At 72.2% G+C, this 52,568-nt stretch carries 44 protein-coding genes and 1 pseudogene; 25 read left to right on the forward strand and 20 right to left on the reverse strand.

Annotated features, from left to right (window positions below):
- The 3 genes and pseudogenes from WA762_RS30755 to WA762_RS30765 all read right to left on the reverse strand — a co-directional run.
- A pseudogene (locus tag WA762_RS30755) lies at positions 1–580 on the reverse strand (conjugal transfer protein); the annotation flags it as partial.
- A 74-nt stretch (positions 581–654) separates the two neighbouring features.
- Positions 655–936 (reverse strand): DUF6303 family protein, encoded by a 282-nt coding sequence (locus WA762_RS30760; RefSeq protein ID WP_335940094.1) that lies wholly within the window; start codon positions 934–936, stop codon positions 655–657.
- Positions 936–1,202: a DUF6284 family protein gene (locus WA762_RS30765; RefSeq protein ID WP_335940096.1), complete on the reverse strand. Its 267-nt coding sequence runs from the start codon at positions 1,200–1,202 to the stop codon at positions 936–938. The genes WA762_RS30760 and WA762_RS30765 overlap by 1 nt, the downstream gene beginning before the upstream one ends.
- 827 nt (positions 1,203–2,029) lie before the next feature.
- Between WA762_RS30765 and WA762_RS30770 the strand changes: the two genes are divergently transcribed.
- The gene (locus tag WA762_RS30770) at positions 2,030–2,818 is read left to right on the forward strand and encodes a GntR family transcriptional regulator (protein WP_335940097.1); all 789 of its coding nucleotides are present in this window, start codon (positions 2,030–2,032) and stop codon (positions 2,816–2,818) included.
- Positions 2,815–3,465 carry a YdcF family protein gene (locus WA762_RS30775; protein WP_335940099.1) on the forward strand — a complete coding sequence of 217 codons (651 nt, stop codon included), beginning with the start codon at positions 2,815–2,817 and terminating at the stop codon, positions 3,463–3,465. The genes WA762_RS30770 and WA762_RS30775 overlap by 4 nt, the downstream gene beginning before the upstream one ends.
- Before the next feature lie 231 nt (positions 3,466–3,696).
- Here WA762_RS30775 and WA762_RS30780 read toward each other — a convergent pair whose 3' ends face one another.
- Positions 3,697–5,544 carry a dolichyl-phosphate-mannose--protein mannosyltransferase gene (locus WA762_RS30780; protein WP_335940100.1) on the reverse strand — a complete coding sequence of 616 codons (1,848 nt, stop codon included), beginning with the start codon at positions 5,542–5,544 and terminating at the stop codon, positions 3,697–3,699.
- A gap of 62 nt (positions 5,545–5,606) precedes the next feature.
- On the opposite strand from WA762_RS30780, the gene rsmI reads away from it, so the two are divergent.
- The 5 genes from rsmI to WA762_RS30805 all read left to right on the forward strand — a co-directional run bounded on the left by rsmI (position 5,607) and on the right by WA762_RS30805 (position 10,058).
- Positions 5,607–6,503 (forward strand): 16S rRNA (cytidine(1402)-2'-O)-methyltransferase, encoded by an 897-nt coding sequence (gene rsmI / locus WA762_RS30785; RefSeq protein ID WP_335940101.1) that lies wholly within the window; start codon positions 5,607–5,609, stop codon positions 6,501–6,503.
- A 158-nt stretch (positions 6,504–6,661) separates the two neighbouring features.
- Entirely contained in the window at positions 6,662–7,048 is a 387-nt protein-coding gene (locus WA762_RS30790) for a hypothetical protein (protein WP_335940103.1), read from the forward strand.
- A gap of 72 nt (positions 7,049–7,120) precedes the next feature.
- Positions 7,121–8,017 (forward strand): TatD family hydrolase, encoded by an 897-nt coding sequence (locus WA762_RS30795; RefSeq protein WP_335940105.1) that lies wholly within the window; start codon positions 7,121–7,123, stop codon positions 8,015–8,017.
- 119 nt (positions 8,018–8,136) lie between these two features.
- Complete coding sequence (rsmA, locus tag WA762_RS30800; RefSeq protein WP_335940106.1) at positions 8,137–9,156, forward strand: 16S rRNA (adenine(1518)-N(6)/adenine(1519)-N(6))-dimethyltransferase RsmA; 1,020 nt, start codon at positions 8,137–8,139, stop codon at positions 9,154–9,156.
- Complete coding sequence (locus tag WA762_RS30805; protein ID WP_335940108.1) at positions 9,153–10,058, forward strand: 4-(cytidine 5'-diphospho)-2-C-methyl-D-erythritol kinase; 906 nt, start codon at positions 9,153–9,155, stop codon at positions 10,056–10,058. Before rsmA ends, WA762_RS30805 begins: the two co-directional genes overlap by 4 nt.
- A 123-nt stretch (positions 10,059–10,181) precedes the next feature.
- Here the strand turns inward: WA762_RS30805 and WA762_RS30810 are convergent, their stop codons facing one another.
- Positions 10,182–11,021 carry a lipoprotein gene (locus tag WA762_RS30810; protein WP_335940110.1) on the reverse strand — a complete coding sequence of 280 codons (840 nt, stop codon included), beginning with the start codon at positions 11,019–11,021 and terminating at the stop codon, positions 10,182–10,184.
- Between the two features lie 229 nt (positions 11,022–11,250).
- Between WA762_RS30810 and WA762_RS30815 the strand changes: the two genes are divergently transcribed.
- The 9 genes from WA762_RS30815 to WA762_RS30855 all read left to right on the forward strand — a co-directional run bounded on the left by WA762_RS30815 (position 11,251) and on the right by WA762_RS30855 (position 25,353).
- Entirely contained in the window at positions 11,251–13,068 is a 1,818-nt protein-coding gene (locus WA762_RS30815) for an ATP-binding cassette domain-containing protein (RefSeq protein ID WP_335940111.1), read from the forward strand.
- A gap of 303 nt (positions 13,069–13,371) precedes the next feature.
- Positions 13,372–15,222 carry an outer membrane protein assembly factor BamB family protein gene (locus WA762_RS30820; protein WP_335940112.1) on the forward strand — a complete coding sequence of 617 codons (1,851 nt, stop codon included), beginning with the start codon at positions 13,372–13,374 and terminating at the stop codon, positions 15,220–15,222.
- Between the two features lie 316 nt (positions 15,223–15,538).
- Positions 15,539–17,422 carry an outer membrane protein assembly factor BamB family protein gene (locus WA762_RS30825; protein ID WP_335940114.1) on the forward strand — a complete coding sequence of 628 codons (1,884 nt, stop codon included), beginning with the start codon at positions 15,539–15,541 and terminating at the stop codon, positions 17,420–17,422.
- A 137-nt stretch (positions 17,423–17,559) separates the two neighbouring features.
- Entirely contained in the window at positions 17,560–19,692 is a 2,133-nt protein-coding gene (locus WA762_RS30830) for an outer membrane protein assembly factor BamB family protein (RefSeq protein ID WP_335940116.1), read from the forward strand.
- Positions 19,693–19,949: 257 nt separating this feature from the next.
- Positions 19,950–20,645 carry a helix-turn-helix transcriptional regulator gene (locus WA762_RS30835; protein WP_335940118.1) on the forward strand — a complete coding sequence of 232 codons (696 nt, stop codon included), beginning with the start codon at positions 19,950–19,952 and terminating at the stop codon, positions 20,643–20,645.
- Positions 20,646–20,791: 146 nt separating this feature from the next.
- The gene (gene galT / locus WA762_RS30840) at positions 20,792–21,835 is read left to right on the forward strand and encodes a galactose-1-phosphate uridylyltransferase (RefSeq protein ID WP_335940120.1); all 1,044 of its coding nucleotides are present in this window, start codon (positions 20,792–20,794) and stop codon (positions 21,833–21,835) included.
- A complete protein-coding gene (gene galE / locus WA762_RS30845; RefSeq protein ID WP_335940122.1) occupies positions 21,832–22,812 on the forward strand; it encodes a UDP-glucose 4-epimerase GalE in 981 nt (326 codons plus the stop codon). Before galT ends, galE begins: the two co-directional genes overlap by 4 nt.
- On the forward strand, positions 22,809–24,071 hold the full coding sequence (gene galK / locus WA762_RS30850; RefSeq protein ID WP_335940124.1) for a galactokinase: 1,263 nt from the start codon (positions 22,809–22,811) through the stop codon (positions 24,069–24,071). Before galE ends, galK begins: the two co-directional genes overlap by 4 nt.
- A gap of 478 nt (positions 24,072–24,549) precedes the next feature.
- On the forward strand, positions 24,550–25,353 hold the full coding sequence (locus WA762_RS30855) for a response regulator transcription factor (RefSeq protein ID WP_335940126.1): 804 nt from the start codon (positions 24,550–24,552) through the stop codon (positions 25,351–25,353).
- Here the strand turns inward: WA762_RS30855 and WA762_RS30860 are convergent.
- Positions 25,312–25,809 carry a MarR family winged helix-turn-helix transcriptional regulator gene (locus WA762_RS30860; protein WP_335940128.1) on the reverse strand — a complete coding sequence of 166 codons (498 nt, stop codon included), beginning with the start codon at positions 25,807–25,809 and terminating at the stop codon, positions 25,312–25,314. The two genes, WA762_RS30855 and WA762_RS30860, sit on opposite strands and share 42 nt — an antisense overlap.
- 102 nt (positions 25,810–25,911) lie before the next feature.
- Between WA762_RS30860 and WA762_RS30865 the strand changes: the two genes are divergently transcribed.
- Both WA762_RS30865 and WA762_RS30870 read left to right on the forward strand, forming a co-directional pair.
- Complete coding sequence (locus tag WA762_RS30865; RefSeq protein WP_335940130.1) at positions 25,912–26,724, forward strand: trans-aconitate 2-methyltransferase; 813 nt, start codon at positions 25,912–25,914, stop codon at positions 26,722–26,724.
- Complete coding sequence (locus WA762_RS30870) at positions 26,721–27,089, forward strand: VOC family protein (protein WP_335940132.1); 369 nt, start codon at positions 26,721–26,723, stop codon at positions 27,087–27,089. The genes WA762_RS30865 and WA762_RS30870 overlap by 4 nt, the downstream gene beginning before the upstream one ends.
- 91 nt (positions 27,090–27,180) lie before the next feature.
- On the opposite strand, the gene WA762_RS30875 is transcribed toward WA762_RS30870, so the two are convergent.
- The 3 genes from WA762_RS30875 to WA762_RS30885 form a co-directional block, all read right to left on the reverse strand.
- Complete coding sequence (locus WA762_RS30875) at positions 27,181–27,783, reverse strand: Uma2 family endonuclease (protein ID WP_335940171.1); 603 nt, start codon at positions 27,781–27,783, stop codon at positions 27,181–27,183.
- A gap of 137 nt (positions 27,784–27,920) precedes the next feature.
- Positions 27,921–28,607, reverse strand: coding sequence for a TetR/AcrR family transcriptional regulator (locus tag WA762_RS30880; RefSeq protein ID WP_335940134.1), 687 nt, complete (start codon positions 28,605–28,607; stop codon positions 27,921–27,923).
- Entirely contained in the window at positions 28,604–29,605 is a 1,002-nt protein-coding gene (locus tag WA762_RS30885) for an acyl-CoA desaturase (protein ID WP_335940136.1), read from the reverse strand. Before WA762_RS30885 ends, WA762_RS30880 begins: the two co-directional genes overlap by 4 nt.
- 340 nt (positions 29,606–29,945) lie before the next feature.
- On the opposite strand from WA762_RS30885, the gene ppc reads away from it, so the two are divergent.
- Positions 29,946–32,675 (forward strand): phosphoenolpyruvate carboxylase, encoded by a 2,730-nt coding sequence (ppc, locus tag WA762_RS30890; protein WP_335940138.1) that lies wholly within the window; start codon positions 29,946–29,948, stop codon positions 32,673–32,675.
- A 138-nt stretch (positions 32,676–32,813) separates the two neighbouring features.
- Here ppc and WA762_RS30895 read toward each other — a convergent pair whose 3' ends face one another.
- From WA762_RS30895 to WA762_RS30920, 6 genes are all read right to left on the reverse strand, one after another.
- Positions 32,814–33,284 carry a hypothetical protein gene (locus WA762_RS30895; protein ID WP_335940140.1) on the reverse strand — a complete coding sequence of 157 codons (471 nt, stop codon included), beginning with the start codon at positions 33,282–33,284 and terminating at the stop codon, positions 32,814–32,816.
- Between the two features lie 229 nt (positions 33,285–33,513).
- The gene (gene pth, locus WA762_RS30900; protein ID WP_335940142.1) at positions 33,514–34,107 is read right to left on the reverse strand and encodes an aminoacyl-tRNA hydrolase; all 594 of its coding nucleotides are present in this window, start codon (positions 34,105–34,107) and stop codon (positions 33,514–33,516) included.
- Positions 34,108–34,255: 148 nt separating this feature from the next.
- Positions 34,256–34,843 (reverse strand): 50S ribosomal protein L25/general stress protein Ctc, encoded by a 588-nt coding sequence (locus WA762_RS30905; protein WP_335940144.1) that lies wholly within the window; start codon positions 34,841–34,843, stop codon positions 34,256–34,258.
- Between the two features lie 203 nt (positions 34,844–35,046).
- Positions 35,047–36,021: a ribose-phosphate diphosphokinase gene (locus tag WA762_RS30910; protein WP_335940145.1), complete on the reverse strand. Its 975-nt coding sequence runs from the start codon at positions 36,019–36,021 to the stop codon at positions 35,047–35,049.
- A 120-nt stretch (positions 36,022–36,141) separates the two neighbouring features.
- Positions 36,142–37,590 carry a bifunctional UDP-N-acetylglucosamine diphosphorylase/glucosamine-1-phosphate N-acetyltransferase GlmU gene (gene glmU, locus WA762_RS30915; RefSeq protein ID WP_335940146.1) on the reverse strand — a complete coding sequence of 483 codons (1,449 nt, stop codon included), beginning with the start codon at positions 37,588–37,590 and terminating at the stop codon, positions 36,142–36,144.
- A gap of 216 nt (positions 37,591–37,806) precedes the next feature.
- Entirely contained in the window at positions 37,807–38,691 is an 885-nt protein-coding gene (locus WA762_RS30920; protein ID WP_335940148.1) for a hypothetical protein, read from the reverse strand.
- Positions 38,692–38,846: 155 nt separating this feature from the next.
- Between WA762_RS30920 and WA762_RS30925 the strand changes: the two genes are divergently transcribed.
- Positions 38,847–40,166, forward strand: coding sequence for a sensor histidine kinase (locus tag WA762_RS30925; RefSeq protein ID WP_335940150.1), 1,320 nt, complete (start codon positions 38,847–38,849; stop codon positions 40,164–40,166).
- 149 nt (positions 40,167–40,315) lie between these two features.
- Here WA762_RS30925 and WA762_RS30930 read toward each other — a convergent pair whose 3' ends face one another.
- Both WA762_RS30930 and WA762_RS30935 read right to left on the reverse strand, forming a co-directional pair.
- Positions 40,316–40,849, reverse strand: a complete 534-nt coding sequence (locus WA762_RS30930; protein ID WP_335940152.1) for an SUKH-3 domain-containing protein — start codon at positions 40,847–40,849, stop codon at positions 40,316–40,318.
- A gap of 10 nt (positions 40,850–40,859) precedes the next feature.
- Positions 40,860–41,396 carry a YwqJ-related putative deaminase gene (locus tag WA762_RS30935; protein ID WP_335940154.1) on the reverse strand — a complete coding sequence of 179 codons (537 nt, stop codon included), beginning with the start codon at positions 41,394–41,396 and terminating at the stop codon, positions 40,860–40,862.
- Positions 41,397–41,761: 365 nt separating this feature from the next.
- Between WA762_RS30935 and WA762_RS30940 the strand changes: the two genes are divergently transcribed.
- From WA762_RS30940 to WA762_RS30950, 3 genes are all read left to right on the forward strand, one after another.
- Complete coding sequence (locus WA762_RS30940; RefSeq protein ID WP_335940156.1) at positions 41,762–42,739, forward strand: SMI1/KNR4 family protein; 978 nt, start codon at positions 41,762–41,764, stop codon at positions 42,737–42,739.
- 5 nt (positions 42,740–42,744) lie between these two features.
- Positions 42,745–45,534, forward strand: a complete 2,790-nt coding sequence (locus tag WA762_RS30945; protein WP_335940158.1) for an SUKH-4 family immunity protein — start codon at positions 42,745–42,747, stop codon at positions 45,532–45,534.
- A gap of 253 nt (positions 45,535–45,787) precedes the next feature.
- On the forward strand, positions 45,788–46,723 hold the full coding sequence (locus WA762_RS30950) for a coiled-coil domain-containing protein (protein ID WP_335940160.1): 936 nt from the start codon (positions 45,788–45,790) through the stop codon (positions 46,721–46,723).
- Between the two features lie 123 nt (positions 46,724–46,846).
- Here WA762_RS30950 and WA762_RS30955 read toward each other — a convergent pair whose 3' ends face one another.
- From WA762_RS30955 to WA762_RS30965, 3 genes are all read right to left on the reverse strand, one after another.
- Positions 46,847–47,074 carry a DUF397 domain-containing protein gene (locus WA762_RS30955; RefSeq protein ID WP_335940163.1) on the reverse strand — a complete coding sequence of 76 codons (228 nt, stop codon included), beginning with the start codon at positions 47,072–47,074 and terminating at the stop codon, positions 46,847–46,849.
- 244 nt (positions 47,075–47,318) lie between these two features.
- A complete protein-coding gene (locus tag WA762_RS30960) occupies positions 47,319–48,941 on the reverse strand; it encodes a sodium/solute symporter (protein WP_335940173.1) in 1,623 nt (540 codons plus the stop codon).
- Positions 48,942–48,967: 26 nt separating this feature from the next.
- Positions 48,968–49,408: a DUF485 domain-containing protein gene (locus tag WA762_RS30965; RefSeq protein WP_335940165.1), complete on the reverse strand. Its 441-nt coding sequence runs from the start codon at positions 49,406–49,408 to the stop codon at positions 48,968–48,970.
- Between the two features lie 825 nt (positions 49,409–50,233).
- Here WA762_RS30965 and WA762_RS30970 point away from each other — a divergent pair.
- Positions 50,234–50,749, forward strand: coding sequence for a DUF6923 family protein (locus tag WA762_RS30970; RefSeq protein WP_335940167.1), 516 nt, complete (start codon positions 50,234–50,236; stop codon positions 50,747–50,749).
- A partial coding sequence (locus tag WA762_RS30975) for a DUF11 domain-containing protein (protein ID WP_335940169.1) occupies positions 50,692–52,568 on the forward strand: 1,877 nt, incomplete at its 3' end. The genes WA762_RS30970 and WA762_RS30975, both read left to right, overlap by 58 nt.

Raw genomic sequence — 52,568 nt, forward strand, 5'->3', positions numbered from 1 at the left:
TGGGCGTGACGGCGAACATCGCACCAAGGGCGGCGTCGGCTCCGTCCGCGACGCGCTCCCGCTGGACCTCCAGCAGACGCGGGGCCAGGGTCGCGTCCGTGGCTCCGACCCTGCGGGCCAGCTTCCACGAGCGCTTCTCCGCCTTCTCCTGAACCTTGGCGTCGGGGTGGTTGGCGGCGACGGCCCGGTGATAGGCCAGCGCCTGGACCACCGCCGCGGCCCTGGCCTCCGCCTCGGCGTCACGGCCGTCGGTGTGGACGACGATCCGGCGGGCCAGGAACGCCATGCCTTCCGCCGACACACACATACCCAGCGGCGTCACGGCGTAGATCACGGTGCGGCCCGCGTCCGGACCGGCCATGGCAGCCATGACGGATGCGGCGGCTGGCAACGCCCACAGCCCCACTCGGATGACCCGGGGTGAGGACTGGCCCAGCATCGTCAGGCCGAGCAGCACCAGCGCCAGCACAGCGGTCGCACCCTCACCGGCCGCCACCGCACCCAGCGCCGTACCCTTCCCGTACGCGTGGCTGATGTTGCTGTATGTGCCCACACCACCGGCGACTCCGGTCGCCAGCATCGGCACGAACGCAGCCGCAAGAACACCTTTCTGAGGGGCGCTCAGTTCTCTGTGCGGAGTAGGTGAACTGCTGCTCATGAGGCACCCCCATCTCGCGGACGCACCCGGAGGGCGGCCACCAGCCGGACCGGGGACGAGTCGTCGTCGGGCGTCTCGCTGTACTCCGTCCACTCCCACTCGGCGCCGTCCTGGGCCACGAACCCGAAAGCGGCGAGCACCCGGGAACGCTCGGCCACCGTCGGCACCGTGGCGGACGGGCCGAAGTCATGCTGCGGCCACTGCGAGACCGGGCCCGGCAGTGCCACATACAGGCGCCACCGGCCGCCGGGGTTAGAGATTTGCGCGGTGTACTCCATCACGCGGCACCGCCCGCCTGCGCGAGACCGGCGCGGTTCGTGAGATTGCGGCGCTCGGCCAGAACCCGGTTCCGGGCCCGCCGAACGCGCCGCTCGTCCAGCACCGTGGCCGGACGGTCCAGCATCGTGATCTCCACATCGAGCAAGTCGACCTCCGCCAGGATCAGCGGCATCTCCTGCTCAATCGCATCCAGCTCCACCGCCGACGGCTCACCGTCGAGCGACCTCCCCGTAACGGGGCCCTGAAGTGCAGCGATGGTCTTCATTGGGTGTGTTCCTTCCTGACAGGAACGGCCCGAAAAGCAGCCCCGGTGGTCGGACACCGGGGCTGCGGCCGTTATGGGATGTGTGGGGTGCGGGCCCGGTGCTGCAACACCGGGCCCGCCGTGCCTTGCGCTTCCACAGCAGGAGTCGACCGGGAGACCGGCTCCCCTCAGCCCCGCCCGTACGCGCCCCGCGAGGGGGCCCGGACGGGCGGAGGAGGCAACCAGCCGCAGCCATCGGCTGCGAGGGTGACCCTGAGTCCGCGAATCACCGGCTATCCCGGCGCGCTCCGCAGATCAGGCAGACGCGAAGGGCATCACCGCCCGTGCCGGTCCAAAGCACGGGCAGCGCCCAAAGACTTCGAAACATCAGGAGTCCGTAGGCCGAAGGAACGGAGAGTCAGGCTTCGCCGGTCGGCCGTTGCCACGGCCGACCAGTCCCGAGCCTGTGATCGGTGCGCCATCTCTCTGCCTGGCGCTCAGCAGGGCAGTTCGCTGCGGGTGGCGCCCGGGGGCGTTCTCCAGAGCCGCAGGATCGTGCGTACAGCGCCGACGCGCCGCACCACTGCCGACGACATCACCCGGCCGCCACGGGAGCGAGGACTCTCACCTCGCTTCAGTTCACTGTTCAGTTCTCAAACAACAGGGCTTCCTTCGGGCTCACTCCCTGACGGGGCCCTCCGGGCACAGTTCGAAGCAGCCCAAAGAAGGGCCCTTCTTCGCTTGCTGTCCTAGGACTGCGAGCGCTTGAGAAGACAATGACGCACAGTCCTAGGACTGTCAACAGTCCTAGGACTGTGTTTGACTTGAGGTAGTCGAGAGGAGTTCGCGTGGCACCAAAGTGGCGGGAACTGGCAGACAAGCTGGCTCAGCAGATCAGGGCTGGGGACTACACCCCCGGCCAGCGGCTTCCGCAGATCCGGGACCTCGTAGAGGCTGGCGAAGGGTCCAAGGCCACCGTCCACGCCGCCTACAAGGCGCTGGAAGCCGAGGGACTGGTGACCTCATCCCGAGGGCATGGCACCGTCGTGCGGGAGCGGACGCCGCTCAAGCGTCTGGGTATTGCTCGTTACGACAAGGTGAAGTGGCGCGATGGCGCAGAGGTGGCATTCATCGCGGACCGGGTCGCGTCCGGGCGCACGTACAAGAGAGGCGAGCAGACCCAGACGGTTGGTCGCCTGCCAGCGCCAGCGATCGTCGCTGCTGCCCATGGGCTGCCCGAGGGCGCCGATGTGTACGCCCGAGCGCGCCTGGTGAAGGAGGGGGACCAGCCGACCCACACCCTGACCAGCTACTACCGCCCAGAGCACGTCGAAGGAACCCGCCTCGTCGATCCGACGCCTGGTCCGGCTGGCCGAGGCGGCGGCTTCCGTGTGCTCTACGACGCCGGGTACGAGATCGACCACATGCGGGAGGAACTGTTCGCGCGCGTGGCCAAGCCTGAGGAGGCCGAGCTGCTCAAGCTCATGCCAGGGGAGTGGGTGGTGGAGCTCCACCGCACCACGTTCACGGCGGACGGCACGGTCGTGGAGTTTGCCATTGGCGTCCATGCAGCAACCCGGTTCGCCTGGGCGTACGACTTCAAGGTGCCCGACTCCGCATCCAAGGAGAACCAGTGATCTCTGCTCAGAATTGGGCCGATGCCCAGACACTCTGGGATTTCCAGCAGATGGGTCACGAGCCACGCCCCTGCTCGGTGGGTATCGGGCTGGGTAGTCATGACCTGGGCGTGGCGGACGTGACCGCCGACCTGTACCAGCGTGGCCTGTTCCCCCTGATCGTCTTTACCGGCGCCACCAGCCGGACGACCGAGGGGCGGATGCCCCGCGGCGAGGCGGAGCACTACCGCGACCGGGCATTGGAGCTGGGGGTGCCAGCGTCCGCGATCCTCGTTGAGCCTCACGCTCGGAACACTGGTGAGAACATCCGACGGTCTCGCGCCCTGCTCGCTGAGCAAGGGGTGGACGTCAAGTCCGTACTGCTTGTCAGCAAGCCGTACGAGGAGCGCCGGGCATACGCGACCGCTCGGAAGCTGTGGCCGGACGTCGACTTTGTCAGCGCGTCCGTGTCCATGACGCTCCGCGAGTACGTGGACTCCATCCAGGACGCCCGACTCGTGCTGGACATGCTCGTCGGGGCTCAGCAGCGGTTGCTCATCTATCCGGAGCGCGGATTCATGATCGCTCAGGATGTCCCGACCAACGTGGTGGCGGCCTATGAGCGGCTGTGCAACGGCGGGTTCACCAGCCGACTCATGCCGGAGTAGTTCTTGTAATGCGGAGGTTGTCGGTTCGAATCCGACAGGGTTCCCGCAGAGGCCCGGGTCCGATCCTTCCGACCCGGGCCTCTTGGTATCTGCTTCGGGTTGCGTGCGGCTCGGCTGGTCCGCCTGGGCCGTCGGTGGGCCGTCCGAGGGCGGCCCACAGACGCCGATAGCGGCCAACAACCACCAAGAGGCCGTGATCTCGACAACGGCCCCTTGGCGGTTGTTACCTAGCTAGATCCAGGTGTCCAGCCACATCCGTGCACGCCAGGCGTCGTCCGGGATCGGGGTGCCCGTGTAGATCGGCCAGAAGTAGATGAAGTTCCAGATGATCAGCAGCACCAGCACGCCCGCCGCGACCGCGCCCACCGTGCGGCGGCGCTCGCCGGACAGGTCGGCCGGCAGCTCGACCGGCAGGCCCGCGGGCAGTCCGCCGTCCGGCGGCAGCCCGCCCGGCGGGCCGATCGACGCGCCGCCGCCCGGCAGGCCGGCGTCCCGGGCCGGTGTCCCGGTCACCCCCGGGCCCAGCAGCGCACCGATCATCATCGCCACCGCCAGACACAGGAACGGCACGAAGACGACCGCGTAGAAGAGGAAGATCGTCCGCTCCTGGTACAGGAACCAGGGCAGCCAGCCCGCCGCCACACCGCAGGCGATCGCGCCCGCCCGCCAGTCGCGGCGGAAGATCCACCGCCACAGCACGTACACCAGGGCGAAGCACGCCGCCCACCACAGCAGCGGCGTGCCGATGGCCAGCACCTCGCGGGAGCACTTGCCGGTCGCCGACGCCGCGCAGCCCGGCTCCTCCGCCCAGAAGTACGACACCGGCCGGCCGAGCACGATCCAGCTCCACGGATTGGACTGGTAGGTGTGGCCGGAGGTCAGGTTCACATGGAACTCGTAGACCTGGTACTCGTAGTGCCACAGGCTGCGCAGCCAGTCCGGCAGCCACGTCCAGGAGCCGCCCCTGCCGTCGTGCTGGGCCCAGTCGCGGTAGTAGCCCTTGCCGGTGACGATCCAGCCGGTCCAGGACGCGAGATAGGTGACGATCGCGACCGGGACCGTCGAGACGAACGCCGGCAGCAGATCCCGGCGCAGCACCGCCGTGTACGGGCGGACCGCACCGGCCGTCCGCCGCGCGCCCACGTCCCACGCCACCGACATCAGGCCGAACGCGGCCAGGACGTAGAGGCCGTTCCACTTGGTGGCGAAGGCCAGCCCCAGCAGCAGCCCGGCCGCCAGCCGCCAGGGACGCAGGCCCAGCCGCAGACGCTCCGCGACATCGGCGTCCGGGCGGAGCACCCCCTCCTCGTCCACCGGCAGCGCGGCGGCGAGCCTGCGCCGCGCCCAGTCGCGGTCGATCAGCAGCGCCCCGAACGCCGCCACCACGAAGAACATCAGCACCAGGTCGAGCAGCGCGGTGCGGCTCATCACGAAGTGCAGACCGTCGAACGCGAGCAGCGTCCCGGCCAGGCACCCCAGGAACGTCGAACGGAACAGCCGCCGCCCGATCCGGCACAGCATCAGCACCGACAGCGTGCCGAGCACCGCCACCATGAACCGCCAGCCGAACGGCGTGAACCCGAAGAGCTGCTCACCGAAGCCGATGATCCACTTGCCGACCGGCGGATGGACCACATAACCCGGGTCCGTCGGGACCGGCACCTTCGACGGGTCGGCCAGGATCAGCTTGTCGACGTCCTTGGGCCAGTTCCCCTCGTACCCCTGGTTGACCAGCGCCCAGGAGTCCTTGGCGTAGTACGTCTCGTCGAATATCAGCGCGTGCGGGCTGCCCAGCTTCCAGAACCGCAGCACCCCGGCGACCAGCGCCACCAGCAGCGGGCCGCCCCACGCCGACCACCGCACCAGGCGCTCGGCCAGCGGCGGCGACACCCCGAGCACCGCCCACAGCTGGGTGCCGGGCCGGTTGTACGGCGGGACCAGCCGCTCGCGCAGCCCGATCCCCGGCCGGGGCACATGGCCGAAACGGCGAAGCCGCCGCTGCCAGGAGGGCGGCGGTTCCTCGCCGTGCGGATGGCCGGCGTCTTGGCCCTGCCGGGCTTCGGGCGCAGTACTCGTCACCGCGCCATCGTAGGGAACGCGCCCGCGCGAGTGCCGTCACCCGTGCTGGGAGGATGACTCATGTGACTGGAACGACTGGAACGACCGGAACGCTGGTACTCGCGGGTACCCCCATCGGAGACGTGGCGGACGCCCCGCCCCGGCTCGCCGCCGAACTGGAGTCGGCCGACATCGTCGCCGCCGAGGACACCCGCCGGCTGCGCCGCCTCACCCAGGCGCTCGGCGTCCGCACCGCGGGCCGGGTCGTCTCCTACTTCGAGGGCAACGAGTCGGCCCGCACGCCCGAGCTCGTCGAGGCCCTGACCGGCGGGGCCCGGGTCCTGCTGGTGACGGACGCCGGGATGCCGTCGGTCTCCGACCCCGGCTACCGGCTGGTGGCCGCCGCCGTGGAGCACGGCGTCCGGGTCACCGCCGTCCCCGGCCCGTCCGCGGTGCTGACCGCGCTCGCCCTGTCCGCGCTGCCCGTCGACCGCTTCTGCTTCGAGGGCTTCCTGCCGCGCAAGGCGGGCGAGCGGCTCGGCCGGCTCCGCGAGGTCGCCGCCGAGCGCCGCACCATGGTCTTCTTCGAGGCCCCGCACCGGCTCGACGACACCCTGACGGCGATGGCCGAGGTCTTCGGCGCCGACCGCCGGGCGGCCGTGTGCCGGGAGCTGACCAAGACGTACGAGGAGGTCAAGCGCGGCCCGCTGGGCGAGCTGGCGGTCTGGGCCGCCGAGGGCGTACGCGGCGAGATCACCGTCGTCGTCGAGGGCGCCGCCGCCACCGGGCCCGAGGAACTGGACGCCGAGGAGCTGGTGCGCAGGGTCCGGGTCCGCGAGGAGGCGGGGGAGCGGCGCAAGGAGGCCATCGCGGCCGTCGCCGCCGAGGCGGGACTGCCCAAGCGGGAGGTCTTCGACGCCGTCGTCGCGGCAAAGAACGCGGCGCGAACCGGCCTCGCGGAGGGCAAAGGACTATCGTAAAAAGCAAAGCGCAAGCCGCGCACCGGGCCTTTCTGCCACGAGAAGCCCAAAACAGCTCCAACACTCGACAGGGCCTGATGCGCTCCCGCCGGTACGGGCGTCCACTGGATCAGGGACACACTCCCCGGAGTGCTTGTCCGGCGGACAAAGGAGCAGGCATGAGTGAGATCGCAGCAACCACCGTGCACGAGGCGTACGCCTTCGCCTGCATGAGGTGCGGGTACGGCTGGGAACAGTCCTACGAGATAGAGCATCACGTCGACGGTTCCGGCCGCCCCTTCGTCATATACAAGGCGGACGGCGAGCGGGTGCCCTCGCCGCTCTCCAGGCCCACCTGCGTGAACTGCGGCGGACATGTGGTCCGGATCATGCGGGCCGGGCGGGTGTCGACCGTCCAGCAGCTGCTCCGCCACCCCCGGCAGAGCCCGCCCGCGTCCGGGGAGGGCGAGCCGGGGGGCGACGCCGTGGCCGCCACCGCCGTGCCCACGGGCGCGGAGCACCACTGGCACCTCTCGGATCTGCTGCATCCCTTCCAGCGCCGGTAGCAAGCACCGGTCGGCAGTCGACGCCGGCCGTCGGCGCCGGCGGCCGGCGTCGGCGTACGTACGATCGTCGGCATGAGCCGTTCCGAAGCCCCGCCGCTGCCCGAACCCCTCCGGGTGCCGGTCGCCGATTCGCACACCCACCTGGACATGCAGGACGCGACCGTCGAGGAGAGCCTGGCCAGGGCCGCCGCGGTCAACGTCACCACCGTGATCCAGGTGGGCTGCGACATCGCCGGTTCGCGATGGGCCGCCGAGACCGCCGCCGCGCATCCGAACGTGCACGCGGCGGTCGCCCTCCATCCCAACGAGGCGCCGCGCATCGTCCACGGCGATCGAGGGGGCGCCTCCCAGCCCTCAAGGTCTGGGGGAGGCTGGTCGCGCCACGGGGCGCGGGAGGCGGGCGGCACGGCCGCGCTGCACGAGGCGCTGGCCGAGATCGACGCACTGGCCGCGCTCGACCACGTACGCGGCGTCGGCGAGACCGGCCTCGACTGCTTCCGCACCGGCCCCGAGGGCATGGCCGCGCAGGAGGAGTCGTTCCGGGCCCACATCGAGATCGCCAAACGGCACGGCAAGGCGCTCGTCATCCACGACCGCGAGGCGCACGCCGACGTGCTGCGGATCCTCGCGGACGCGGGCGCGCCCGAACGGACCGTGTTCCACTGCTACTCCGGCGACGCCGAGATGGCCCGGACCTGCGCGGACGCCGGGTACTTCATGTCGTTCGCCGGCAATGTGACCTTCAAGAACGCCCAGCCGCTGCGGGACGCGCTGGCGGTGGCCCCGACCGAGCTGATCCTGGTGGAGACGGACGCGCCGTTCCTGACCCCCGCCCCCTATCGCGGGCGGCCCAACGCGCCCTACCTCATCCCGGTCACGCTGCGCGCCATGGCCGAGGTGAAGGGGCTGGACGAGGACACCCTGGCCGAGGCCGTCGCGGACAACACCGCGCGGGCCTTCGACTACTGAGCGGTGGGGCGTGGGCCTTCGACTGCTGAGCGGCGGGGCACGGGCCTTCGACTGCTGAGCGGCGGGGCGGCGGCGGGAGCGCGGCGGGAGCGAACCGTGCGGCACCTTACGCTTTACAGGTGAGCACCACTGAGCCCGACGCCCTCCTGGGCCCCGCAGACATCCGCGAGCTGGCCGCCGCACTGGGCGTGCGTCCGACGAAGCAGCGCGGCCAGAACTTCGTCATCGACGCCAACACGGTCCGCCGGATCGTGCGCACGGCGGAGGTCCGCCCGGACGACGTGGTCGTCGAGGTCGGCCCGGGGCTGGGCTCGCTGACCCTGGCGCTGCTGGAGGCGGCGGACCGGGTCGTCGCCGTCGAGATCGACGACGTGCTGGCGGCGGCCCTGCCGTCCACGGTCGCCGCCCGGATGCCGGAGCGCGCCGACCGGTTCGCCCTGGTGCACTCCGACGCGATGCTGGTCCGCGAACTGCCGGGCCCCGCGCCCACCGCGCTGGTCGCGAACCTTCCGTACAACGTCGCGGTGCCGGTGCTGCTGACCATGCTGGAACGGTTCCCCTCCATCGAGCGGACCCTCGTCATGGTGCAGGCCGAGGTGGCCGACCGGCTGGCCGCCCGGCCGGGCAACAAGGTCTACGGGGTGCCCTCGGTCAAGGCCAACTGGTACGCGGACGTCAAGCGGGCCGGCGCCATCGGCCGCAACGTCTTCTGGCCCGCCCCGAACGTCGACTCCGGCCTGGTGTCGCTGGTCCGCCGCACCGAACCGGTCACGACCCGGGCCGCCCGCGCCGAGGTCTTCGAGGTCGTCGACGCCGCCTTCGCCCAGCGCCGCAAGACGCTGCGCGCGGCCCTGGCCGGCTGGGCGGGCTCCGCGTCCGCCGCCGAGGCGGCCCTGGTCGCGGCCGGGATCTCGCCGCAGGCGCGCGGCGAGGCGCTGACGGTCGAGGAGTTCGCCGCCATCGCCGAGAACAAGCCCGGCAGGGACCGGAAGGACGGCGAGGACCGGAACGGCGGGGCGCGGCCGGCCGCCGAAGAGCCCGACGGGGACCGGGCGGCCGCCCGCGCCCCGCGCCCGGACACCGATACCGACACGCCCGCGTCCACCGACGCGCCCACGCCCACAGGGAGTGACGAGTGAGCGTCACCGTCCGCGTACCCGCCAAGGTCAACGTCCAGCTCGCGGTCGGCGCCGCGCGCCCCGACGGCTTCCACGACCTGGCCAACGTCTTCCTCGCCGTCGGCCTGTACGACGAGGTCACCGTCGCCCCCGCCGACGAACTGCGGATCACCTGCACGGGCCCGGACGCGGCCAAGGTCCCGCTGGACACGACGAACCTCGCCGCCCGCGCCGCGATCGCCCTGGCCGAGCGGCACGGCATCAGGCCCGATGTGCACATCCACATCGCCAAGGACATCCCCGTAGCGGGCGGCATGGCGGGCGGCAGCGCCGACGGCGCCGCGGCCCTGCTGGCCTGCGACACCCTCTGGGACACCGGCGCCGGCCGGGACGAGCTGCTCGCCATCTGCGCGGAGCTGGGCAGCGACGTGCCGTTCAGCCTGGTCGGCGGCGCGGCCCTCGGCGTGGGACGCGGCGAGCGGCTGACCCCGATCGAGGTCGGCGGCACGTTCCACTGGGTCTTCGCGGTCGCCGACGGCGGGCTCTCCACCCCGGCCGTCTACGGCGAGTTCGACCGGCTCACCGCCGGCACGGACGTTCCGGCCCCCACCGCGTCCCCCGCCCTCCTGGACGCGCTCCGCGTCGGCGACCCGGTCGCCCTCGCGGGCGCCCTCGGCAACGACCTCCAGCCCGCCGCGCTCTCGCTGCGCCCGGCCCTGGCCGACACCCTCGCCGCGGGCACGGCGGCCGGGGCACTGGCCGCGCTGGTCTCGGGCTCCGGGCCGACCACGGCGTTCCTGGTGGCGGACGAGGAGTCGGCCCGGAAGGTGGCCGAGGCGCTGCTCACCTCGGAGACCTGCCGCGAGGCACGGACGGCGGTGTCCCCGGCCCCCGGCGCCACGGTGATCCGGCGAACGGCCTGACGACGGGCGGGCCTGGCGACGGCCGGGCCTGACGGCGTGCGGCGGCCCGACGGGGTGCGGCCCGGCGGGCCTCGGCGGCCAGGCCGGGCCGTGGTGACGGCGGCGGCGCCCGCAGGGCGTCGGTCAGCGGAGCCGTAGGCTCTTTCTCGCCAGTTCGTACGCCGGGAGCATCTCCTGGTGTTCCTGCGCGTCCAGCCCGCCCAGATGGATCACGACCGGTCCGTCCGGGGTGGAGACGGCGAAGGCGCGCTCCTTCTTGGGCTCGTCGAGCGGTTCGTCGTCGACCGTGTAGGCGGCCTCGGCGGCCGGCAGGTCCCCGGCCGTGGTCGCGGTGTACGTGATCTTCCCGGCCCCGGCCCTCGTCCCGGCCCCTGTCCCGGCCTCGGTGCCGGTCCCGGCTCCGGCCCCTGTCCCGGCCCCCGTCCCGGTCCCCGTCCCGTCGGCCGTGAACGCCTCCAGGACCTGGCGCGGGGTGCGGTTCGACTTCTCGCCCTGCCAGACCCGCAGATATCCCAGGTGCCCGGCCGGCTTCGCGTCGATCTCGCAGACCAGGGCGGTCCCGCCCCGCACGCCCAGCGCGGCGGCGATCTCCGAGTCGGGATCGATGCCGACGGCCTTCGGCTTCCAGGACGCCGCGAGGTCGAAGACGACGGGCAGCGGGCAGGCCGAACCGGCGCCGCCGACCGTACCGCCCTTCGCGGCCACCGCCTCTCCGGCCGCCGCCCCTCCGCCCGTGGTCGTTCCGGCCACCGCCTCTCCGGCCGCCTTCGTGCCCGTCTTCTCCTCGGCCTTCCGGGCCCCGGCGTCGTCCCGCGCGGTCGACGAGCAGCCCGCCAGTGCGAGCGCCGCCAGCAGCGCCACCGCCGGGACCGCCCGCCGCGCGGGCGGTCGGACCGCGCACTCCGCCTCGTGGACCGCGTACCGCGTCTCGTCCCGTGCCACCGTCGTTCCCACCCCTGTCATACCGCCGCCCACCCCTGTCGTGCCTCGTACGCGGTGCCCGGCCGGTTCCGGCCCAGCGCCACCGGCCCGGCCGCCGTGCCCCCGGCCGTCGATCCCCCCGGCTGCCGCGCCCCGGCCGTTCACGATCTCGGGCCCGGGGGTGATCGGGCCCGGGAGTGATCGGGGCACCGTACCGCAGCCGCGGGCCGACTACCCTGGGACGTCGATCGAAATCCCGGGCAGGAGAGAAATGGCCGTCAATCTGATCAACGTCGAGCAGGTCAGCAAGGTGTACGGCACCCGTGCCCTGCTCGACAGCGTGTCCCTCGGAGTGTCCGAAGGAGACCGGATCGGTGTCGTGGGCCGCAACGGCGACGGCAAGACGACCCTCATCCGGATGCTCGCCAAGCTGGAGGAGGCGGACAGCGGACGCGTCACCCACAGCGGCGGGCTGCGCCTGGGCGTCCTCACCCAGCACGACTCGCTCGACCCGCGGGCGACCATCCGGCACGAGGTGCTCGGCGACCTCGCGGACCACGAGTGGGCGGGCAGCGCCAAGATCCGCGACGTGCTCACCGGCCTCTTCGGCGGGCTCGCCCTGCCGGGCTTCGAACACGGCCTGGACACCGTCATCGCCCCGCTCTCCGGCGGCGAGCGCCGCCGTATCGCGCTGGCCAAGCTGCTCATCGCCGAACAGGACCTGATCGTCCTCGACGAGCCGACCAACCACCTCGACGTCGAGGGCATCTCCTGGCTCGCCCGCCACCTCCAGGTCCGCCGCTCGGCCCTGGTCTGCGTCACCCACGACCGGTGGTTCCTCGACCAGGTCTGCACCCGCATGTGGGACGTGCAGCGCGGCACGGTCCACGAGTACGAGGGCGGCTACAGCGACTACGTCTTCGCCCGCGCCGAACGCGAGCGGATCGCCGCGACCGAGGAGGTCAAGCGGCAGAACCTCATGCGCAAGGAGCTGGCCTGGCTGCGGCGCGGCGCTCCCGCCCGCACCTCCAAGCCCCGCTTCCGCATCGAGGCGGCCAACGAGCTCATCGCGGACGTGCCGCCGCCGCGCGACACCAGCGAGCTGATGCGGTTCGCCAGCGCCCGGCTGGGCAAGACCGTCTTCGACCTGGAGGACGTGACCGTCCGGGCGGGCGCCAAGACCCTCCTCGAACACCTCACCTGGCAGCTGGGCCCCGGCGACCGGATCGGCCTGGTCGGCGTCAACGGCGCGGGCAAGACCTCGCTGCTGCGGGCGCTCGCGGAGGCGGCCCGGACGGAGGGCGAGACCCAGCCCGCCGCCGGGCGGATCGTCGTCGGCAAGACCGTCAGGCTGGCCTACCTCTCCCAGGAGGTCCGCGAACTCGACCCGAACCTGCGGGTGCTGGAGGCCGTGCAGCAGGTGCGGGACCGGGTCGACCTCGGCAAGGGACGGGAGATGACCGCCGGTCAGCTCTGCGAGAAGTTCGGCTTCACCAAGGAGAAGCAGTGGACCCCGGTCGGTGACCTCTCCGGCGGCGAACGGCGCCGGCTCCAGATCCTGCGCCTGCTGATGGACGAGCCGAACGTCCTCTTCCTCGACGAGCCCACCAACGACCTCGACATCGAGACCCTGACCCAGCTGGAGGACCTCCTCGACGGCTGGCCCGGATCGATGGTCGTGATCTCGCACGACCGGTTCTTCGTCGAGCGGACCACGGACCGGGTGATGGCCCTGCTCGGGGACCGCGCGCTGCGGATGCTGCCGCGCGGGATCGACGAGTACCTGGAACGCCGGCAGCGGATGGAGGAGGCGGCGACCCCCTCCGCCGCGCCCGTACCGGCCCAGGAACGGTCCGCTCCGGCCCCCGCCGTCTCCCCGCAGGCCGCCCGGGCGGCGAAGAAGGAACTGCAGAAGGTGGAACGGCAGCTCGACAAGGTGGCCGCCCGCGAGACCGCCCTGCACGCGCAGATCGCTGAGCACGCCACGGACTTCGAGAAGGTGGCGAAGCTGGACGCGGAGCTGCGTGAACTGGTCGCGGAGCGCGACGAGTTGGAGATGCGCTGGCTGGAGCTGGCCGAGAACGCCTGACCGGTCCGCCCGACTGCCTGACCGGTCCGCCTGACCGGTCCGCCCGACTGCCTGACCGGTCCGCCTGGCCGGTCCGCCCGACTGCCTGACCGGTCCGCCTGGCCGGTCCGCCGATGACGGGGGATCAGGTTGTCGGTGACCGGACATCGGACGGCGGGGCCCCGGTGGCCCGGTCGCCGGGTCCGGGCCGCCCGTGGTGGGTGATCGGTGCGACGGGCGGGGCTGAGGGGACGGGTGGTAAAAAGGGGCCTCGCCCGGCACGGATCCAGCCGCCGGGCCGTGTGCGCGAAGGGGGACGTGTCGATGGGCCAGCAGCCCGGCCCGCAGCCGCCGCAGGAGGGTTTCGGAGCCCCGTACGACCCGGCCGCGTCGCCGGGCCCCTACGGTCCGCCCGCGCAGCCCGGTCCGTATGGGGCCGCCCCCGCGCAGCCCGGCCCGTACGGCGGGCCCGCGCAGTCGAACCCCTACGCCGTCCAGCCCGCCCCGCACCAGGCACCGTCCGCCCCGCAGGCACCGCCCGCGCAGCCGAACCCGTACGCGCAGCCGGGCCCCGGCACCGTCCCCATGCCGGGCCCCGGGTCCGTACCCCCGCCCGCGCAGCCGGGGCCGTACGGCGCCGCGCCCGTGCCGGCCGGGCCGTACGCCCCGCAGGCACAGTTCGGAGCCGGTCATCCGGCGCCGCCCTCGCAGCCGCCGACGGGGCCGCGGTCCGGAGGCGGCGGGTTCTTCCGGGGCAGGCGCGGCGCGCTCGTCGGGGGAGCGGTCGCGGTGGCGCTGCTGGCCGGCGTGGGAATCTGGCTCGGCGTCAACGGCGGTGGCGGCGGCACGAAACCCGTGGCGAAGACCACCGACGGGCCCGCGACGGCCTCCCCCGGCACGGGGAGCGGCGGCACGTCCGGCGGGCACGACCTGCGCGCGGAGGCCGACGCGCTCAACGCGGGGCGCAAGCCGGGCGAGGCCAAGGTGCTGTGGCTCCAGGAGGGCGGCGTCGACCTGCCGCGCAACGGCTATGACGTACAGGGCCCCTGGGTCGTCGGCGACACCGTCGTCAAGGCGATGTACCGCACGGTCTCCGGCTACTCCGTCGCCGACGGGCACCGCAAGTGGAGCCTCAACCTGTCGTCCAGGCTGTGCGCGGCGCCCTCGCAGGCCACCGCCGACGGCCGGATCGTCCTCGGCGTCGAGTCCGGCAACGGGGACGAGGCGATCTGCGACTCCCTCCAGATGGTCGACCTCACCACCGGCAAGGCGGGCTGGCACAAGAAGTACGAACGGAAGAGCACCTGGGACGCGCTCTCCCATGTCGCGATGGCGATCAACGGGGACACCGTGACCGTGGGCCGGACCAGCAGGACGGACGCCTTCCGGGTCTCCGACGGCGCCGTGGTCTTCGGGGAGCTGCCCGGCAACTGCCAGCCGTTCGGCTTCGCGAGCGGTCCCGAGGGGATCGCCGCCACGAGCTGCCGGACGGCTGCCGACGACCACAAGGAACAGCAGGTCCAGCGCATCGACCCGGCCACCGGCAAGGTCCGGTGGACGTACCAGGTCAAGAAGGGCTGGGAGGTCGCCCAGTTCTACTCGGTCAGTCCGCTCGTCGTCTCGCTGAAGCAGGAGGGCAAGTGGGCCGTCATCGTGCTGAACGAGGACGGGACGTACCGCTCCCAGCTGATCGGCGGCACGGACGACTACCTGACCCAGTGCGACGAGGACGTTCTCACCCTGGGCATGAACCTGGACAACTGCCTCGGCGTCGCGGCCGACGGCCAGGCGGTCTACCTGGCGACCAAGCCGGCCGAGGACGACCCCACCAACAAGGTCGTCGCCTTCGACCTGAACACCGGCAAGGCCGCATGGGAGGCCGCCGCGCCGGCCGGTCAGACCCTGCTGCCGATGCGGGTGGAGGGCGCCAGGCTGCTGATGTACCTCACCGCGGAGAAGAACAAGGGCGGCGGCATCGCGTCCCTGCCGCCGACCGGCGGCACGCCGAGGCTGGAGCTGCGGCACCCGGCGTCGGCGGCCGGCGTCGAACGCGATTTCTTCGATTCCCGGGTCGTCTTCCGCGACGGGCGGTGCTTCCTCGTGCACGCGAGGATCAGCGGCATCGACGACGAGGCCGAGATGTCGATGAAGTCCATGGCAGCCTTCGGGAACTGACGGACCGGCAGCTCGCTGCGGGCCGTCCGGAACCCGCCGCGAGGGCCGTCCGGAACCCGCGGTACGGGTCGTCCGGAGGCGTAACGGAGGCATCACAGGCCGGTTCTCCCTTGGGAACAGGGGGTGGACCGACCCGGTGGGCGAGGTGTTGCGGGTGGTACAAAGAAGCCCCGCTCGACTGTCGTGACACCGCGGGATCCATGCCCGATTCGCTCCTTTCTGTAGAGTTCAGGGGGTCTTGCCCGACTCGCTGGACCCCACGGAATCGCGGGGGAGACCGGAACGGGCACCGGACCGCACGAAGGGGGACGTGCTGATGAGCCAGCCGCCCGGCCAGCAACCGCCGCAGGGAGGCTTCGGCGCACCGCAGGAGCCGCCGCAGGGGAACCCGCAGCCCGCGCAGGGGAATCCCCAGCCGCCCCAGGGGCCGCCGCAGACCCCGCCGCCCCCGCAGACCCAGCCGCCCACCCAGCCGGGGCACGGATTCCCCCAGGTCCCCGGGCACGCCCCGGGCCCGACGCCCGGTCAGGCGCCCGGCCAGGCCCCGGGTTACGGCTACCCCCAGCAGCCCGGCCCGTACCAGCAGCAGCCCGGGCCCTACGGCCGGCAGCCGGGTCCGTACGGTCAGCAGCCGAACCCGTATCAGCAGCAGCCCGGCCCGTACGGCCAGCAGCCGGGTCCCTACGGTCAGCAGGCCGGTCAGGGCCACCCGCAGCAGCAGTTCGCCGGCGCGCCCGCCCCCGGCGGGCAGGGCGGGGACGGCGGCTCCGCCAAGCGCAAGCCCGCGCTGATCGTCGGCGCCGCGGCCGCCGCGCTCCTGGTGATCGGCGGTGGCGTCTACTTCGCCACGAGCGGGGACGACGGGGACAAGAAGCCCGTCGCGGAGAAGAGCGAGGCCGGCGGGCCGAGCGCGTCGCCGTCCGTCGACCAGGGGGACGGCAAGGGAGACGGCCGCGAGGTCGACGAGGACCTCAACGCCGGGCGCAAGCCGGGCGAGGCCAAGGTCCTCTGGCTGATGAAGAACGACGTCGACCTGCCCCGCAACGGCTCCGACGTGTACGGTCCCTGGGTCGTCGGCGACACCGTCGTCAAGGGCATGTACCGCGGCATATCCGGCTACTCGGTGGCCGACGGCAAGCGGAAGTGGACCGTGGACCTGCCCGCCGACCTGTGCGCGGCGCCCGCCCGGACCACCACCGACGGCAAGATCGTCATCGGCGTCAAGAACGGCACCACCAGCAAGGCCGACTGCGCCGACCTCCAGATGATCGATCTGAGGACCGGCAAGGCCGGCTGGAAGAAGTCGATCAAGAAGAACGGCATCTGGGACCTGATGTCGGACATCTCGCTCGCCATCAGCGGGGACACCGTCACCGTCGCCCGCACCGGCAACTCCAACGCCTTCCGGGTCAGCGACGGCACGGAACTCTTCGGCAAGCAGCCCGGCGACTGCCAGCCGTACGCCTTCGCCGGCGGCCCGAAGCTGATCGCCGCGTCCAACTGCCGCACCGGCGACGTCGACAACCCGCAGCAGCAGATCCAGGAGATCGACCCGGTCAGCGGCAAGGCCCGGTGGACGTACCGGGTCAAGCGCGGCTGGGAGGTCGACCGGGTCTACTCGGTGAGCCCGCTGGTCGTCTCGCTGAAGAAGGAGAAGGAGTGGAGCATCCTCTCCCTCCGGGAGAACGGCACGTTCCGTTCCGGGCTGATCAGCGACAAGGGCGACACCTTCGCCCCGGACTGCGGCAGCGCCTTCGCCGTCTTCGGCAAGTCCCTGGACGGCTGCACGGGCGTCGCCGCCGACGCCGACACCTTCTACATGGCCACCGCGCCGGGCAGCGGCCTCGCCCGCACCAACAAGGTCGTGGCGTTCGACCTGAACACCGGGAAGCCCAGGTGGAAGGCCGCAGCCCCGGCCGAGCACGTCGTGAAGCCGCTGCGCATGGAGGGCTCCGACGTGCTGCTCTACGTCGAGGCCGGTTACAACAAGGGCGGCGGCATCGCCACCCTCGCCCCCACCGGCGGCGCCCCGAAGACCCTGTTGCAGCACCCCGCGTCGACGTCCCGGATCGAGAGCACCTTCTACAACGCGAAGGTCGTCTACGAGGACGGCCGGTGCATCGTCGCCAGCGGCCGGGTCAGCGCGAGGAACGACAAGGAAGAGCTGGAGACGAAGACCATGATGGCCTTCGGCAACTGACGGCCCACGCGGGCTCCCGGCGGCGCCGTCCGCCGGAGGCCCGCCGCCGGATCACGACCGGCGGCGACGACGGCACCCGCGGACGCCGCCGGTCCGACCCATCGACTCCCTTCCCCCCCCCCAGAGGTACGTACGTCATGACGCAGCCGCCCCAGCAGCCTCAGCCGGCCCAGCCGCCCAACGAACCGCCCCAGGGCGGCTTCGGCGCGCCCCAGGACCCCCCGCAGGGCGGTTTCGGCGCCCCGCAGGCCCCGCCGCCCGGTGGCTTCGGCGCGCCGACGCCCCCGCCCGCCGACGCCGCGCCCGCCCAGCCCGCCGACGCCGTGCCGCCCGCCGTGCCGGGCGCGGGAGCGCCGCAGGGTGGTTTCGGGGCCCCGCAGGATCCGCCGCCGGGCGGTTTCGGCGCACCGGCCCCGCCGCCCACCGTCACCGCCCAGCCCGCCGCGACCCCGCCGCAGGCGCCGCAGCAGCCCGGGCCGGGCTACGGCTACCCCGGCGGTCAGCCCGGCCAGCCGGGATACGGCTACCCGCAGGCCGGGGCGCCCCAGCCCGGCTACGGCTACCCGCAGGGGCTGCCGCCGGGCCGGCCGCCCCAGCAGGGCTACGGCTTCCCGCCCGGTCAGCCCCCGCAACAGGGTTACGGGTTCCCGCCCGGTCAGCCCCCGCAACAGGGTTACGGGTTCCCGCCCGGTCAGCCCCCGCAACAGGGTTACGGGTTCCCGCCCGGTCAGCCCCCGCAGCAGGGCTACGGCTACGCGACCGCCCCGACGCAGCAGCAGTACCCGCCGCAGCAGAACGGCGACGGAGGCCAGGGCAAGAAGTCCGGCACCCGGACCCGGATCATCGTCGCCGCGTCCGTCGCCGTGGCGCTGATCGTCGGCGGCGGCATCTGGTACGGCTCCAGCGGCGGCGGCGACAAGAAGAAGGACCAGGCCTCCCAGACCACCGGCGGCGCCGGCGAGGGCAAGGGCGGCGGCGGCGAAGCCCCCGACGGCGGCGGCAAGGAGAAGGCCCCGACGGACCCCAAGGCCCGGCTCGCCTTCCAGATGGCCGTGCCCGCCGTCACCGACGTCACCAGGGTCGACGGCTCCTGGCTGACCGACAAGACGTACGTGAAGACCGGCCTGAACGAGATCGTCGGCTACGACGCGGCCAAGGGCGCCAAGCTCTGGTCCGTCCCGCTGGCCGGCCAGCTCTGCGCCGCCTCCCGGCACATGTCGGAGGACTACAAGACGGCCGTCGTCTTCGAGCAGGGCAAGCGCACCAAGGACAAGAAGTACCAGCCGTGCAACCAGGTCGGCGCGCTCGACCTGAAGACCGGCAAGCTCATATGGAGCAAGTCGGTGACCGCCGCCACCAGCGGTGACGCACCGGTCCGGTTCGACGAGGTCACGGTCAGCGGCACCACCGTCGCCGCCGGCGGCACCGAGGGCGGCGCCGCCTTCGACCTGAACACGGGCGCCGAGCGCTGGAAACCGAAGGCCGCCACCGACGGCTGCTACGACCGCGGCTACGGCGGCGGCGCGGCACTCGCGGTGGTCCGCAAATGCGGCACGTACGACGACCCGCAGCTCGTCGTCCAGGCGCTGGACCCGGCCACCGGCGCCCCCATCTCCTCGTACAAGATGCCGCCCGGCGTCGACTACGCGAGCATCGTCTCCACCAAGCCGCTGGTCGTCGCCGCCGACGTCGGCGACACCGCCGGGGACGGCAGCGGCATCTCGGACTTCTTCTCGATCGACGCCTCCACCGGCAAGCTGCTCACCCGGATCGCGGCCGACGGCGACAAGTACGCCGCGCGCTGCGGCTCCACCAAGGTCGAGAGCTGCGCCAAGGTGGCCGTCGGCAACAACCGCATCTATGTGCCGACCGAGGACCACGAGGGCACCGGCGAATACGGCGACACCAACGAGATCGTCTCCTTCGACCTCACCACCGGCAAGCCCACCAGCGACCGGGCCGACGCGGGCGACCGGTACACGATGTTCCCGCTGCGCATGGACGGCGGCGACATCATCGCGTACAAGCTGCCCCCGTACGACAAGGGCGGCCAGATCGTCTCCATCGACGGCGCCACCTTCAAGCAGACCGTGCTGATGGAGAACCCGAACGACAAGCCCACCCGGGACCTGGAGAGAGGCTTCACGCCGGACTACTCCGAGATCGTCTACAGCGACGGGCACCTCTACCTGTCCAGCACCCTCGTGAGCAAGCCGCGCGGGTCCCTGGACACGGGCCGGCGCCTGTTCGTCGGCTTCAGCAGGGGCTGACCGCCGGGCGCGGATCGCGGGGGCGGTGCCCGATCGCCGGGAACCGCCCTCGCCGGCCGCGCCCGCACGGCATCGGCGGCGGGCGATTGTAACAGCGCGTACCGGAGGTGACGAGTCATCAACTGGTCGCCGTTGACGCGCAGTCGGCCATCCGAGCCCTTTGGCCGATAAGGCGTCCGTGACGGCGGGTGAGCGTGTACCTTGCCGGGTCATGGTGGGCCGGGGGGTCTGGCGCCAGTGTTACGGGGGTGTGCTCGATGGGTGTGCGGCTCATGGTGATCGACGATCACCGTCTGCTCGCCGAGGCGCTCGCCTCGGCGCTGAAGCTGCGGGGTCACCGGGTGCTCGCGGCGGCCGCGCCGACCGCGGGGGCGGCGGAACTGGTGATCAGCAGGGCGCCGGAGGTCTGCCTGTTCGGCACCGCGGCCCCCGCCGAACCCGGCGTCTTCGACCCGATCGTCCGCATCCGCCGGGAACGCCCGCAGGTGGCCGTGGTGGTGCTCGGGCCGGTGCCCAGCCCGCGCGGGATCGCGGCGGCCTTCGCGGCGGGCGCCGCGGGATACGTCCGCCACGACGAGCGGATGGAGGGCGTCGAGCGGGCGATGGCCAAGGCCCGCGCCGGGGAGTCCGCGGTGGCGCCGCAGCTCCTCCAGGGGGCCTTCGCCGAACTGCTCGACCCGGCCGCCGCACCGGACGACGAGGGGCAGCGGCTGCTGAGGACGCTCACCCCGCGCGAGGTCGAGGTGCTGATACGGGTCGCGGAGGGCGAGGACACCCGGCTGATCGCGGCCGGGATGCGGATCGCCTCCAGCACCGCGCGCACGCATGTGCAGCGGGTGCTGATGAAGCTGGGCGTCGGCTCCCGGCTGGAAGCGGCGGCGCTCGCGGCCCGCACGGGACTGCTGGACCGCGTCGCGCCGGGCCCGACGACGGGACGCCCGGGCACGGACTGACGCCGGGCTCCTTCCTTTCTCCTTCCTCCCTCCTTCATCCGCTTCCTCCTCCTTCCTTCATCCGTTTCCTCCTCCGCCTCCATCCCGTCATTGACGCTCTTGTTGAGTTGTGGTTCATTGTGTTCGATTGTGTTTGGAGGAGTCTGGTGAAGAAGACGGCAACGACGCTCGCCGACGGCCGGGAGCTGCTCTACTACGACCGCCGCGACGACGCCGTGCGCGACGCCGTCGACCGGCGGCCCCTCGGCGCCGTCTCGACCTCGTCGGAGATCCGCCGGGATCCGTTCCTCGGCGACAGCGTGGCCATCGCCTCGCACCGGCAGGGCCGCACGTACCACCCGCCGGCCGACGAATGCCCGCTCTGCCCCTCGCGGGACGGCCGGCTCAGCGAGATCCCCGAGGCGGACTACGAGGTCGCCGTCTTCGAGAACCGCTTCCCCTCGCTCGCCGGCGACTCCGGGCGCTGCGAGGTGGTCTGCTTCACCGCCGACCACGACGCCTCGTTCAAGGACCTCGCCGAGGAGCAGGCCGCCCTGGTGCTGGCCGCATGGACCGACCGCACCGCCGAACTCGCCCGGCTTCCCCAGGTCGAGCAGGTCTTCTGCTTCGAGAACCGGGGCGCCGAGATCGGTGTCACGCTCGGCCATCCGCACGGGCAGATCTACGGGTACCCCTTCGTCACCCCCCGCACCGAACTGATGCTCCGTTCGACGGCCGCCCACCGCGCCGCCACCGGCCGCAACCTCTTCGAGGACGTGGTGGCCCGCGAGGAGGCCGACGGCACGCGGGTCGTCCTCTCCGGTGAGCACTGGATCGCCTTCGTGCCGTACGCGGCCCACTGGCCGTACGAGGTGCACCTCCACCCCCGCCGTCGCGTCCCCGACCTGCGGGAGCTGGACGACGCGGCGCGCGCGGAGTTCCCGCGCCTCTACCTGGAACTCCTGCGGCGCTTGGACCGGATCTTCGGCCCCGGCGAGCCGCCGACCCCGTACATCTCGGCCTGGCACCAGGCTCCGTTCGAGGCCCCCGGCAGGGAGGACTTCGGACTTCACCTGGAGCTTTTCACCATCCGGCGCACCTCCGGCAAGCTGAAGTTCCTGGCGGGTTCGGAATCCGGCATGAACGTGTTCATCAACGACGTGCCGCCGGAGGCCGCGGCCCAGCGACTGCGAGAGGTAGCGAGCGCGTGAGCAAGCCGCAGAAGAAGTACCTGGTCACCGGCGGTGCGGGGTACGTCGGCAGTGTGGTCGCCCAGCATCTGCTGGAGGCCGGTCACGCGGTCACCGTCCTCGACGACCTCTCGACCGGGTTCCGGGAGGGCGTCCCCGAGGGGGCCGAGTTCATCGAGGGCCGGATCCAGGACGCCGCGAAGTGGCTGGACCCCTCCTACGACGGGGTGCTGCACTTCGCCGCCTTCTCGCAGGTCGGGGAGTCCGTCGCCGACCCGGAGAAGTACTGGGTGAACAACGTCGGCGGCTCCATGGCGCTGCTGGCCGCGATGCGGGACGCCGGGGTGCGGACCCTGGTGTTCTCCTCCACCGCCGCGACCTACGGCGAACCGGCCGCCACCCCCATCACCGAGTCCGACGCCACCGCGCCCACCAGCCCCTACGGCGCCACCAAGCTCGCCGTCGACCACATGATCAGCGGCGAGGCGGCCGCGCACGGACTGGCGGCGGTCTCGCTGCGCTACTTCAACGTGGCGGGCGCGTACGGCGGTTGCGGCGAGCGGCACAGCCCCGAGTCGCACCTCATCCCCCTCGTCCTCCAGGTCGCCCTCGGCAGGCGGGAGTCCATCGCCGTGTACGGCGACGACTACCCGACCCCCGACGGCACCTGCGTCCGCGACTACATCCACGTCGCGGACCTGGCCCAGGCGCATCTCCTCGCCCTGGGCGCGGCCGTGCCGGGCGAGCACCTGATCTGCAACCTCGGCAACGGCAACGGCTTCTCGGTGCGCGAGGTCATCGAGACCGTCCGCGAGGTCACCGGCCACCCGGTCCCCGAGACCGCGGGCCCGCGCCGGGCCGGCGACCCCGCCGTGCTGGTCGCCTCCGCCGCCACCGCCAGGGAACGGCTCGGCTGGACGCCGACCCGCTCCGACCTGGCCGGAATCGTCTCCGACGCCTGGACGTTCGCCCGCCGAGAGGAACACACCGCCCCATGACCGTGCACAGCGCGCCCGGCGAAGCCCGTACCTCGGCGGCCCCCGCCGACGGGGCGGCCGGGGCTCCCGCCGAGGCGGCCCAGCGGCCCGCCGCCGTCCTCCCCGCCGACCCGGCCGACGCCTTCACCGAGCTGTACGGCCGCGCCCCCGAGGGCGTCTGGGCGGCGCCCGGCCGGGTCAATCTGATCGGCGAGTACACCGACTTCAACGACGGCTTCGTGATGCCGCTCGCCCTGCCGCACACCGCGCGCGCCGCCGTGGCCCGCCGCACCGACGGCGAACTGCGGCTCCACTCGGCCGACGTCCCCGACGGGGTGATACGGCTCCGGATCGACGAACTGGCCCCGCGCCAGGGGCACGGCTGGGCCGCCTACCCGGCCGGGGTCGTCTGGGCGCTGCGCGCGGCCGGCCACCCGGTCACCGGGGCGGACGTCCACCTCGCCTCCACCGTGCCCACCGGCGCCGGGCTGTCCTCCTCCGCCGCCCTGGAGGTCGTCACCGCGCTCGCCCTGAACGACCTCTTCGGCCTCGGGCTCACCGCGTCCGAGCTGGCGCTCCTCGGGCAGCGCGCGGAGAACGACTTCGTCGGCGTGCCGTGCGGGATCATGGACCAGATGGCCTCCGCCTGCTGCACGGACGGCCACGCCCTGTACCTCGACACCCGCGACCTCGGCCAGCGCCAGGTCCCGTTCGACCTGGCCGCGCACGGGCTGCGGCTGCTGGTCGTCGACACCCGGGTCAAGCACGCGCTGGGCGACGGCGCGTACGCGCAACGGCGGGTCGGCTGCGAGGCGGGGGCCGCCGCGCTCGGCCTGCGCACCCTGCGCGAACTGCCGTACGAGGGCCTCGCGGCCGCGCTGGAGACCCTGTCCGCCGCCGGGGCGGACGAGTCGGTGGTGCGCTGCGTCCGCCATGTGGTGAGCGAGAACCACCGGGTGGAGCAGGTCATCGCGCTGCTCGACGCGGGCGAGGTCCGCGCGGCGGGCCCGGTCCTCGACGCCGGGCACGCCTCGCTCCGGGACGATCTGCGGGTCTCCTGCCCGGAACTGGACCTGGTGGTGTCGGCGGCGGGCGAGGCCGGGGCGCACGGCGCGCGGATGACCGGGGGCGGCTTCGGCGGCTCGGCGATCGTCCTGGTGGACGAGGCGCGGGCGGACGCCGTGGCCGGGGCCGTGACCGCGGCGTTCGCCTCCGCCGGGTACGCGGAACCGAGGATCTTCCCCGCGGTGCCCTCCGCGGGCGCCCGCCGCCTCGCCTGACCCCTCGCCCGCCCGGGAATCCTTCCCGCCCCCGGTCCGGTCCGCGCTCCGGCCCGCCCCCCGGCCCAGGCCCGCGCTCCGGCCCAGGCCCGCGCTCCGGCCCAGGCCCGCGCCCAGGCCCAAGCCCGTGCGCGGGCCGGTGTCGTCCACAGCCTGTGCACGGGCCGGCCGGACCCGCCGGGAACCCGGTGGGCGTCGGCCGGGTCCCCATTGGCCGATGGGGGACCGGTGTCGGCCAGTTCCGGGAATCGCCTTCCGCGCCGGTCGCCCGGCCTTACCCTGATGCAGAGCACCGGTGGGGGCCGGTGCCGATTCAGGGGTACGAGACAGTCGGGTACGGCGCCCGGGGCGGGGCGGCGGTCCACACACGGCGGCGGCCGTGGGGCCGCGCTCCAACTCCCCGGTCCGGGCGGCCGTACCCGCGCCGTTCCGTCCCTTCCTTCGGAGGGCCGGGATCCGGCCCGGCAGCAGAGGCGGCATGGGGGTGCCTGTGGCCCGTATCCGGGTTCTCGTGGTGGACGACCACCGCATTTTCGCGGAATCGCTCGCGGCGGCACTGGCCGCCGAACCCGACGTCGAGGTGTCGGCGGCCGGCAGCGGCCCCGCCGCGCTGCGGTGCCTGGAGCGCGCCGCCGCCGAGGGGCGCGGCTACGACGTGATGCTGGTCGACGCCGAACTCGGCGCCCTGGCCTCCGGGGGCCGCCGCGCACCCGTGCCGGTCCCCGGCAACGGGGAGAACCCGCCGGTGGACGGCATCTCGCTGGTCGCGGGCGTCCACTCCGCCCGGCCGTCCGTGCGCACGGTGGTGCTCGCCGAGAAGGACGACCCGCACCGGGCCGCCCTGGCGCTCCAGGCGGGGGCCTCCGGCTGGGTCGCCAAGGACTGCTCGCTGCAACGGCTGCTCACCGTCGTACGGGGGGTGCTGCGCGACGAGACGCACCTGCCCCCGGCCCTGCTCACCGGCGTCCTGCGCGAACTGACCGCCGCCCGCAAGCACCGCACCGAGAGCGAACGGCTCGTCGAGTCGCTGACCCCGCGCGAACGCGAGGTGCTGCGCTGCATGGTGGCGGGGCTGGGACGCAAGGCGGTCGCGGAGCGCCTCTTCCTCTCCCCGCACACGGTCCGCACCCATATGCAGAACGTCCTGGGGAAGCTGGGCGTGCATTCGACCCTGGCCGCGGTCGCGCTGGCGCGCCGGGCGGGCGTCGGTCCCGCCGACCTGGAGCCGGCCGGAGCGCCGCTACCCGGGGACGTTGTCGAACGGGGCGGTCAACTGGCGTAGCAGCCCGGCCAGTTCGCCGCGCTCCTGAGTGGAGAGCCGGCCCAGGATGGCGCGCTCCTGGGCCAGCAGCCCGGCCAGCGACTGGTCGGCCTTGTCGCGCCCCTCGGCGGTGAGCCGGACCAGCACGCCCCGGCGGTCGTTCGGATCGGGCAGCCGCTCGACGAGGTTCTTCTTGGCCAGCCGGTCGATCCGGTTGGTCATCGTGCCCGAGGTGACCAGGGTCTGGGTGAGCAGCTGACCGGGGGAGAGCTGATAGGGGGCGCCGGCCCGGCGCAGCGACGTCAGCACGTCGAACTCCCACGGCTCCAGGCCGTGCTCGGAGAACGCGATGCGGCGGGCCCGGTCCAGATGGCGGGCCAGACGGGAGACGCGGCTCAGCACCTCAAGCGGTTCCACGTCGAGGTCGGGGCGCTCGCGGCGCCATGCAGCGACCAGTCGGTCGACCTCGTCCTCCATGGGTTCAGTGTAGAGGATCTGTCGACATGAAGTCTCTTGAGTTCGAGTGTCTTGAGTTGAAGTATCTTGACATCGAGGTAAATTCTTCGCGATGCTGGCCGCATGACCGCACCCCTCTGGGATCCGCAGCAGTACCTGCGCCACGCCGACCACCGCACCCGCCCCTTCCACGACCTCCTGGCCCGCGTCCCCGAGCCGCCCACCGCCCCGGGCGCCACCCCCGCGCCCCGCGTCGCCGACCTCGGCTGCGGCGCCGGAAACGTCACCGTCCTGCTCGCCGACCGCTGGCCCCGCGCCCGCATCACCGGCTACGACAACTCCCCGCAGATGTTGGAACGGGCCCGCGCCCACGCCGGACCCCTGCTCGACTTCGCCGAGGCCGACGCCACGACCTGGACCCCCGCAGAGCCGTACGACGTGATCGTCTCCAACGCCCTGCTCCAATGGGTCCCCGGCCACCTCGCACGCCTCCCCCTCTGGCTGGACGCCCTCACCCCCGGCGGCACGCTCGCCCTCCAGGTCCCCGGCAACTTCGACCAGCCCACCCACGTCCTGATGCGGGAACTGACCGGTTCCCCGCGCTGGCGCGACCGCCTCGGCGGAGTGCTGCGCCACGCCGACGCCGTGCCCGAACCCGCCGTCTACCTCGACACCCTGACCGGCCCCGGCGTCACGGCCGACGTCTGGGAGACCACCTACCTGCACCTGCTGACCGGCGAGGACCCGGTGCTCGACTGGATGAAGGGCACCGGCCTGCGCCCCGTCCTGACCGCCCTCGACGACGACCCCGGGGCCCGCGAGGAGTTCCTCGCCGCCTACCGCGACCTGCTGCGCACCGCCTACCCGGCCGGCCCGCACGGCACGGTCCTGCCGTTCCGCCGCATCTTCGCCGTCGCCCACAAGGAGAACCGGTGATCAACGCCCTCGACCACGTCCAGCTGGCCGCCCCCGCCGGCTCCGAGGACGCGCTGCGCGCGTACTACGCGGACGCCCTCGGCCTGACGGAGATCCCCAAACCCCCGGCGCTCGCGGCCCGCGGCGGCTGCTGGTTCCAGACGGGTCCCGTCCAGCTCCACCTCGGCATCGAGAAGGACTTCCGCCCGGCCCGCAAGGCCCACCCCGGCCTGCGCGTCACCGGCATCGAGGACTACGCCGCCCGGCTCCGGGCGCACGGCGCGGAGGTGAGCTGGGACGACTCCCTGCCCGGACACCGGCGCTTCTTCAGCCACGACCCGGTGGGCAACCGCCTGGAGTTCCTGGAGCCGACGGAAACGAGCTGACGGAAACGGATCCGACGGAAACGCGCCCGACCGAAGCGGCCCGGTGGGGGCGGGGCCGACGGGCCGGTGAAGGGCTGACGCGCCGGGCGCGTCAGAGCTCCTTCAGCGCTTCCAGCGTGATGTCGACGTCGATCGGAAACGGGACGTGCGTCTTCAGCCGGTCGTGGTGGATCCCCGTCAGGGCGTACGCCTTCGACACCGGATCCAGCTCGTAGACCCGCACCACCGGGTGCTGATCGGTGCCCGCCACATCCACCAGCCAGAAGTTCGGAATGCCGGCCGCCGCGTACTTCTGCGGCTTGGCGTCCCGGTCGCGGGCCTCGGAGTCGGGCGAGACCACCTCGACGGCGAGCAGGACGTCGGCCGCCTGGAAACGAGTCTGCTCGAAACCCGTCAGAGCGTCCTCATGGACGACGGAGACGTCCGGCTCGGGGCCGTTGCGATGGTCGAGGACCACCGTCATCTCGCGTTCGATCTTCAGCTCGCCCGGCACCGTGCTGCGCAGCCCGTTCACCAGGAGGTCGATCATCTTGGCGTGGAAACGCCGCTGCGGACTCACGAAGACCAGGCTCCCGTCGATCAGCTCGGTGTGCGGCGGGAGATCGGGCAAGGCGAACAGGTCGTCCACCGTGTATCCGTCCTGGGGCGGCACCGGCCAGCGGCTGCTGTGCCCGGTGATCGGCTCGGCGGTCATGGTTCCTCCCATGGACGGGATTCTCGGCCCTGTGAACCACGGTACGGGCCGGTTCCCCCCTCCGTCATCAGGACGAGTGATCACGGTGCGTCGCGGCTGACGGACGAGCACGGCCCGCCCCCGCGGCCGCGCCCCGTTCAGCTCTTGCGGTGTCCTATCAGCCGGGGCTTCGACTCCAGGTTCTCCAGACCGTGCCAGGCCAGGTTCACCAGATGGGCCGCGACCTCCGCCTTCTTCGGCTTGCGCGCGTTCACCCACCACTGACCGGTCAGCGCGACCATGCCGACCAGCGCCTGCGCGTACAGCGGAGCCAGCTTCGGATCGAAGCCGCGGGCCTTGAACTCCAGGCCCAGGATGTCCTCCACCTGCGTGGCGATGTCACTGATCAGCGACGCGAACGTCCCCGTCGACTGGGCGACGGGGGAGTCGCGGACCAGGATGCGGAACCCGTCCGTGTACGTCTCGATGTAGTCGAGCAGCGCGAACGCCGCCTGCTCCAGCAGCTCACGCGGATGCCCGGCCGTCAGCGCACCCGTCACCATGTCGAGGAGACGGCGCATCTCCCGGTCCACGACCACCGCGTACAGCCCCTCCTTGCCGCCGAAGTGCTCGTACACCACCGGCTTCGAGACCCCCGCACGGGACGCGATCTCCTCCACCGAGGTGCCCTCGAAGCCCTTGTCGGCGAAGAGCGTGCGACCGATGTCCAGCAACTGCTCACGACGCTCCTTCCCGGTCATCCTGACCCGGCGGGCCCGCCGGCCCGAGGAGGAACGGTTGTTCTCGCTGCTGGTACTGGAGTCGGTCGCCACGTCGTCAATCATGCCGCGTCGCCGCGTGCCGGGTCGCGGCGGGCACCGATACGCCGGGACGCGATCCGGGCCGAGTCCGGCCACCGCACGTCGTACGCCCACCCCAGCCGCTCGAACCAGCGGATCAGCCGGGCACTCGAATCCACCTGCCCCCGCTCCACCCCGTGCCGCGCGCTCGTCGGATCCGCGTGATGCAGGTTGTGCCACGACTCCCCGCAGGACAGCACCGCCAGCCACCACACGTTCCCCGACCGGTCACGCGACCGGAAAGGCCGCTTCCCCACCGCGTGACAGATCGAGTTGATCGACCACGTCACATGGTGCAACAGCGCCACCCGCACGAGCGACCCCCACAGGAAAGCGGTCGCCGCACCCCACCACGACATCGTCACCAGACCGCCCACCAGCGGCGGAACGGCCAGCGACACCACCGTGAACGTGACGAAGTGACGGGACACCGCGCGCATCGCCGGATCCTTGATCAGATCGGGCGCGTACTTCTGCTGCGGCGTCTGCTCGGCGTCGAACATCCAGCCGATATGCGCCCACCACAGCCCCTTCAGCAGCGCCGACAACGACTCGCCGAACCGCCACGGCGAATGCGGATCGCCCTCCGCGTCCGAGAACCGATGATGCCTGCGATGATCCGCCACCCACCGCACCAACGGCCCCTCCACCGCCAGCGAACCCGCCACCGCCAGCGCGATCCGCAACGGACGCCGCGCCTTGAACGAACCATGCGTGAAATGGCGGTGGAAACCGACCGTGATGCCATGACACCCGATGAAGTACATCGCCACCAGCAGCCCCAGATCCAGCCAGCTCACCCCCCACCCCCAGGCCACCGGCACCGCCGCCACCAGAGCCGCGAACGGCACCACGATGAACAGCAGAAGAGCGATCTGCTCGACCGACCGCTTGCTGTCCCCGCCCAGCGTGCCGGACGGAAGGACCTGATCACCGGCCGACGACGGATCCGCGTCGTCGATCACGGCGGGGCTGGTGTTCATGACGAGTCCCCTGGGGATGAGAAATACGACGGACAGTCCTGGCTACGGTTCCGTAACCTACGGTCACGTAAGTATGGCAGCGCGAAGACCCGCCGCACGAGAGCGCGACGGGCCACGCGGCCGGGGAAAACCCGAACGGGCCGCCAGCGATGCCGACGGCCCGGACACCTATCCTGGTGGAGTCGGACAGCGCGGTCCGCACTCCGCATTCCCGGGTGGCGCCGGCACCGCTGCCGGCCGCGGCCCCGGAGACCCCGTGCCCGCGTGCCTCCCGCCACCACCCACGTGGGGGAACCGCAACGCGACGCACCTCCTCATTCACTGCAAGGAGCCGCACACTGTGAGCAGTGCCGACCAGACCCCCGCCGCCAGCCCCGAGCTGCGCGCCGACATCCGCCGCCTCGGCGACCTGCTGGGCGAGACCCTCGTACGCCAGGAGGGCCGGGAACTCCTCGACCTCGTCGAACAGGTCCGCGCCCTGACCCGCACCGACGGCGAGGCCGCCGCCGCCCTCCTCGGCGACACCGACCTGGAGACCGCCGCCCGCCTCGTCCGGGCCTTCTCCACCTACTTCCACCTCGCCAACGTCACCGAGCAGGTCCACCGCGCCCGCGAGATGCGCGACCGGCGCGCCGCCGAGGGCGGAGTCCTCGCCCGCACCGCCGACCGCCTCAAGGACGCCGACCCGCAGCACCTGCGCGAGACCGTCAAGAACCTCAACGTGCGGCCCGTCTTCACCGCCCACCCCACCGAAGCCGCCCGCCGCTCCGTCCTCAACAAGCTCCGCCGCATCGCCGAACTCCTCGAAACCCCCGTCATCGACGCCGACCGGCGCCGCCAGGACCTCCGCCTCGCCGAGAACATCGACCTCATCTGGCAGACCGACGAACTCCGCGTCGTCCGCCCCGAACCCGTCGACGAGGCCCGCAACGCCATCTACTACCTCGACGAACTCCACACCGGCGCCGTCGGCGACGTACTGGAGGACCTCGCCGCCGAACTCGAACGCGTCGGCGTCGAACTCCCCGCCGGCACCCGCCCCCTCACCTTCGGCACCTGGATCGGCGGCGACCGCGACGGCAACCCCAACGTCACCCCCGACGTCACCCGCGACGTCCTGATCCTCCAGCACGAACACGGCATCACCGACGCCCTCGAACTCATCGACCACCTGCGCGCCCAGCTCTCCAACTCCATCCGCTACACCGGCGCCACCGACGAACTCCTCACCTCCCTCCAGACCGACCTCGAACGCCTCCCCGAGATCAGCCCCCGCTACAAGCGCCTCAACGCCGAGGAGCCCTACCGGCTCAAGGCCACCTGCATCCGCCAGAAGCTCCTCAACACCCGCGAACGCCTCGCCGGCGGCACCCCCCACCGCCCCGGCTGCGACTACCTCGGCACCGCCGACCTCCTCGCCGACCTCGCGCTCATCCAGACCTCCCTGCGCGAACACCGCGGCGGACTCTTCGCCGACGGCCGCATGGACCGCACCATCCGCACCCTCGCCGCCTTCGGCCTCCAACTCGCCACCCTCGACGTCCGCGAACACGCCGACGCCCACCACCACGCCCTCGGCCAGCTCTTCGACCGGCTCGGCGAGGAATCCTGGCGCTACGCCGACATGCCCCGCGAATACCGGCAGAAGCTCCTCGCCAAGGAACTCCGCTCCCGCCGCCCCCTCGCCCCCACCCCAGCCCCCCTCGACGCCGCCGGACAGAAGACCCTCGGCGTCTTCCACACCGTCAAGGAAGCCTTCGAACGCTTCGGCCCCGAAGTCATCGAGTCCTACATCATCTCCATGTGCCAGGGCGCCGACGACGTCTTCGCCGCCGCCGTCCTCGCCCGCGAAGCCGGACTCCTCGACCTCCACGCCGGCTGGGCCAAGATCGGCATCGTCCCCCTCCTGGAGACCACCGACGAACTCCGCGCCGCCGACGTCATCCTCGACGACATGCTCGCCGACCCCTCCTACCGCCGCCTCGTCTCCCTCCGCGGCGACGTCCAGGAGGTCATGCTCGGCTACTCCGACTCCTCCAAGTTCGGCGGCATCACCACCTCCCAGTGGGAGATCCACCGCGCCCAGCGCCGCCTCCGCGACGTCGCCCACCGCTACGGCGTACGCCTCCGCCTCTTCCACGGCCGCGGCGGCACCGTCGGCCGCGGCGGCGGCCCCTCCCACGACGCCATCCTCGCCCAGCCCTGGGGCACCCTCGAAGGCGAGATCAAGGTCACCGAACAGGGCGAGGTCATCTCCGACAAGTACCTCATCCCGGCCCTCGCCCGCGAGAACCTCGAACTGACCGTCGCGGCCACCCTCCAGGCATCCGCCCTGCACACCTCGCCCCGCCAGTCCGACGAAGCCCTCGCCCGCTGGGACGCGGCCATGGACACCGTCTCCGACGCCGCCCACGCCGCCTACCGCACCCTCGTCGAGGACCCCGACCTCCCCGCCTACTTCTTCGCCTCCACCCCCGTCGACCAGCTCGCCGAACTCCACCTCGGCTCACGCCCCTCCCGCCGCCCCGACTCCGGCGCCGGACTCGACGGACTCCGCGCCATCCCCTGGGTCTTCGGCTGGACCCAGTCCCGCCAGATCGTCCCCGGCTGGTACGGCGTCGGCTCCGGCCTCAAGGCCCTGCGCGAAGCCGGCCTCGACACCGTCCTCGACGAAATGCACGAACACTGGCACTTCTTCCGCAACTTCATCTCCAACGTCGAGATGACCCTCGCCAAGACCGACCTGCGCATCGCCCGCCACTACGTCGACACCCTCGTCCCCGACGAGCTCAAGCACGTCTTCGACACCATCGAGGCCGAACACGCCCTCACCGTCCAGGAAGTCCTCAAGGTCACCGGCGCCTCCGAACTCCTCGGCACCAGCCCGGTCCTCCAGCAGACCTTCGCCATCCGCGACGCCTACCTCGACCCCATCTCCTACCTCCAGGTCTCCCTGCTGGCCCGCCAGCGCGAAGCCGCCGCACGCGGCGAGGACCCCGACCCCCTGCTCGCCCGCGCCCTGCTCCTCACCGTCAACGGAGTCGCCGCCGGCCTCCGCAACACCGGCTGACCGACACCCCCACCCGGGGCAGGCCCCGCCACCCCGACACAACCCACAACCGCACAACCCACGACACAACACACCGCGGCAGCGCCACGACCACACGGCGCTGCCGCGGCGTCACACCATCGACATCGCGTCACCCCGTCACAACGCGAAGAACACCGACACCAACAGAACCACCCCCGCGATCCCCGTCCCCCACGCCACCCGCGACAACCGCATCCCCCCACCGATCACCAACGCCGCCAACAACAACGCACCGCCCAACGGCACCCACGCCAGCAGAAAACCCGGCACCCCCGCACGCACCACCTCATCCGTCCCCGGCCGCACCACCACCGGAAAACGATCACCACGCCGCGCCCCGACCGACTTCTCGACCGACACCCGGGCCCGCCCCACCGCCTCCCCCGACGGCACGAACGGCCCCGTGCACACCTCCGCACCACACCCCGTCACAGTCATCGACCCGTGCTCACGCCCCTTGGACAGCACGACGTGCTGCGCCGCGTCCCACGAGGACCGCACCCCCGCGACGAGCAGCAACAGCACCACACAGCCCATGGCAGCCGTACGGGCATGGACCAGGGCGCGGTGGGAGGAGCTCCGCTTCATGGGGAGCGATCCTTGGACAGACCGGCGCGCCGGTCAACTCAAGACCGAAAACCACCGCCATACCAGCCGAAATGTCCACAGTCGCGCCCCGGCCGCCCGGCCCCCGAAGCCGCGCCCCGGCCGCCCGGCCCCCGAAGCCGCGCCCCGGCCGCCCGGCCCCCGAAGCCGCGCCCCGGCCGCCCGGCCCCCGGAGCCGCGGACAGGGCCCGGGAGCCCGTACCGCCCGAGCTCAGGAGTTGTACGCGCCCTGTGCCCGCTCCAGCCCCTCCGCCAGCAGACACTCCACCGAGTCCGCCGCCCGGTCCACGAAGTACGCCAGCTCCTTGCGCTCCGCCGACGAGAAGTCCTTCAGCACGAAATCCGCCACCGGCATCCGCCCCGGCGGCCGGCCGATCCCGAACCGCACCCGGTGATAGCCCGCACCCAACGACTTCGTCATCGACTTCAGCCCGTTGTGCCCGTTGTCGCCGCCGCCCAGCTTCAGCCGCAGCGTCCCATAGTCGATGTCCAGCTCGTCATGGACCGCCACGACCCGCTCCGCCGGCACCTTGTAGAAGTCGCACAGCGCCGACACCGGACCACCGGACAGATTCATGAACGACATCGGCTTCGCCAGCACCACCCGCCGGCTCGACGGCCCGGGCGGACCCATCCGGCCCTCCACCACCTGCGCCTGCGCCTTCTGCGCCCGCTTGAACTTCCCGCCGATCCGCTCGGCGAGCAGATCGACGACCATGAACCCCACGTTGTGCCGGTTCGCCGCGTACTCCGGCCCCGGATTGCCCAGCCCCACGACGAGCCAGGGGGCGGTGACGTCGGACATCTGCGCTCGGTCTCCTCGCATACGGACGGCCCCGGACACCCCGGACGGCCTCGATCAGCAGAAATCAGCAGAAATCAACAGAAAAACGGGGCGGCGGATCCCGGACACCGGAACCGCCGCCCCGTCAGTGAAGCGCTACGGACGAGGCTCAGGCCTCGGCGCCCTCTTCCCCAGCACCCTCGGCGGCCGGCTCCTCGGCCTGCGCGGCCACGACCTGCAGCACGATGGCGTCCTCGTCACCGGCCAGCACGGAACCCTTGGGCAGCGGGATGTCCTTGGCGTGGACGGACGCACCCGCGTCCAGACCCGCGATCGAGACCGTGACGGACTCGGGGATGTGGGTGGCCTCGGCCTCGACCAGCAGGGTGTTCTGCACGTACTCCAGCAGGTTGCCGCCCGGGGCCAGGTCGCCCTCGACGTGCACCGCGACCTCGACGTTGACCTTCTCGCCGCGCTTGACCGTCAGCAGGTCGACGTGCTCCAGGAAGCCCTTCAGCGGGTCGCGCTGCACGGCCTTCGGGATGACCAGGGCGTCCTTGCCCTCCAGCTCCAGACCGATCAGCACGTTCGGGGTCTTGAGCGCCATCATCAGGGCGTGGCCCGGCAGCGTGATGTGAACCGGCTCGGCACCGTGACCGTAGACGACCGCGGGAACCTGACCCGCACGACGGGCCCGACGGGCGGCGCCCTTGCCGAACTCGGTACGGGCCTGGGCGGCGAGCTTGACCTCAGCCATGACTGCACTCCTCGTAGGATGACAACACTCGGACGGTCACCCGGCCCACGACAGGCCTGCTACGAAGAGCGCGTCGATAACGGACCGCCGTACACACGAGTACGGCCTCCCTCGCCGAGCAACTCGTCGAGTCTACCCGGCGCGGAGGCCGCACCCCAAAGTGGATCTACCGCGAAGCGGATCCGTCGCGTCACACCACCGGACTACTGCTCCTCGAAGAGGCTGGTGACCGAACCGTCCTCGAACACCTCGCGCACCGCGCGCGCGATCGTCGGCGCGATCGACAGCACCGTGATCTTGTCCAGCTCCAGCTCACCCGGCGTCGGCAGCGTGTCCGTGAAGACGAACTCGCTCACCTTGGAGTTCTTCAGCCGGTCCGCGGCCGGACCCGACAGCACACCGTGCGTCGCCGTCACTATGACGTCCTCGGCGCCGTGCGCGAACAGCGCGTCGGCCGCGGCGCAGATCGTGCCACCGGTGTCGATCATGTCGTCGACCAGGACACAGACCCGGCCCTTCACATTGCCGACCACCTCGTGGACCGTCACCTGGTTGGCGACGTCCTTGTCACGACGCTTGTGCACGATCGCCAGCGGCGCGTCCAGCCGGTCGCACCAGCGGTCCGCGACCCGCACCCGGCCCGCGTCCGGCGAGACCACCGTCAGCTTCGAACGGTCCACCTTCGCGCCGACGTAGTCCGCCAGGATCGGCAGCGCGAACAGGTGGTCCACCGGGCCGTCGAAGAAGCCCTGGATCTGGTCCGTGTGCAGATCCACGGTGAGAATCCGGTCGGCGCCCGCCGTCTTCATCAGATCCGCGATCAGCCGCGCCGAGATCGGCTCACGGCCACGGTGCTTCTTGTCCTGCCGGGCGTAGCCGTAGAACGGCACGATCACCGTGATGGAGCGGGCCGACGCGCGCTTCAGCGCGTCCAGCATGATCAGCTGCTCCATGATCCACTTGTTGATCGGGGCGGTGTGGCTCTGGATCAGGAAGCAGTCGGCGCCGCGGGCGGACTCCTGGAAGCGGACGTAGATCTCACCGTTGGCGAAATCGAAGGCCTTCGTCGGCACGAGACCGACACCCAGCTGGTGTGCGACCTCCTCGGCAAGCTCGGGGTGGGCGCGGCCGGAGAAGAGCATCAGTTTCTTCTCGCCGGTCGTCTTGATCCCGGTCACAGCACAGTCTCCTCAGACGTGTTCCTGGCACCGCGCGCATGTGTCCCGATGTGCGACGAGCCAGCCGAAATGGGGTGAGCACCTATCACGTTACGCCGTGCACGGCGTACCTGTTTCCGGTCAGCTTTCGCCCTCGTGCTCCGCCGCAGCCGACTGGGCCGCCTGCGCGGCGGCGCTCCCGGGACGCTTACGGGCCACCCAACCCTCGATATTCCTTTGCTGGCCACGGGCGACGGCCAGCGAGCCCGGCGGCACGTCCTTGGTGATGACCGAGCCCGCCGCGGTGTAGACGCCGTCCCCGACCGTGACGGGAGCCACAAACATATTGTCCGAACCGGTACGGCAGTGGGAGCCGATCGTGGTGTGGTGCTTGGCCACACCGTCGTAGTTCACGAACACGCTCGCGGCGCCGATGTTGGTGTGGTCGCCGATCGTCGCGTCGCCGACGTAGCTCAGATGCGGAACCTTGGTGCCCTCGCCGATCACGGCGTTCTTCATCTCGACGTACGTGCCGGCCTTGGCCTTCGTCCCGAGGTTCGTGCCCGGCCGCAGATACGCGTACGGGCCGACCGTCGCGCCCTCGCCGATCACCGCCCCGTCCGAGACCGTGTTGTCCACGCGCGCGCCCGGGCCCACGCGGGTGTCCTTGATCCGGGAGTTCGGGCCGACCTCGGAGTCCTCCGCGAGATGCGTGGCGCCGAGCAGCTGGGTGCCCGGGTGCACGATCACGTCCCGCTCGTAGGTGACGGTGACGTCGATCAGCGTGGACGCCGGGTCGACGACGGTCACCCCGGCCGTCATGGCCCGCTCCAGCAGCCGCTGGTTCAGCAGCCGCCGCGCCTCGGCCAGCTGGACGCGGTTGTTGATGCCGAGGATCTCGCGGTGGTCGCCGGCGACGCAGGCGCCGACCCGGTGACCGGCCTCCCGCAGGATGGACAGCACGTCGGTGAGGTACTCCTCGCCCTGGCTGTTGTCCGTGCGGACCTTGCCGAGCGCGTCCGTGAGCAGCCGGCCGTCGAAGGCGAACACCCCGGAGTTGATCTCCCGGATCGCCCGCTGGGCGTCGCTCGCGTCCTTGTGCTCGACGATCTCGGTGACCGCGCCGTCGGCCGGGTCGCGGACGATCCGCCCGTAGCCGGTGGAGTCGGGGACCTCGGCGGTCAGCACGGTGACGGCGTTGGCGTCGGCGGTGTGCGTCGCCGCGAGCGCGGCGAGCGTCTCGCCGGACAGCAGCGGGGTGTCGCCGCAGACGACGATCACGGTGCCCTCGACGGTCCCGCCCAGCTCGTCGAGCCCGACGCGCACGGCGTTGCCGGTGCCCCGCTGCTGGGCCTGGTACGCGGTGCGCAGCCGGTCGTCCAGGGCGGTGAGGTGCGCGGTGACCCGCTCGCTCTCGTGGCCGACGACCACGACGAGGTGGGCCGGGTCCAGCGCGCGGGCGGCTGCGACGACGTGTCCGACGAGCGAACGCCCGGCGATCTTGTGCAGGACCTTGGGAGTCTTCGACTTCATGCGGGTGCCCTCACCCGCTGCGAGGACGACGACGGCTGCCGGGCGTTCGGAGCTCACGGAAATGCCCTTCGGCTTCGGGTGGTGGACATCCGAAGGATACCGGGGGGTCTGTGGGGCGTCGGCGGGTGGACGGGTGGGCGGACAGATGGGCGGACATGCGTGCGGGCCCCGACCTTGGCGGTCGGGGCCCGAGGGTGAAGCTCCCCCACCAGGATTTGAACCTGGACATACGAGACCAAAACTCGCAGTGCTGCCTGATTACACCATGGGGGATTATTCCCGACTAAACCGGACATCTTGCTGGCCTGTCGGGCTGGCACCCAACACTATGCCGTACCAAGTGCCTTCTACGCGACGATAGAGTTCGGCGCTTTTGATCACGTAGATGATCAAGCAGCCGCGGTATGTCTCGGCGGTGTTCTTGCGGACTGTCCTGGGGTTGTGCTTTTTCAGGGTCGCCTTCTGGAAGGAGGTGACGGGGACGCCTGTCAGATCGGCCCAGAAGCGCTCGGCCCCAGCGACGTCCGCCGACTCGTGGATGCTGACCCGGAGGTGCAGGCGCTCGCGTGTGACCCCCAGCAGTTCGAGCCAGCGCAGGTACAGCGTGATCACGTTGGGGTCGCTGTTGATGAAGAGGAGGCTTTCGCGGCGGCTGTACGTCTTGTCCTTGGCGCCTTCGGCCCAGTAGAGCGTGACGCCTGCGAGGAAGAGTTCCCGGTCCGACAGCTCGCCGACGGCGGCGCATGCCTGAGCCTTGGTCCTCCGGCGATCCTCGTCCTGGGCGGCGCGCAGGCGTGACAGGCCGGCATTCATGAGCGCTCGGCGTTCTTCGTCCGTATAGCGCGGCTCCGGCTTCGGCAGGTCCCGTACCCACAGGGAGATCGAACTCTTCGAGCAGCCCAGTTCCACCTGGATCTGGTCGTAGGTCATTCCCTGGAGCCGTAGCTCCCGGGCCTTTGCGCGCAGGTCGTCCTTGGCGTTGGGGCGTTTCGTCCACTCGGGGGCGGGCTCTCCCTGGACGAGGCGGTTCAGGATGTCGTTGTTGTCGATGTGCAGGCGGTCGCGGATCTGGCGGCGGCTGAGTCCCGCCCGGCGGAGGGCGACGGCCTGGGCGCGCAGGCCCTCGAAGTCGGCGTACTTGCTCGTGATTTCCGTCATGTGCCGAGCGTCGTCCGGAATGCGGACGTCCGGTGCGAAAGCCTGCTCGATTCACCTTTTCAAGCGATACGTGACTGTTCTGTCCCCGTTCGGCGGACACGCGTGCTGTCCAGGTCGCCCGAAAATGAGGTGCGTGCGCCCGTAGTCTGGACGGCATGACCGCAACGGGGGAACACCGGGAAGCCGTGGGTGAGACCGCCCGCGGCTATGCGTGGTGGCAACGGCGGCGGAGTGTCGCACTGGATGTCGGGCTGGCGATCCTGTCGGCCCTGGAATGCGCGTTGGAAGGGGTGGACTTCGCCGCCAACGCCGCGCTGCCGGTGCCGGTGGGCGTGCTGTTCGGGCTGGTCGCGGGGTCCGTGCTGGTGGTGCGGCGGCGCTGGCCGATCGTCGTGGTGCTGGTGGCGGTCGCGACGACGCCCGCCCAGATGGGCTTCCTGATGGGCCTGGTCGGGCTCTACACGCTGGCCGCGTCGGAGGTGCCGCGCAGGATCACGGCGGTGCTGGCGGGGATGTCCTTCACCGGGTCGTTCATCGTCACCTATGTACGGATGCGGCAGAGCGTCGCCGAGCAGGCCGATTTCGGGCCGGGCGACGGGTACGTGCCGCTGATCGCCCTCTTCATGTCGTTGGGGCTGACCGCGCCGCCCGTGCTGTTCGGCCTGTACATAGGGGCCCGGCGGCGGCTGATGGAGAGCCTGCGGGAGCGGGCGGACTCGTTGGAGCGGGAGCTCTCGCTGCTGGCCGACCGGGCCGAGGAGCGGGCCGAGTGGGCGCGGGCGGAGGAGCGCACCCGGATCGCCCGCGAGATGCACGACGTGGTGGCGCACCGGGTGAGCCTGATGGTGGTGCACGCCGCCGCGCTCCAGGCGGTGGCGCCGAAGGATCCGGCGAAGGCGGTACGGAACGCGGCGCTGGTCGGTGACATGGGGCGGCAGGCGCTCACGGAGCTGCGGGAGATGCTGGGGGTGCTGCGGGCGGGGGAGCCGGTGGCGCCCCGGTCGGCGCAGGCGCCGTTGGCGTCGGTGGGCCGGGCGGCGGCCGCGGCCGCCGCGGCGGCGGTGGATGAGGGGCCTCGGCTGGCCGAGGTGGAGAAGCTGGTCGGGGAGTCCCGGGCGGCCGGGATGACGGTGGAGCTGTCGGTGCACGGCGAGGTCCGTTCGTACGCGCCGGAGGTCGAGCAGACCGCGTACCGGGTGGTGCAGGAGGCGCTGACGAACGTGCACAAGCACGCGGCGGGTGCGAGGGCGTGGGTGCGGCTGGCGCATCGCGGCTCGGAGGTCGCGATGCAGGTGGAGAACGGTCCGTCGGACGCCGCGACGGCGGATGCCGGGCTGCCGAGCGGGGGGAACGGGCTGGTCGGCATGCGGGAGCGGGTGTTGGGGCTCGGGGGTGTGTTCGTCTCGGGGCCGACGGACGCGGGGGGTTTCCGGGTGTCGGCGGTGCTGCCGGCCGAGGGGGCCGCGTCGGCCTGACCGGGCCGGGCGCGGGCGGGACGGGTGCACCGGTGGGCGAGGGCGCGGCCTGGCCGGGGCCGGCCGGTCGTCGGGGGCGGTGCTCGGGCGGTGTCCGGCCGGCGCTCGGACGGTGTTCAGGCGGTGTCCGGCAGGTGTCCGGCAGGTGTTCAGCCGGCGGTGAGGCGTTCCGGCTGGATGCCGGTGACGAGTGCGGTCAGGGCCTGGTCGATGTCCGGGCCGAGGTACCAGTCGCCGGTGTGGTCGATGCTGTAGACGCGGCCGTCGGCGTCGATCGCGAGGACCGCCTGGCCTTCGCCCTCCTCGCCCAGGGGGCTGAGCTCGGTCTCCAGGGCCCGGCCGAGGTCGTTGAGGGTGCGGGCGAGGTGGAGGCCGCTCATGGGGTCTATGCGCACCGGGGCCGGTGCGATCTGCCGGCCGGGGGCGGCGGCCCTGATGTGCAGGCCGCCGAATTCCGCCCAGGCCTCCACGGCCGCGGGGAAGACGGCGTGCTGGTGGCCGGCGGGCGACCGGTGCGCGCGCAGGGCGTCGGCCCATTCCTCGGCCCGGCGGATGTCCCAGCGGCCGGGCTGCCAGCCCGCGGTGCGCAGGGCGGTGTCGACGGGGGTGGGGAAGCGGGGCGTGGCGGGGTGGCCGTGGGGCGCGGGGGCCGTCGGTGCGGGGAGGTCGGTTCGGTCGTGCATCGGCGCGTGGTCAGCCCTTCTCGGCGGTGGTCGCCGCCCCGTCCGTCGCGAGGTCGACGGGGCGTACGCCGAAGTGGGCGAGCATCGCCGTGCAGGAGCGGCAGGGCGGGGCGTAGCTGCCGTGGAGGGGGTCGCCGTCCTCGCGGATGCGTCGGGCGGTGAGGCGGGAGTGCTTGAGGGCGCGGCGGGCCTCGCCGTTGGTGAGGGGTTTGCGGCGGGCGCGCTTGGAGCGGGCGGATTCGGCGGCGGTGAGGTGGCGGGAGAGGAGGATGGCTTCGGGGCAGCGGCCGGTGAAGCGTTCGCGTTGGCCGCTGGTGAGGGTGTCGAGGAAGTCCTGCACCAGAGGGTGGAGGGCGGGGGGCTGGTCGCCCTTGCCGGCGGTGCAGGTGAGTGTCTCGCCGCGTACGGACAGGGCGGCGGCCACCGCGGGGAGGATGCCGTCGCGGCGGTGGCGCAGGTGGGGTGCGTGGCTGGTGCGGGTGGCGCTCCAGCTGAGGCGTGGATCGCCGGGTGTGGTCGTGGGTGTGACTGTTGGTGCGGTGTGCATGGTGCCGTTCCCTCCCGTGGCCGCGGCGGTGGCCGCGTGGTGCGCACGCCCCCGAGTTGTGGTGACAGCCTGCCAAATGTCCGGGCTGGTGGGGAAGCTGGGGCGGGGTTATGCGGCTTTGTGTCGCTCCTGGGTGGTGGGTCGGTGGTGTGTCGGGTGGCTGGTCGTGACGGTGGGTGACGGGTGGGGGGAGGGGTGGTGAGGGGGAGGGGCGGCGGTTCTCGCCGTGGTGGGGTGTGGGGTGCGGGGGGTGGCTGTGAGAAGGGTGCGGGGGCGGGTTCGGTTCGGGTGGCACCGCATAGGCTGTGCCCGGACCGTTCCCCGCGGCCGGTCCTCATCAGCCAGACGCAGCAGGGGGCAACGCCATGACGACAGGTCGGCCCGGGCAGCAAGCCGCGCCGCCGAACGCGGCCTACGCCGGGCAGCTCGTGCACTTCCCGGATCCGGTTCGTGCGGCCCGTCATCCCGGGGGTGTGCGGATGGGGGCGGGCGGGAGTCCGGATTTCGCCCCGTACGCGCGGGCGGCGGCGGAGATCGCGGAGCCGCCGCAGGGTTTCGGTGTGGATGAGTTGCGGCTCACCGATTACGTCTCGGCGAACGCGGCGCTGGCGGCGAGCGGGCACGAGCTGTGGGACACGATTCCGGCGGTGGCCACGCCGCACGGCTGGACGTGGCACCACGTTCCCGGTGGGCGGCGCATGGAGCTGGTCCCGGTCGAGGTCAAGGCGTTGCTGAGGCATCATGCGGGTCTCGCGGCGACGGCGGTCGACCAGGAGAAGCGGGGGACCCGGCCGTTGCAGGAGACCCGGCCCGCGCACTTCCGGCTGCCGAAGGGGGCCGTGGCGGTCACGGAGCAGCAGGTGCAGGGGGTCGAGGAGGATCTCGGTTACCGGTTGCCGGGTGCGTACCGTTCGTTTCTGAAGGCGGCGGGCGGTTCGGCGCCGGTGGGGGCGGCGCTGGACGCGCGGTTGGGGCTGCTGGTGGATCAGCCGTTCTTCACGGTGCGCGAGGAGGCCGCCGTGAACGATCTGGTGTATGTGAACAAGTGTCTGCGGGACCATCTGACCAAGGATTTCCTGGGGGTGGCGTTCGTGCAGGGCGGTCTGCTGGCGGTGAAGGTGAAGGGCGCCGGCATCGGTTCGGTGTGGTTCTGCGCGTATGACGACGCCCGGGACCGGGACGGCTGGAACGTGCAGGAGCGGGTGGACCGGTTGTTGCTGCCGTGCGGTGACGACTTCGACGCGTTCCTGGAGCGGCTGGCGGGTAATCCGCCGGAGCTGGAGACCGTGGCGAACCTGATGGTGGACGGTGGCTTCGCGCGGGCCGTCCCGGTGGAGGGGTGAGCGCGATGGTGACGTTCGCGCAGGCGCAGGAGCGCGCCGATGAGTGGATCAATGGTGATGTGCCCGCGTATCAGCACCGTGAGGTGCGGGTGCGGGAGTTCGAGCTGGGTTTCGTCGTGTGGGGCGAGGACCGCGCCGAGGGTCCGGTCTCGGACGGTGGCCGGCAGCGGATGGTGATCGCCCGGGACAGCGGTGAGGCCACGCTGTGGCCGGGGCTGCCGGTGGGCGAGGTGATCCGGCGGTACGAGGAGGAGTACGGGGTGGTCGCCGCCGCTGCGGCCGCTCCGGAGCCGCCGCAGCGGGTGGACCTGAATCAGACGTCGTTCCTGTTGAGCCCTCCGGAGTGGCTCCAGGAGGCGGCGGACAAGCTGGGCATTCCGGATCACCGTGACGGCCGGGGCGACCAGGGCGGTCAGGGGGGCCGGAGCGACGGGGACGGGCGGGTCGGGCGGGTCGGGCGGGTCGGGTACGAGCCGACCGCAAACGACGGGGTGCCGGCGTCGTCGCCGGACGTGCCCGTCGGTTCCACCCCGTGGGACGGTACGGACACCAATGCGCTGTCGGACGACGACGGCTCGGTGCCGCTGCCGGCCACCGTGTTCGCGCCGCCGCTTTCGGGCGCCGACGACGAGGGCGCCCCGCCGCCGGTCGTGCCGGCGGACGCGCCGACCGCGCTGATGTCCGGCGGCAGCCAATTGCCGCCGACGGCGATCGTGTCGGGCCTGGACCGGCCGCGCGTCGACGGTCCCGCTTCCGGGGCGGGTGCGCCGGGGGTCCCCGGGGCCGGTCCCGGGGACATCGCGGACGCGACCACGGGCAAGGCCGTCGTGCCGCCGCCCGGTACGCGCGGGGGCGGTCCTTCGACCCCGCCGCCGCCCGGCGTGCCCGGCATGCCGGGCGCTCGTCCGGGTGCGCCGGTGCCGCCGCCCTCGACGCCGGGCGTGCCCGGGGCCCCGGCCGGTGGGCCCGGGGCGCCTGGTGCCCCTGGTGCTCCTGGTGCTCCTGGTGTTTCCGGGGGCCCTGGTGCTCCCAGTGCGCCTGGCATGCCTGGTGCTCAGGGGGTGCCTGGGGCTCAGGGGACTTCCGGTACTCAGGGGACTTCCGGTGCTCCGGGGGTGCCTGGCCCTCCCAGTGCTCCTGGTGCGTCTGGGGCTCTCGGTGCGTCTGGTGCTCCCAGTACGTCTGGGGCTGCTGGTGGGACGGGTGCTTCCGGTGCGCCGCAGCCGCCCGGTCCTCCGAACCCGCCCGGTCCGCCCGGCCCTCCTGGTCAGCCGGGTGCGCCCGGGGTGCCCGGGGTGCCGCCCGCGCCTCCCGGTGCGACGCCTCCGCCCGGTGGCGGGGTGCACCATGCGGCGACGATGCTGGCGGACCCGAGCATGGGCGGTCAGCGCATGCCCCAGCCCCCGGGCCCGCCCGGCCCGCCCGGGCCTCCTGGTCCTCCGAACCCGCCCGGTCCGCCCGGCGTGCCCGGTGCGTCTGGTGCGCCCGGGGCTGCTGGTGGCGCCGGTGTTGCCGGTGCGCCGCAGCCGCCCGGTCCTCCGAACCCGCCCGGACCGCCCGGCCCTCCTGGTCAGCCGGGTGCGCCCGGTGTGCCCGGGGTGCCGCCCGCGCCTCCCGGTGCGACGCCTCCGCCCGGTGGCGGGGTGCATCACGCGGCGACGATGTTGGCGGACCCGAGCATGGGCGGTCAGCGCATGCCCCAGCCCCCGGGGCCGCCCGGCCCGCCCGGTCCTCCCGGTGCGCCGCAGGGCCCCGGCCCCGTACCGCCGTTGTCCGGGCACACCCCGCCCCCGGCGTACGGCTATCCGCAGCAGCCCGGTCAGCCGACCGTGGGTCCCGGCTACCAGGCCGTGCTGCGCTACCGTGCGCCCGATGGCAGCGAGCAGCAGCTGATCCGTCGTTCGGCGCCCGGCACTCCGCACCCGGAGTGGCAGATGCTGTACGAGCTGCGGGCGATGAACGTGCCGCCGCAGCAGGTCATCGAGCTGCATACCGAACTGGAGTCGTGCGAACTGCCGGGCGGTTACTGCGCCCGGATGATTCGTGAGACCTGGCCGCAGGTGCGGATCACCAGCGTGGCCCCGTACGGCACTGATCACGCCAGCCGGCAGCAGGGCATGCGGCATCTGCTGACGCATCAGGGCGAGCTGCACCAGGTGGCGGACGGGCCGGCGCGTCCGGCGCCGGTGCGCGCGCCGCTGCCGCAGGTGCCGCCCGCCCCGCCGGTGCCGCCGGAGGCCATTGCGCAGGAGATGGCGCAGGCGTTCGGCCCGCAGGGCGTGCTCCGCTTCGATCAGCGCGCGGTGTCCCGGCAGGGCGTGCCGGAGGCGGTGGCGCGGACGCTGGTGTGGGCGGGGCTGCCCGCCGACTTCGGGCCGTTCTTCTGGGCGCAGCCGGGGCAGCCGGTGGTGCCGACGCTGGCCGAGCTTGCCGCGCAGCGGCAGGTGCGGGCGGCGTCGGACGCGGGGGCGTACCTCGTGATGGGGACCGATTTCGGCCGGGCCATCTGTGTCCAGTACGGGACCGCGAACATCGTGGCGGTGCCGGTCGAGGCGGGCCCGGACGGGCAGCCTGCGGCGCCGCAGTTCGTGAACACCGGGCTGCCGGAGTTCCAGCGTTCGATGGCCCTGCTCGGCCGGATGTGGCGGCTGCGCTTCGGGCTCAACCCGGAGCAGGCAGGGCGTTGGACGGTCGACTTCCAGGCCCAGCTGGTGGCGCTGGACGCGGCGGCGCTGGCGTCGCCGGAGAGCTGGTGGTCCGTGATTCTCGAACAGATGTGGGATGGCTTGATCTGACCTGCGGGCCCCGGGGACCCGGCCCGGTGCGGGTCGGACGCGGGGCCGGTTCCGGCCGGGCGCTGGTCCGGTCGGTGGATTTCGTGGGCGTGGCGCCCGGTTCCCGGAAGGGGCCGGGCGCCGTGTCATGCGGTGCTTGTGATGCCCGTCGCTTCCGTCCGGAAAGGTGTTGATCGATTCCGACTTCTGCGCCGATTTGCCGCATCCTTGACCTATTGGCTGGTGGTCGGCGAGTCGGAAAGAGGCTTGAGGGATGAGTTCTGCACCGGGGTCCGGACTTGACTACGTCGGCATGCGGGGGCGCGGGTACCGGCCGGAGCAGGTGGACCGGGCGCTGGCCGGTCTGGCCGAGGAGCGGGACGAGGCGCGGGAGCGGGTGGCCCGGCTGGCCGCGCGGGTGGAGGAGTTGTCGGCGGAGTCGGTCCGGCTGGGCGAGGTGGTCGCCGCTCTCGCCCCGCAGGACTATGTCTCGCTCGGTGAGCGGGCCCAGCGGATCCTGGCGCTCGCCGAGGGTGAGGCCGCTTCCCTGCGGAACGCGGCGCAGGAGGAGGAACGGGCGTTGCTGGAGGCCGCCGACGAGGTGAGCCTGCGGCTGCGCGAGTCGGCGCGGGCGGACGCCGAGGCGATGCGGGCGGCGGCCGAGGAGTACGCGGAGGAGACGCTGTCCGCGGCCCGGCGGGAGGCCGAGGGGATCGCCGCCGAGGCCCGTACGGACGCCGAGGAGGTGCGGCGGGAGGCGCAGTCCGTGATGGAGGAGACGCGCCGCCGTACCGCGAGCGTCCTCGCGCACCAGAAGCAGGAGCACGCCGAGCGGGGCAAGGCGGCCGAGCAGGAGTTGGCCGAGGCCCTGGCGGCGCAGACGGCGCGGCATGTCGAACTGATCGAGCGGGCGGAGGACCGGCTGACCGAGGCGCGGCGGGGCCGTTCCCGGGCGGAGGAGGCCGCGCGGCACACCAACGAGGACGCCGAGGCGCGGGCGGCGGAGCTGATCGCGGAGGGCAGGGCCCGCGAGGAGCGGGTGGTCCGGGAGACGGAACGGATTCTGCGGGAGCACGAGGAGGCGCGCGAGGAGCTGCACGCGCACATGACGCATGTCCGCAACTCGCTGGCGGCGCTCACGGGCCGGGTGGTCCCGGGCTCGTCGGAGCGGGCGTCGGCGGCGGAGGCCGATCCCGAGCCGGGCGCGTAGCCGGAGGCGGACGAGCAGCCGGAGCCGGCGTCGGACGCGGGGCCGGTGGTCGGTGCGGGGGCCGCAGGGGCCGGTCCGGGCCCGGCCACCGGCCGAACGACGCCAGTTCGACGGGGCGGGCCCTCAGCGTCCGGGGTGGAAGCGGTGTTCCTTCTTCAACTCGTCTATGAACGAGGTCCAGGAGGGTGCGGCGAAGGTCAGTGTGGGGCCGTCGGTCTTCTTGCTGTCACGGACGGGGACGGCTCCGGGGAAGCCGTCCGCCACCTCGACGCAGTCGCCGCCCTCCTGGTTGCTGTGGCTGCTTTTGCGCCAGGCGGCGGCGGTCGGATCGGGAAGGGGCGGTCGCGTCATGGTGGTCGTCCTCCATCGCGGATCGGATCGTGTCGAGCGACATGTGCGGGGGGCAGAGCCGCTGCCCGGAGGTCTGCACTCCTGTGCCGGGGAACGCCTTCCGGCCGACGTGCGGCCACAGGTCGGCCGGCGGCTCGTCCGCCGTACGGAGTCCGCGTACGTGTGAACGGTGTGGGCGGAGTGCGTCGCCGGACCGGCCGACGCCGGTCAGCGGTTGATCGCGGGCGGGCCCCCGGCGGTGTCGTCATCCGCCGTGCGGTGTCGGTGCCGTGGCGGCCGGGGGTGTGCCTGCCGGGGGCGCGCCCGCCAGGATGCGTGGTTCCTCGCCCTGGTACAGGCGTCGCGCGGCGGGCGCCGTGTGGCGGGGGAGGACCGTGCCGAGCCAGCCGGCCAGGAATCCGGCGGGGATGGAGACGAGCCCGGTCGTGGTGTACGGGAACCAGTTGAAGTCGAGGTCGGGGAAGACCGAGGAGGGCGAGCCCGAGACCAGGTTGGTGCCGGTGATCAGCACCATGACGGTGGTGGTGCCCACGATCAGGGTGCTGAGCAGTCCGGTGCGGGTGAAGCGCCGCCAGAACATGCTGTAGACGAGGGCCGGGGCCAGGGCGGACGCGCCGACGCAGAACGAGAGCGTGGCCAGGGCCTGCACGTTCCAGTGCCGGGCGACCACGGCGAGGGTGGTGGCGAGGATTCCGACGACGGTGGCGGAGACCTGGGCCGTCCGCATCTCGGAGAGGCCCGGCAGCGGCTTGCGGCCGGGGTCGCGCACCCCGTGCAGGCCGTGTGCGAAGAGGTCGTGCGCGAGGGAGTTGGCGCAGGCCAGGATCATTCCGGCGACGGAGGCGAGTAGGGTCAGGAAGATCGCCGTGGTCATCGTCGTGACGACCAGCGCGCCCAGTCGCCCGCCGCTCGCGACCGCGCCGGTGACCTGGAGGATCGCGCTGTTCCCGGAGGCTCCGGCGGCGGTGATGCGCTCATGGCCGACGAACCCGGCCGCGCCGAAGCCGATGACGACGAGCAGCAGGCAGATCCCGGCGACGACCGCGACCGCCCAGGACAGGGTGCGGCGGGCGGCCTGCGAGGACGGGGCGCTGGTCATGCGCATGGTGACGTGGGGCAGGCAGGCGGCGCCGAGCACGACGGTCAGCTCGGAGCTGACCATGTCGAGCCCGCTCCCCCCGAACTGGAGCCCGGAGCTGAGATACGCGGCCCCCGCGCCGCTGCCCTGCCGGGCGGCCGAGAGCAGCGCTCCGGTGTCCCAGCCGAACCGGTTCATGATCAGTACGGCGATGGTGAACGAGGCGATGAGGAGCACCACGGTCTTCACGATCTGGATCAGGGCGGTGCCCCGCATGCCGCCGATCGCCGCGTAGCCGATCATCAGGACGCCGAGGCCGATGATGGCGCCGGTGCGGAAGCCGGAGCTGTCGAAGCCCAGGATGAAGGCGAGCAGGTCGCCGCTGCTGGCGAGCTGGACGACCATCATCGGGATGAGCGCGGCGATGGTGGTGGCGCAGGCGGTGATGCGGACCGCGCGGCCGGGGGCGCGGCGTACGAGCAGGTCGCCCATGGTGAAGCCGCCGACGTTGCGCAGGGGTTCGGCGAGCAGGAACATCAGCAGGACGAGCGAGAGGGTGATGCTCAGGGCGAGGATCATCCCGTCGTAGCCGGTGAGGGCGATGATGCCGGTGGTGCCGAGGACGGTGGCGGCGGAGAGGTAGTCGCCGGCGAGGGCGAGTCCGGCGCGGCGCGGGGACAGGTCGCGGGAGCCGGCGTAGAACTCGTCGAGGTCGTCGCGGTCGGGCCCGGTCATCACGCAGAGCAGCAGGGCGATGGTGCCGACGGCGAGGAAGGCCACCAGGGACATCGACCGGGCGGAGTCGTCGAAACCGTTCACTGGTCCGCCGCCTCTCCGCGGAGCCGGGCGGCGAGCGGGTCGACGGTGTGCCGGGCGGTCCGTTCGTACCGGACGACGGCGAGCAGTGTGACGGGCAACTGGCAGAGGGCCAGGGCCACTCCGAGGTTGAGTCCGCCGAACAGGGGCTGCCGCAGCTCGCTCTTGGCGAAGGCGGAGAGCAGCAGGAAGAGGAAGAAGTAGCCGAACGCGGTGAGGGCCGCGACGCGTCTGAGCGACCGGTACGCGGTGCGCAGCCGGCGCAGATCGCCGTGGCGGACGGGCGGTTGACCGGGCGCGTGGGCGGTGGAGGGCCGGGCGGAGGCGGGCGCGGACGGGGTGGCTCCCGGCATCGGCGCCGGGGGCGGCAGGGGTTGCGAGCGCTGCCAGGGCAACAGGTAGTCGGCCTGCTGTGGGGGTGGGGGGTTTCCATGCGACATCGGGGTGCTGCTCCTTGCGTGGCTCGGTTCCTGGCTGGACGGCAAGGCAGGAGTGCGGGGTGGGGAGTGCTGTCGGGAAGCGTGAACATTACTCGCCGGTATGCGGAGTTGGGGAGACCCTGGCTCGAACTGCCGAGGTGATTGGCTCAGTTGTGTGAGATTGCGCCGGGGCGGCGTCGCCCGGGTGTCGTGCGGATGCCGCCCGGATGCCGGTCGGGTGTTGCTTCGGCGTCGTGCGGGTGCCGTCGGGGGAGGGGCGGGCCCGGCGGCTTCCGGGGGCGGCTGCTCGGGTGTCGTGCGCGTTATCGCGCCCGGCGGTGTCCGTGGTGGGGGGCCGGTGCCGTACGCGTGCCGCGCCGGTGTGGCGTCCGGGGCGGCGGTGGTGTCCGTCGCGGGCCCCCGCGCGAGGGGCCCGCGCCTCCTCCGGGTGGTCGGCCGCCGGTCGTGTGGCGTCCGTCGGTCCCGCCGGCTCCCTCCGCCGCGTAAGAGACGGGCGGAACGGCGCGTTCCGGTATTAATCGGTAAATCATGCCGAACGTCTGGTTAGGTGCTTTACTTCGATCTTAGGTTTAGCTGCCCATACCGTCACATCTGTGCTGTCTATGGGCATCTGACGCTTTGTGCCACTGGATGTCTCATGTGGAGGGGTAGCCAGGAATGAACGGATTGAGGCGGTTCCATGCCGCCGCGAACGAGCCCGGGGAAAGGCGGCCTGAGCGGCCGTCGGCGCTCCGGCTCGGGACGCGCGGGAGCGAGAGGACCGGTGCGGCATGGAGTGCGGTTCGTGGCGGCCGCGTCCCCAGACGGAAGCCGGGAGGGTTCTGAATGGCCGGCAAGCTCACCCGCCGGGGACGGCACAGGAGAAGCCGTTCGCTCGCCGGCGTTCTGGCGCTGGCGCTGGTGTCCGGGATGACCGCCCTCGCGGCTCCGTTGCTCAGCACCTCCACCTCGTATGCGGCGGCCGGTGACGCGTTCGACCCGGCCGACCCGACGGTCTTCGTCGCGCAGGAGGTGCCCACTCGTCTTTACAAGGCGATCACCGGGGCCTCCGGGAGCGTGACCTTCCAGCCCGAGGGGCCGGACGCCGGGTTCACCTACAACGCCATCAGCTACAACACGGCGGACAACTATCTGTACGGGGTGGCCGGGGGCGGCGGGGACCCCGCCATACCGCTCGGCTCGATCATCCGGATCGGGCAGGGGGGCGTCGTGACCCGCGTGGGCAACGAGGCCACGGTGGGTTCGGCGAACTGGGGGCGTTCGGCCCCGACGGCGGCTTCTACGTGGGCTCCAGTGCCACCGACGTGGCCTACCGGGTGGATCCCGCCACCGGCAAGGTGACCTCGACGATCCAGTTGCCCATGGTTCCGCCCACCGCGGACCTCACGTACGCGGACGGCTACTTCTGGGGCGTCGAGGCGGGCGGCAAGATGGTTCGTGTCGACCTCCTGGGCGCGACCAAGACGGTCACGATCCTCGGGGTGGCGGTTCCGGCGGTCGAAGCCGGATACGGATTCGGTGCGGCCTGGACGTTCGGCAACGGCAACATCGGCGTTTCCGACAACGCGTCGGGCACCGTCTACCAGATCAAGATCGCCAACCCGGCCTCGGCGAATCCGACATTCACCCTTGTCTCGACCGCGCCCGGCCCCGCGAGCGGCAACAACGACGGCGCGGCCTCGCCCGGTCTGCCCACCGACCTCGCGGTCGTGAAGAAGGGCCCCGAGACGTTCAAGCCGGGGACCCCCGTCACCTACACCCTCACGGTGAAGAACAACGGGCCCGGCAACTCCAGCGGTTACACCGTCAAGGATGTCGTTCCGGCGCCGCTGACCAACGTCAAGACCTCGACGCCGGGCTGCACGGTGGCCGGCAACACCGTGACCTGCGTCGGCGGCCGCACCCTCGCCGGGGCGGAGAACACGATCAGCATCACCGCGGACAGCCCGGCCTCGATGACCGCCCCGGTGGCCAACACCGCGACTGTCGTCGCCAACGAGAAGGACCCGACCCCGGACAACAACGAGTCCTCGACCGAGGGAACGCCCCTGGTCCCGGGGCTGTCGGTGAAGAAGACGGCCGACCCCGCGACCGTGAAGGCCGCGGGCGAGCGGATCACGTACTCGTTCGTGCTGACCAACACCGGGAACGTGGAGCTCAAGGACCTGGCCGTCGACGAGACCTCGTTCTCCGGCACCGGCACCGCCCCGGTGGCGGACTGTCCGGACGGCCCGCTGGCCCCGGGCAAGAGTGTGACCTGCACCGCCACCTACACGGTGACCCAGAAGGACATCGACGCGGGTTCGCTGGAGAACACCGCCACCGGCACCGGCACCCCGTCGGACGGCGGTGAACCCGTGGTGTCGCCCCCGTCCGAGGCGAAGGTCTCGGCACCGCCCGAACCCGCCCTGACGGTCGTCAAGTCGGGGCAGAGCGCGAAGCCCGACGCGCTGGTGGCCGGTGAGAAGGTCGAGTACGCCTTCGTGGTGACGAACACCGGCAATGTCACGCTGAAGGACGTGAAGGTGGACGAGGGCGAGTTCACCGGTTCCGGGAAGCTGTCGGATGTGGTCTGTCCTGCTGGGGCTGGTTTGCTGGCTCCGGGTGCGAGTGTGACGTGCACGGCGTCGTACGAGGTGACGCAGGCGGATGTGGACGCGGGTTCGATCAAGAACTCGGCGACGGCGACGGGTACGCCGCCCGGTGGGACGCCGCCTCCGGTGTCGCCTCCGTCGGAGGTGGAGGTTCCGGCTCCGGCCGACCCCGCGCTCACGGTGACGAAGACGGCGAAGACCGAGAAGCCCGGCGAGCTGGTGGTGGGCGAGAAGGTCGAGTACGCGTTCCTCCTGAAGAACACCGGCAACGTCACGCTGAAGGACGTGAAGGTGAACGAGGGCGAGTTCACCGGGTCCGGGAAGCTGTCGGATGTGGTCTGTCCCGCGGGGGCCGGTTCGCTGGCTCCGGGTGCGAGTGTGACGTGCACGGCCTCGTATGAGGTGACGCAGGCGGATGTGGACGCGGGGTCGATCAAGAACTCGGCGACGGCGACGGGTACGCCGCCCGGTGGGACGCCGCCTCCGGTGTCGCCTCCGTCCGAGGTGGAGGTTCCGGCGCCTTCGAAGCCCGGCCTGACGGTGGTCAAGACGGCCGCGACGGACAG

The sequence above is a fragment of the Streptomyces tyrfis genome, from assembly GCF_037034285.1.
GTDB lineage: Bacteria > Actinomycetota > Actinomycetes > Streptomycetales > Streptomycetaceae > Streptomyces.

Bases quoted from the DNA above. Each gene is read 5' to 3' on its own strand.
- WA762_RS30945 (WP_335940158.1), top strand. From the start codon at position 42,745: ATGGTGACGTTCGCGCAGGCGCAGGAGCGCGCCGATGAGTGGATCAAT.
- WA762_RS30955 (WP_335940163.1), bottom strand. From the start codon at position 47,074: ATGACGCGACCGCCCCTTCCCGATCCGACCGCCGCCGCCTGGCGCAAA.
- WA762_RS30950 (WP_335940160.1), top strand. From the start codon at position 45,788: ATGAGTTCTGCACCGGGGTCCGGACTTGACTACGTCGGCATGCGGGGG.
- WA762_RS30790 (WP_335940103.1), top strand. From the start codon at position 6,662: ATGAGTGAGATCGCAGCAACCACCGTGCACGAGGCGTACGCCTTCGCC.
- WA762_RS30935 (WP_335940154.1), bottom strand. From the start codon at position 41,396: ATGCACACCGCACCAACAGTCACACCCACGACCACACCCGGCGATCCA.
- WA762_RS30940 (WP_335940156.1), top strand. From the start codon at position 41,762: ATGACGACAGGTCGGCCCGGGCAGCAAGCCGCGCCGCCGAACGCGGCC.
- WA762_RS30810 (WP_335940110.1), bottom strand. From the start codon at position 11,021: ATGACAGGGGTGGGAACGACGGTGGCACGGGACGAGACGCGGTACGCG.
- WA762_RS30905 (WP_335940144.1), bottom strand. From the start codon at position 34,843: ATGGCTGAGGTCAAGCTCGCCGCCCAGGCCCGTACCGAGTTCGGCAAG.
- WA762_RS30930 (WP_335940152.1), bottom strand. From the start codon at position 40,849: ATGCACGACCGAACCGACCTCCCCGCACCGACGGCCCCCGCGCCCCAC.
- pth (WP_335940142.1), bottom strand. From the start codon at position 34,107: ATGTCCGACGTCACCGCCCCCTGGCTCGTCGTGGGGCTGGGCAATCCG.
- WA762_RS30880 (WP_335940134.1), bottom strand. From the start codon at position 28,607: ATGATTGACGACGTGGCGACCGACTCCAGTACCAGCAGCGAGAACAAC.
- WA762_RS30865 (WP_335940130.1), top strand. From the start codon at position 25,912: ATGACCGCACCCCTCTGGGATCCGCAGCAGTACCTGCGCCACGCCGAC.
- WA762_RS30830 (WP_335940116.1), top strand. From the start codon at position 17,560: ATGACGCAGCCGCCCCAGCAGCCTCAGCCGGCCCAGCCGCCCAACGAA.
- WA762_RS30855 (WP_335940126.1), top strand. From the start codon at position 24,550: ATGGGGGTGCCTGTGGCCCGTATCCGGGTTCTCGTGGTGGACGACCAC.
- WA762_RS30820 (WP_335940112.1), top strand. From the start codon at position 13,372: ATGGGCCAGCAGCCCGGCCCGCAGCCGCCGCAGGAGGGTTTCGGAGCC.
- WA762_RS30760 (WP_335940094.1), bottom strand. From the start codon at position 936: ATGGAGTACACCGCGCAAATCTCTAACCCCGGCGGCCGGTGGCGCCTG.
- WA762_RS30895 (WP_335940140.1), bottom strand. From the start codon at position 33,284: ATGAAGCGGAGCTCCTCCCACCGCGCCCTGGTCCATGCCCGTACGGCT.
- WA762_RS30765 (WP_335940096.1), bottom strand. From the start codon at position 1,202: ATGAAGACCATCGCTGCACTTCAGGGCCCCGTTACGGGGAGGTCGCTC.
- WA762_RS30925 (WP_335940150.1), top strand. From the start codon at position 38,847: ATGACCGCAACGGGGGAACACCGGGAAGCCGTGGGTGAGACCGCCCGC.
- WA762_RS30875 (WP_335940171.1), bottom strand. From the start codon at position 27,783: ATGACCGCCGAGCCGATCACCGGGCACAGCAGCCGCTGGCCGGTGCCG.
- WA762_RS30795 (WP_335940105.1), top strand. From the start codon at position 7,121: ATGAGCCGTTCCGAAGCCCCGCCGCTGCCCGAACCCCTCCGGGTGCCG.
- WA762_RS30835 (WP_335940118.1), top strand. From the start codon at position 19,950: ATGGGTGTGCGGCTCATGGTGATCGACGATCACCGTCTGCTCGCCGAG.
- WA762_RS30885 (WP_335940136.1), bottom strand. From the start codon at position 29,605: ATGAACACCAGCCCCGCCGTGATCGACGACGCGGATCCGTCGTCGGCC.
- WA762_RS30960 (WP_335940173.1), bottom strand. From the start codon at position 48,941: ATGTCCCTGGTGGCCTTCCTCGCCGTCGGCACCATCGCCCTGCTGCTC.
- WA762_RS30965 (WP_335940165.1), bottom strand. From the start codon at position 49,408: ATGTCGCATGGAAACCCCCCACCCCCACAGCAGGCCGACTACCTGTTG.
- WA762_RS30970 (WP_335940167.1), top strand. From the start codon at position 50,234: ATGGCCGGCAAGCTCACCCGCCGGGGACGGCACAGGAGAAGCCGTTCG.
- WA762_RS30860 (WP_335940128.1), bottom strand. From the start codon at position 25,809: ATGGAGGACGAGGTCGACCGACTGGTCGCTGCATGGCGCCGCGAGCGC.
- WA762_RS30920 (WP_335940148.1), bottom strand. From the start codon at position 38,691: ATGACGGAAATCACGAGCAAGTACGCCGACTTCGAGGGCCTGCGCGCC.
- galK (WP_335940124.1), top strand. From the start codon at position 22,809: ATGACCGTGCACAGCGCGCCCGGCGAAGCCCGTACCTCGGCGGCCCCC.
- WA762_RS30825 (WP_335940114.1), top strand. From the start codon at position 15,539: ATGAGCCAGCCGCCCGGCCAGCAACCGCCGCAGGGAGGCTTCGGCGCA.
- WA762_RS30815 (WP_335940111.1), top strand. From the start codon at position 11,251: ATGGCCGTCAATCTGATCAACGTCGAGCAGGTCAGCAAGGTGTACGGC.